Below are 57671 nucleotides of genomic sequence, written 5' to 3'. Positions count from 1 at the left end.
TAGAATATTAGATATTAGATTATGAAATGAGGGGTATTATGAGTAAAGTGTATTTGGTGGGGGCAAAATTGAAATCGAAAATTTTAAATAACTGGGAGCTATATGAGCAAGGGATTATTTTAGAATTAGATGTGATAAATAAGAGTATCAAGCATAAAGTCAGTTACTTCTCACCTTCAGACGTATGTCCTTCAGTTAATCCTTCTATTTCGTTTACAGCGGCTACACTTTTCGAAAAAAAGTTATATGTAGGTACTCATACTGAAGTATTAACCTACAATAATAGATTTGAAATCGAAAATTATTTTTCATTACCTATGTTTAATGATATCCACCACGTAAAGCCCCGGGACAATGGTAATTTACTTGTCGTCAATACAGGGTTAGATATGGTGGTGGAAGTAACGAAATCGGGAGAAGTGGTTAGATATTGGAATGTTGCCGGAGAAAGTCCATGGGATCGGTTTAGTGAAACAATAGACTATAGAAAAATACCTTCTACGAAGCCCCATAAATCACATCCAAACTTTGTATTTGAACTAGAGGGAGACATATGGGTAACCAGATGCCTTCAAAAAGATGCAATTTGCCTAAACGAGCCAAAGAAAAAGATTTCAATTGGTAGGGAATTGATTCACGATGGAGTAAGATTACTGGACAAAATTTATTTCACTCAGGTTGACGGAAGAATTGTCATTGTAGATGTCAATTCGCTGAAAGTTGAAAAGGAGATAGATCTTGTTAAAATAACCCCGGGAAATCAAAAAATAGGCTGGTGCAGAGGGATAATGCCATTAAAAAATAATATGGTGCTGGTTGGCTTTTCGAGGGTAAGGCCATCAAGAGAAGTCATGCCGGATGGAACTGTTAAATGGAAAGGGCAATACGGCCACTCGCCTACAAGACTTGCATGTTATGATTTAAGTTGTCATAAATTAATATGGGAGTTAAACTTAGAAAAATTTAATATGAATGCGATTTATTCAATCAATTAAAAAAAAGGAAGGTTATACTTTTGTATTTCCTTCCTTTTCTTAGAATTAAATATTCTTAAAACCAAGGGAACGAAGCATAATATTAAAGTTTGAAGCATATCGTTCTGAACTAAAATTCTCTCTAATATGAGTGGATGCATTTTGGATGATTTTTTTCCTTAAGGATAAATCACTCATTAACTCAATGGATTGCATATATGCATCTTTTATATTTCCTATCTGATAATACTTACCGGTAATATTGTGTATTACGGCTGCTCTAATTCCATTACAATCTGTGGTTAGAACGGGACAGTCAGAGGTCATTGCTTCAAGTGCTACATAGGTTGTAGCACCTTCGTATTTTGAGGTAATACATAAAAAGCCACCTGAATTTCCTATTTTCATAAATTGTTCCTTCATTTCATCATTTTTAACATCAGTAAGCAGCATCAAGTTGTTACCAAATCCCAGTTCCTCAATTTTCTTTTTAAATTCATTACGATCATTTGGGGTAGAAAGCACTGGATCAACAAACATACATAGTTTTATATTGGAATTATATTCAATTAATTTTTTTCCTAAAAGGAGAAATTCTCTCCAATTTTTATTTTCTTGTATTCTGCCAATCCATGCTACATAGGGGGATTTAGGGGATGTGATATTCGCGTTAGCAGAATTAGATGTTACGTTTATACAATTGTTATAGCTGTATCTCGGTAGTGCGGGAAGAAGCTTTTTAGTTAATTCAATTATATAGGGGGTTACAGGTGTCAATATACCTTTTGCCTGGGTCATTATTGTTTTATTTCCGTTTATCAACATATTCTTAAGGTCTTCATACTGACCACCTTGAATTTCAAATATAAATGGACCTTTATAACCCAAATTTCTTAAGCGTGGCATCGCTTGGTAAGCAGACGTAACCACAACTAAATCATAATTTCCTTTAGAAATAATATTTTTTATCTCCATGTCATTATTAGTGATATACACCGGAGCTCCGTGGTCATTAATACCACTTTTCTCATTTTGAAAATATAAAAACTCGCAATGAAAATCTTTAAGAGCTACATTTCTTTGACGATTAAGAGTTTCTACTCCTCCACTTGGAAGGTGAAATACAAATAAAATTTTCAATCGTATCATCCTTTCGGAATTCAGAGCGATTTTCAAGATATTCATAATATATGTAACCGGATAAAATAAGTTTCCCAAATGATTAACAAATCTAATTAGTTGTCCATATACTAAATTAGTGGTTTCGGGAAGAAATTAAAATAGAATACTTTTCTATAAGGGGAGGATACAGATGAACAAATCACTGGCTGTAGTTATAACTACAACATTTGGCAGGGAAAACGTTCTTCATTGGGTCGTAAAACACCTTTGTAAGGATGTGAAAGGAAAATTCCATTTATATATTTACAATGATCATGCATTACCTCTGAACCAAAGTTTAACCACGTTAATTTACAAACAACAAAAAAGGAAAGACGTTAAACTATTCTTATTTAATGATACCGGTAAATTAAACGGGGAAAAAATAGGATGTGGTGGCGCTCGTCATTTTTTATTTGAACAAGCGAAGATTAACAATCACAACATCATCGTATCTTTAGATGATGATATGCAATTAATGCCTAACTGGATGGATAATATCATTCATGCAATGAAGGTATTTCCAAACCACTGTGTATTTACTGGAATAGTAAAAGGCAAAAGTGGTGATATCCAACATGCAGGGTCGAATATGCAAATAATCAATAAAACTTTATATCGTTCAGAAAATAAAAAAGTTACACCGAATTTTTCAAAAACTGAATGGGGACCGATGGGTTGTATGGCATTTTGTCGATCCGCATTATCAAAAGATATTGTTGTCCCTTCGTTATATATTAGGGACGATGCAGCATTCTATCTGCTTCTCAAAAAAATGGGCATTAACGAGACAATCGTTGTCCCTAATGCCCACGCCATTCATAAGCCTATACCCGTACCGAACTCAAACTTAAGAATTCCGGAAGAAATGGCAAAAGAGGTTATTTGGTTTAGAGATACCCATGGAATAGAGCTGGGTTACTAGACACTCTTAAACAATTTAGAAAAAGCAGTGTCAACTAACATTTAGAATGGAGCAATTTATTTAGGCACATTAAGCTTTCTTTCTTTCGGATATAGCTTGATCATAAATTTTGATTAACTTTTTTATTGCTTTTTCTTGAGACCAAAATGTCATTGCCCATTTCTGAGCATTCTGACCTAAAACTTCTCGAAATGATTCATTTTCAAGTAATTCATTAATAGCGTTTGTCAGGTGTTGTGGATTTCCAGCTTTAGTGATTATGCCAGTAGAACGATGTTTAATCATTTCCGGAAGTCCACCTGCATCACTCACGATTACGGCCTTTCCTAATAGTTGAGCTTCGATAACTGAAAGCGGTTGATTTTCAAAAAGGCTGGGCAATACAAAAATGTCGCTTTTTGACAATAAAGAAGGAACATCCTTTCTACTACCCCAAAAAATGACTTCGTTATTTAATTTAAGGTCGTTTACTTGCTTTTGCAATGAAGTGAATTTAACCCCATCTCCCACTATCCAACATACCCAATCTTCTCGAGTTTGTTTCAACATTTGAAGAGAGGAGATTAAAAAGTGTACTCCTTTTAATTCTACTAAACGACCAGTAAATATAATGACTTTTTTTCCGAATGGGGCAGAAATCGAGGATTGTCCTTTGAGTTTATTAAAAAAATTCTTGATGTCATACCCATAGTGAAGGATTTTAATATTCTTTCCCGGAGCTTTATATTCGAAAATCAATTTATTTTTCAACCATTCATTGGCAACTATCGTATATTCCGCGGAGGAAGCCCCATCATATTCGATTTGATCGAAATATTTATAAGCAAGTTGTGAAGTAGGGGATTTTTTTATATGGAAGTGTTTTAATTCATGAGCGACACTCCCATGTAGACTGGCAACAAGTGCTGTTTTTTGTGGACGAACCTTGTTTACTATTCCCGTTGAGAATACATCTTGGGTATGAATTAAATCGTACTGGTTTATGTCCAGTTTTCTTAAAGAGGATTCATAAAATTGGATGAGAGCCTGATACCTTTTTACAAAGAAGTCAGTAGTGGTAACCGATTTGTTCTTCTCCGAGTTAAGGATATTTATATCTCCAATATATTTTTCATTTTTATTAAAAATATAGATAAAATCCTGATTTTCTCCAGAGCCTAATAAATCCACTTCGTGTCCTAAAGAAGTTAGTTCTTTCCTTAGCTGCTGCATATAATTCCATAATCCTCCAAGATGAGGGATTACAAAAAATGTAGCCAACAATATCTTCATTTAATCATCAACTCCCTTATCTTTATCATTCTTATCAGTCTATTCATCGTAGGAACTGGGCATGAGCCTTTTTTTGCAAACTAGTTATATATAGGAGACAAGTTTATTTAAGACATCATAAATATAGTAATGAAAGAAATAAAGGGGGGAATGGTTTGAAAATACTCACAATATTGGGGACGAGACCTGAAATCATAAGGTTGAGTGTCATCATCAAAAAGTTGGACCTACTCTTGGATAGTCATGTATTAGTTCACACTGGACAAAATTTCAGCAGTCAATTATCTGATGTTTTCTTTAACGAACTCAATATACGGCGGCCTGATTACGTTTTGTCTAATAAGGAAAACAGCTTAGGGGGGCAACTATCCTTACTATTTAAGGAGCTTGAAAAAATACTGATTAAAGAAGAACCTGAGAAAGTACTTTTATTAGGGGATACCAATAGTGGTCTAAGTGCTATTTTAGCTGAACGTTTAGGGATACCGGTTGTCCATTTAGAAGCAGGAAACCGTTGCTTCGATCTAAACGTGCCAGAGGAGAAAAACAGGAAAATAATCGATGCAATTTCAACTTATAATCTTGTATATACATCAAATAGTAAAGAGAATTTAATAAGAGAAGGAATGCATCCCAGTAGAATTTTCAAAACTGGAAATCCTATTTTTGAAGTGATCAGCTTTTTCGAGAAGGAAATTGAAAAAAGTGAAATTTTAAAAGAGGTAAAGGTAAATGAGAAAGATTATTTTCTGGTTACGGTTCACAGAGCCGAAAATGTAGACAATCCCCAAATATTAAATCAAATTATAGACGCATTAAACGTTCTTGCCAGTACTTACAATAAAAGAATTATTGTAAGTACTCATCCCAGGACACGTTCTAAAATGAATAGTTTAATTGAGAATAACTTGCATGATTTGGTGGAACTATATGAACCTTTTGGTTTTTTTGACTTTGTGAAATTAGAGAAGAATGCTTTTCTAGTATTGACAGATAGCGGTACGGTTCAAGAAGAATGTTGTATTTTTCAAGTTCCTACAGTGACGATGCGCAAAACCACTGAAAGGCCGGAAACAGTAGATTGCGGAAGTAATTTCATTTCCGGAGTCATTGCAGAAAATATAGTTAATGGCGTTAAAGTAATGACATCCAGAACGATTGGGTGGGATTGTCCCTCGGATTATCTAGATCTGAGTGTATCTGAAAAAGTAATTAATATTATTTTAGGAGGTTCTAAAATTGTTTCCGAATAAAATTATTTTAGTAACGGGTGGCACAGGGTCTTGGGGACAAGAATTAATTACCCAATTACTATCTAAAGGACCTAAAGAAATACGTATATTTTCACGAAATGAAACAAGTCAGGTCGCAATGAAACATAAGTTTGAAAACAATGCTAAACTAAAATTTATTATTGGGGACGTGAGGGATAAAGATGCTGTATTGGATGCATGTGATGGGGTGGATTATATATTTCATTTAGCAGCACTCAAGCATGTTCCAGTATGTGAATTTCAACCTCTTGAAGCGTTAAAGACAAATGTGTTAGGAACTCAAAATATCATTGATGCAGCTATTGAAAAAGATATTGAAAAAGTAATCAATATATCGACTGATAAAGCTGCAAATCCTTCAAATTTCTATGGCTACACTAAAGCTATGGCGGAGAAACTTATAATAAATGCAAATCTATTAACAAATAAGACTAAGTTTGTATGTGTTAGAGGCGGAAATGTACTGGGAACCAGTGGAAGTGTTATACACTTATTCAAACATGATATCAAATCAAAGAATAAAGTTAGAATAACAGATAAGAAAATGACTCGTTTCTTTTTGACAATAAAAGATGCAATTTCCTTACTATTCAAAGCAACCTATGAAAGTCATGGCGGAGAAATTTTCGTCATGAAGATGCCAACTTTTAAAATTATTGAATTGGCTCACGTGTTGATTGATGAATACTCTCCTAATAAGGAGGTAAACATTGAAGAAATCGGTATTAGGCCAGGTGAAAAGCTACATGAATTATTATTGACCGAATTTGAAAGTCAAAACACAGTAGTTTACGATAATGAATATTTTGTTATTCTTCCCACCATCCCTAACAATGGGTTGTTAGAATACTATCAGTCCTATCCAAAAGTTGATTTAGAGACGTATTCGTCCAAAGATAATATTATAGATTATGACCAGATCAAGACAATGCTTAAAGATGGAGGTTTTCTAGAATGAAAGTTTTCGTTCTAGGTGGCCAAGGCATGGCTGGTCATGTCATTGTTGACTATATGAAAAGGTGTGGTCATGAAGTTCTGTATTCTGTGAGAAATGGTGATTCAGAAGGAATTGCCTTAGACGTCAGGAATCTTGAAAGTGTCAATGAAGTATTGACGAAGTATAAGGCTGAAATAGTTATAAATGCTACCGGTCTCCTTAATGGAAATGCGGAATCCCATGTTATGGAAGCAATCCAGGTGAACAGTCTTTTGCCTCATGCATTGGTGAAGACGGTGAATAAATACGGTGGTAAACTTATCCACATAAGTACAGATTGTGTGTTTTCAGGGAGGAAAGGCGAGTATAAAGAACTGGACCTTAAAGACGGTTTGAACGTTTATTCGAAAACAAAATCACTCGGGGAGATTGATGAATTTCCTCACCTGACCATTCGTACCTCGATCATAGGTCCTGAAATAAAAAAGAATGGAATCGGCCTTTTACATTGGTTCATTCAGCAGACTGGCCGAATAGAGGGGTATCAAAACGCATATTGGAATGGCGTTACTACACTCGAGTTAGCCAAGGCAATCCAAGATTTCATAATTCAAAACATTTCGGGTATCTATCATTTGAGTGTCGATCAAAAGATTTCAAAATATGACCTTCTCCTTCTCTTCAAAGAAGTATTCCATAAAAATGAAGTGGAAATTATTCCTGTTCAGGAACCAATCATAGATAAAACACTCATTCATACGAGAGATGATTACAAGTACCCCGTAAAACCTTATAGGGAAATGATCATTGAACTATATGAATGGATGGAAAGAAAATGAACAAAGTATTTCTCACAGGGGCGACCGGTTTCACTGGTCACCACGCATGTAAGTATTACATTAACAAAGGGTATGAAGTCTATGGTGCTGTTCGGAGCCACCACCGGCTAATAAATGGTGTTCAAAGTGAATTTTGCGATTTAATGAGTACGGAATCACTGAAGGAAGCACTTGAAAAAGTTCACCCTCGTTTTATTCTCCATCTTGCTGCTCAGAATCATAGCGGTCTATCATGGGAAGAACCCTTATCAACAATTAATACCAATGTGATAGGGACTTTGAACCTATTAGAAGCCGTTAAAAGTGTAGTTCCGCGAGCAGCTATTCTCATTACTGGCTCGGTCATCGAATATGACCCATGTGATTCCCTTCATCCCAATCACCCATATGGACTATCAAAGTACATTCAGACTCTATTATCAAGAAGCTGGTCCACGTTTTATGACCTGGATATACGGATTGCCAAGACGTCCAATTTAATCGGCCCCGGCCATTCCAATGGCATCTGCTCACTTGTGGCACAGAAATGTTTACAGTATCGGAAAGGGGAAACAGAAGGGTTTCAATTTCACAATATACTGGATCGTCGGGATTTCCTGGACGTAAGGGATGCAGTAAGGGCATATGATTCTATCTTGCAAAAGGGAAGAAAGAATGAGACCTACATCGTGGCCTCAGGGGAAACACATACATTATTAGAAGTGGCGAAAGAATTGAAGAGGCTGTCTCAAAGTGATCTTCCTTTAACCACGCAGCAGTTCCAACACATGCCGCAAGTTCAATATGTAATAGACAAACTTAAAAATCTCGATTGGAATCAGACCATACCCTTGAAGCAGAGTTTGAAAGATATCGTAGAGTATTATGAACAAGGTTAACCGTCAATCCCATGATAACTGAAACAATCAGCTATCATGGGATTTTAATTTAGAAGTAGATGTTGAACTTCTTAAATAAGTCATCAATATCCATTTTTCTTCTTTTTATATAGTGAGCCCTTTTTTGTAATACGCCATCTTTGATTACTTTTTTCTCTATGGTTGCTGCCGATCCATGAACAACCAGCGATTTGGCTTTCTTGATTCTTTTATCATCAAAATGAAGATAGGCCATCCTGAGTAAATTATAATATATTCCCTCATAGTTTACAGAGTACGGATGAGTTGTTCTAAACAGGTGCAGCACGGTTATATTCGGATCACAATGACATCGATATCCAAACAGCCAAAGTTTGAGGGATAATTCAACATCTTCATGGCCCCATGTGGAAAAGCCTGTTTCGAATCCACCTATATCATCAAACACTTGTTTTGAGATGATGATGCAGGCACCGGGTAGAATAGCCGTTTCAAATAGAGATCTTCGTTTCTGATGCCATTTAATCTTGAGTGAGGGAGTGAGGGACTGCCCGTATCCTTTTACGACGGGGTCTTGAATAGACCCGATGGCAGGGCATACAGCGTCACTTGTCCCCTTGACGATGTGGAAGATCAAACGATCAATCCAGAAATTTTCAAAGGTCATATGCGCATCACAGAATGCTAAATATGGGTGTCGGGCTCTCGCTGCTCCCATATTTCTGGCATTGGCTGGTCCCACCCCGTTTGTTCTAATGTACGTTACTTTGTCCCGATTTGGATAATTGGTTAAAAAATGACAGCATTGATCAGTTGAAGCATCATCAACGATAACGGCTTCCATCTCGATATTTGTGTTCATCGTGAACAAAGAGTCCAGAGTCATTTTCACATTCTTTCCTTCATTACGCACCGGGAAAATGATGGATACCTTTGGAGGCTTGTTTCCCATAATCTCGCTCCCTTAAACTGAAATATTCTACGTTAGTGTATGTATATGGGGATATTCCGTGAATAATGAAAGAGACTGCGACGAGTGTCGCAGTCCTATTTATCGTTTTAGAGAACAAATAAAAGAAGGGTTCGTAAGGACTTTTTTGTTATAAACAAGGGGGGTACCTGTCTCATATTCAATCACCTGTCCATATGCTTCCTCCACGATCATCTGACCCGCAGCTGTATCCCATTCCATTGTAGGGGCGAGTCGGGGATAATAGTGTGCGCTTCCTTCTGCGATCAAACAAAACTTTAATGAGCTTCCAATCGAAGTGAATTCAAGTTTTCCTTCTTGCCGTTGAAGGTCGTCGATATACTCCCGAGTATCTTCCGAAAGATGGGATCTTGAAATCACAACTTTCTTTACACCTGATGAAACAGTGGTGATCTTTACCTGTTTTCTGTTTTCCGAAGAACTGACAGAAATGAGTTTATAGGCTCCTTGGTTCTCTTCCGCATAATACAGTGTATCTGTTACAGGTGCATAAACGATGCCGAGTATTGGTCTGTTTTCCTGGATAAGGGCAATATTGACCGTGAATTCGCCATTTTTCTTAATGAATTCTTTCGTCCCGTCCAGAGGATCCACGAGCCAAAAAGATGACCAGTTCTTTCTTTCATTGAAAGGGGTACTGGCTCCCTCTTCACTGAGTATAGGAATGGTGGGGAAGAGATTGCTTAATTCGGTTTGTATATGCGAGTGTGACAACTGATCTGCGACGGTGAGGGGGGACCGATCTTCTTTCTCATGGATCGTATAGGCATCTTCGTATACTTCCAATATTTTTTTTCCTGCCCCGATTGCAATTTCAATTATTTCATTCAGCATGTTTCATCAACTCCTCGTATCAAATTGAAATAACTTTTCATTAAAATTATATGAATCCCTTATTCTTTAAATAGTTTACAATTTGCAGGACGGATTCATCTATTCGTTGATTCTCTGTATCAATTACGATTTCAGGGGATTGGGGGATTTCATAAGGAGAATCGATTCCACTAAAATTTTTCAACTCTCCTTTTTTCACCTTCTTGTAAAGGCCTTTCGGGTCTCGACTTGCGCAAGTCTCAATGCTCGCCTGTATATAGATTTCTATAAACTCCCCATCGGGTAATAGGGATCTGGCAAATGCCCGATCTTTTTTATAGGGAGAAATAAAGGCCGCCAAGGTTATGATACCGGCATCGACAAAAAGCTTCGATACCTCACCGATTCTTCTGATGTTTTCCGTACGATCTTCTTCTGAGAATGCTAAATCGCCATTTAAACCATGACGTATATTATCCCCGTCAAGGCGGTAAGTGTGATGGCCAAGCTCATGTAATTTCCTTTCTACTTCCACTGAGATTGTGGACTTCCCAGAACCGGACAACCCTGTAAACCATAACAATGCGCTTTTATGCCCATTTAGATGTTGCCGGTCTGCTTTTTGGACCTTGCCTTCATGCCAAGTAATATTTTTCTGATTCATCTTCTCACCTCCAATAATCTAGAGTTATAACCAAAAATAATAGACCAATATGACTGTGGTGATCATTGTTAGGATATTCAAGGGAATCCCCACCTTCAAATAATCTTTGAATCGATAACCGCCCGGGCCATATACGATCAGGTTGGTCTGATAACCGATAGGTGTCGCAAAGCTTGCTGAAGCGGCAATGGTGACCGTCACGGCCAATGCTGTTGGATCTAGATCCAAAGTATTTGAAACTTCCAGGATAATAGGGAACATAAGGACGGCAGCAGCACTGTTCGTCATCATTTCTGTAAATAGATTTGTAAGGAGATAGATTGCTATAATGATGGCAAAAAGGCCAAACGGCTTTGAAGCGTGCAGCAGTAGGTCGGCAAGGAAAGAGGCGACACCAGAGTCGATCATCGCATAGCCGATACCGAACGAGCAGGAAACCACCATCAGTACATTCCATTGAATGGCATTCTTTGCCTGCAAGGGACTGACGATTCTTAATGAAAGTAATAACACTGTCACAAACGCCATTCCCGTCAGCATCGTAATAAATCCTAATGTCACCAAAAGGATCATCGTTCCCAGTAGTGCAACGGAGAACCACCCATTCACTGTCTGTTTACGGGTCATCATGCTCTTGTCCAGTGTAGCGGCAATATAGAAGTCATTCGTGTTCGCTTTCTTATAGAAATCGGTTCCCGTGGCAAGGAGTAAGATATCTCCAGGTTTTAGAATGATATCGCCAATTTTATATTTCAACCGTTGATTTTGTCTGTGAACAGCTATTACAGCTGCATTGAATCTGCTTCTGAAATTGGTATCCTTAATCTTCTTATATAATAAGGAAGAATGATGGGAAACCACTGCCTCCGTCAACTGATGATGTTTTGGAAAAGAGGAGCTGCCATTACTTTGTAACAGGAGGCCTTTGTGTGATTGAAGTTCCGTGATGGTGGTTATATCCCCGGTGAATATCAAGCGGTCATGTGCCTTTAATAATGTGGTATTCGATACAGGAGTAATGGTCTCATCTTCCCTGATGATACTGACAAGAAATAGTCCTTTTAAGCTTCTTAACCTGGCTTGTTCAACCGTTTTCTGAATGAAAGGGAAGTCATCAAGTATTAAGACTTCCCCAGTGAACTCTCTTAAGGTTTCAATATTGACAGTGCCTCCTCTCTCAGGCAGTAAGGAAGAACTGAAAAATATGAGATAACATAGGCCTATGAGAGTAATCGGTACCCCTATTTTACCCAGTTCGAAAAAGGAGAACCCAGGCAGGTTCGAGTCAAGAAGCAGACCATGGACAACGAGATTTGTGGAAGTACCAATAATGGTTATGGTACCTCCAAGGATCGTAGCATATGAAATGGGGATCAAAAATTTTGAAGGAGCGAGATGATGATCTTCACACCATTTCTTCACAAGTGGCGTAAAAGCGATGACGATGGGAGTATTGTTCAGGAAAGCAGAAAGAAAAGAGATGGGGAAGAGGAGCTTGGCAAGCATGTGTTTCCTAGAAGTTGAACGGTTTAATAACTTCTTGAAGGCATGATCCACAATTCCACTGTTTTGAATACTTCCGGCAATGATGAACAATAAACCGATGGTCAACATCCCTTCATTTGAGAATCCCCTTATGGCTTCCTGTGGCGTAATGACACCGGTCATGACGAACAGGAGGAGAGTGGAGGGGAGAATGATTTCAGGTCTCTCTATCTCAAAGACCAGGAATGATAGCATAACGATCATTCCGATTATGACAATATAAAATTCAATCATGATGTAATCTCCTTCAGAGCTCCCTTCAAGAACCTTCTCTCATTTCATTGAGCAGTACCTCTATCACTTCAGGCCTTGAAAACTCCTTTGGAGGGATTATTCCGTCTTTTAACATTTTTCGGACCTTTGTACCGCTAAGGTGGATATGAAATGTTTCATCATGAGGGCATGTTTTTGAAGTCGCCATCGCCCCACACTTAATACAATGGAAGGCATGTTCGAACTTCAGTATCTCGATACCGATCTCTTCTCTTGAAAATTGATTGAAAATTTCCTGTGCATCGTACGTGCCATAATAATCCCCGACACCTGCGTGATCCCTGCCGACAATAAAATGGGTGCACCCAAAGTTTTTTCTTACTATACTGTGGAATAACGCTTCCCTTGGTCCAGCATATCTCATGGCTGCAGGGAATGTGGATAAGAAGACTCTCTCTTTGGGATAATACTCGTCGAGTAATACTCGATAGCTTTTCATACGAACTTCTGCCGGAATATCATCTTGCTTTGTGTCTCCTACCAAAGGGTGTATCAAGAGACCATCGACTAATTCAAGTGCTATTTTTTGCAGATATTCATGAGCCCTATGAATGGGATTCCTCGTTTGAAAAGCAACGACTGTGTTCCAACCCAATTCAGAAAATAGCTCTCTAAGCTGTTTGGGCGTTTTGAAATCTTTCTTGAAAATGGCAGGGAACCGAAGAAGTTTGACCGGACCGGAGACATACACGTCGTCTTTCTGGTACGTCTTTTGAACCCCCGGGTGAAGGTTGTCCAAAGTCTTAAATACGAAAAGGGCTTCCGCCTCTTTACTATATTCATATATTTCTTCAATTTCTAATGTTCCGTAGATCACTCCATCTTCCCCTTTAAGTGAAACAGTTTCCCCGCTGGAAAAAGTCTTACTCAATCTCTTGGGCACGGGGAGTGTAATGGGCAAACTCCAAGCCACCCCATTTGATAACCTCATGTCTTTCAATACGTGTAAATAGTCTTTTTGATTCATGAAACCGGTTAAGGGGCTGAAGGCTCCAGTTGATAAAAGCACTAAGTCGGACAGCCCCCAGGAATCGAGCGTGATCGATGGGAGAGTGGATGACTTTTTTAGTAACTCATCGCGCTCATTCCCGATAACAACTTGATCAACTAGCATTCCTCCATGTGGTGATATCATAATCATTTCTCCTTTTTAATTGGAATAAATGTATCAAAGCAGTTGATGGTCAGCATCCATTTGATCTACTGCACCATTTTTCGCTTTATAAACCCTAACAATCTTGCTTTTACTAGTTTATGTGATGTTCTACCAGTGGGAGAGGGCTGTTTAATAAAACAAGCACCTGCCTAGAAATGAATGCGGAAGAGGCTTAAGAAATTCATAATTTCACCCCAGTATTCATAAGATACATAGACTACATCAAAAGGGTGGTGAGCCTGTACATGAAATTATTCATCAACAACCATGATTGGGGGACGATTCCATCACATTCCGTTGCTGCCATCCAATTTTATTGTGCGGAGAATAATCATCAATTTCATTTGGATGAAGAAGAACAAAGGGTGGAAGTGAGAAGTTCCCTTCATGGAAAGAAAGTATGGGTATCAGTGAACACACAGAATACAAATATAAATAATGAAATAAATGAAAAAGTAACCAACGTATTAACTGAATATGGAATTGACGTTTCTTCAAAACGTGATACAGAAAGGATCAGGGAGGGGGATTTGTTAGTTGAATTGGTGTCCAGTCATTCACAGGGTGAGGGCAAGTCTGTTTCGGTCGGTTATAATGAGAGGCTGAATTCCATCAATGTAAAGAAAAATCTCTCAATATTTAAGAAGGAATTGCCCTTCAAGGGGTACTATTTGATACCTGAACACCACTCCATTCCCCATCTGAGATGCTCGATTAAGTGTAAAGATGAGGAATTCCTATTAAAAGAAAGCCCTGTCTTACTAACACATTGTGTGTTGAAAACATTACTCGGAAATCAGAAGCCAAGTTTACTGGATCTTAATGTTCTCCATCTTTTCCAAACGGGAAGTAAACAGACAGGGGAATCAAGCAATCGTACAGATCAGAAGAAGCCAAGTAAAGATATCCAAATGGATGATAAAACGTACGAAGAGATGAAAATGCGTAAAGCAAACCGGAAAGTCCGTGAATCCCAGGAAAAAAAGCCATATGCGGAAATATATTTTGATTACAATGTCATACCCAATCGAAAATCAGAACGCTATTCCATCAAAGCCGATTTCTTCATAAAGAACACAGGAAATGTTGACCTGATGAATCCGAAGATCTGCTTTCGAATGGATCCGCCTGATAAGATTGAAATAGGAGGACAGATCCTCCCACCTGAAATGAGTGAAATCTTTTCCCTGCAAGGTCAAAACGGGGCACAAGGATGGAAGTATATGGGGAAGGATTGGTTGGAAAAGGCCTATTCCACAGGAGAATACTGGATAGAATCAATACAGGAATCATTCATCCCCCCTGGTGAAACGATATCAGTGGAGGGGCTGCAATTTACGGTTGAACCTCTTGAAGAACAGGAAGTTTCAACTATTTTAGGCTTTGTACTATTTGAAGAGCAAGAGCTTCAGCTTAGCTCAAATAACAAGATAAAGATTACTTTTTAACAAGAAGACGATGCCACGGAATGAACTGTGGCATCGTTTTTTCATTCCTTTTCATTCTCTATGAAGTAATAATCCATCGGAGCTGGGAGTTTTTCTGCAGAAGATGTTTGACGTGCTGTAATGATAGGGGCCTGACTGCGTTTTTGACTCTCTACCAGACGTTTGAGCTCCAATAGACTGTGGGTCAAGGTTACATTATATTCCCGTATAGAGTCGATCTCCTCGAGAAAATCAATAAACTTTTGCTCCACTTGCTCAAATTTCCCCTCGAGTACCTCATTCTGTAGAGTAAAGTGAATGTCCTGTTCTTGTTCAACCGCTTCGATTCGTTCATCCTGCAGTTTGGTACGTTGATCGATATCAGCAAATTGGGAGGAAAGCCACCATTCATTTTCTTCAAAATGTTTTTGATATTGACTGATGAATGTTTTAATATACTCCATCTTTTGCTTTTCTGCTTGAATTAGTTGCTCCTTTGCAAATTGCAATGAATCAAGGGTATGTTTCCTTTCTGACAAGGCCTTTTCCAACTCTTCGGTTTTAGCTATCAGGTTAAAGAATATTTCTTTTTTCGTATCTTCTGAATGGGCCAGAGCTGAGTTTAAATCTGAAATATGAAGTTTTTTTCCTTGCAGTTCACTGTTTAAGCTGTCTATTTTTCTTAGGTGCAGGATGTTTTCCTCCAATAGGGATTGATTTTTACTGAAGAGATCTTGTTGCTCCTTCTCGATTTCCGTTATTTTTTGAGATAATTGTTTTTTTTCAAGCTTGATGGAAAGGAGTTCCTGTTGAAGGTCATTTTTGCTCACTTGCGACTGCTGCAACAGCTCATCCTTGCCGTGTAAGGCGTCATGAAGTGCCCTTGCCTGACTTTCCAGCTTCTCTTTGCCTTCTTTAAACAGGTTTCTGTCTTTTATAAGTTCCCTCTCAACGGTTTCGTTCTCATCGATCCGGCGGTAAGCAAGCGTTAATTCCTCCTGCGCCTTCTGAAGTTGTTCCTTATGGTACTCATTTTCAGCATACAAATAACTGCTTTTCAAAGTTCGAATCGTTTTATTCAAGTTCTCGATCTCGGATTTCAAATAGAGGACCTCTTGATCGGAAATGGTGTACATTGGTGGTAATTTCGCATCCTCCCTTATGATAATCTCCTCCTAAAGACTTTTACTCTATTGTATGGACCCAATTGGCTAAACGTTACAAGTACCCAAGCTGTCTAGATTGATTAAAAGCTTACTGTGTATGAGTTCATAACATGTTTCAAAGATTACTAGAAGGAGTGCTAGAAATATGTTTAAGCCTACCGACAGTCGTCCACTCATTTCTTCAAAAAATTCATAGATTATAGTAAGTCAATAGAAAAGGAATCCTCACTGTTTTTATTACATCTATGACCTTTTCCATTGATTAATTTATGACTATCAGGAGTGAATGGATATGAAAAAGAATACAGGCTGCGGATTTGGTCATCACGGATGCCCTCCACAACCATCAAGCGATAAGGCAAAATCAAAAAGCTTATTTACAGAAACTTACGTGCCAGATGTTGACTTGGAAGAAGTAACAGTAGTTCTGGGAGATGTATTTCTTCAATCTTTAACAGAAGCGGAAGTTCATCTGCCAACCTATGCTAGTGCCATTAAAAATATCGAGAAAAACGTCTCTCTCACACAATGTAAAGCGATTCCTGTACCAGGGTTTCCGGATTACGTGAAATTATTCGTAGAAGGGATTGTCCATAAGAACATTCAATATGTAGAAGGTTCCTATGGAGTAGTAAAGGATTATAGTGTTGACATTCCTTTTAAAGCGTATGATCGAGTGAGACTGGCTACCCCTGTCAGCAATCCGTTCGGAATTGACTTCAGCATTAAGAAGAATGTGCTACAAAGAAGAGAACTTGCCAAGGACGGAATGGGAGCTAACCGCTGCGAATTTGGATCATTGACGTTTGAAATCAATAATGAACCGATCAATTGCAAACTTCTGGCTTCTGCTGTTAATCAGTGGGATATTACCGAGAACTTTGACAACTGGGGACGCTTTAATAAAATCACAGAAAAAATGGACATCAATCTGCTTATTAAATTAACTCAGAAGAGACAGCAAATGGCTGGAGACGGGGATACAGCTGGAGGAGAAGAGCAAGGTCCAGAAGTAGTCTATAATCGTTTCAGAAATATCATCCAACAATAATGACTAAATGATGGAGCATGCTTTCTTGAAAGGCATTGTAAGAGATTACGAAGATAATGGTGCGAGGGCAGAGTGAAGAGTTGAAAAGGGGTTCACCCTGAGGGTGAACCCCTTCCTCTTTATACATATCATTGAATCAAATCATCTGAATGGATGTGCACAAATTGTTCTTGTGTTAAATGTAGGCATACCTGTAAACAACCTTGGATTTTTAAAGTTGACTGGCCATTTTGCTTAAAGGATTCATGGTGACTGATAAACGTGAAATCTTGTAGAAAATGTTCAATTGGTTCACAGAAGGAATAATGACATTCATGATGAGTGCTTGGTTCTTGGGTGTTTTCTGCCAGGAATGTGTATTCTTTCATCTCACTCATAGGGATATTAGGCGGAAGTATCCAACGAATGGGAATGGTGTGATCCCATTGAATCGGGATGTGGATAGAGTGTATGGAAGCTGTTTCCCCTGGGTTTACATATTGAATCGAAGCAACAAGAGTCCCTTTCACAAACACAATTCCAGCAGGAAGTGGAGTATTCGTTTTAAGAGATTGGATGGACCAATGTATAGAAAGGATATGTTCAATTGGAAACGGTAATTCAACGTCTTTAAAGATGGCGACCTCAATCTGCAAAGTGGACAGTACAACGGGAATCTTTACAGTTAATGAGCGAGAGTCGGGTAAAGTGGTTTCATTCGAACTTTCCAGGTCCAGGTGTTGTTCTTCCGAAAATAGTTCATTTTCGAAACGGTCTTTTAATGCCGTCAGATTTGGATGTTGGGGTCCGGTTTCCTCGACATCCTCTTGATGTTCATGACTGACTTCATCGGTCTCCTCTTGATGTTCAGGTTTGTCGTATCTGATATCCTCTTCCTGCTCCTTGATTGTTTCCCGCTCTGTGGAAATCTTTTTGAGAACAGAGGTTAAGGAACCAATGCAATGAACGAAATCGGTCTGCTTACTTGTCAGCGGACTCAAATTTTTTTCACAATAGATTGTTTCTAAGTAATGACTAAATGAAGGCAGGTGATTTTCATTATGATCAAATTCATGATCCGAGTATAGCATTTCTTTTTCAGGTGCAGGAGGGGGAGCATTAGTGAGATTCCGATTTCGTTCGTGATGGTCTTCTTCGTCTGCGTGGAGATATCTCCGCTCCTCCAGCTCTTCCTCCAACATCATAAATATCTCTTCCCGGATCGATACAGGTTCATTTTCCATTTCAGAATTCTCTATAAGAACCTCTTCCTCCACGGAGGACTCGATTTCTATATTTTCATCTGAAGTAGACTGGCCGGTGTTGTTCCGGGATTCAGATAATTCCTTTACAGTGTAATCGGACTTCATGTCCCCGCTTCCCTGCTCATCAGCCTCATTCACGGAACCATCGGTTTTGTTCAGTTTATTTGCTTGGTTTACCTCCCTATCCATCACCTTTGGTGGAGGGAAAAACGTCGGGTGGGAATGAATTTTCTCCTGAGAACCTTTTGGCGGATCTGTATTTTTTACGGGACTTTTTTCATTCGTCACATGATCTTGTAAGGAAAGGTCTTGCTTCTGAGTAAGGTTAAATATAGAAAATGAAGGAGATTTCCGGTTGTTTCTTTCCTTTTCTGTCATCTTATTCAGAAAATAGCTTTCTATATCATTATTGTTTTCTTCTCTCATAATCATGGTGATCGGTGCGTTTTACATCACACCTAATCATTTACCTCCTCTCTAAAAATGAATGAATAGGCATGATCAGTCACAATCATCATTCGTGGTGGAGGTAACCCGTATTTGTTGGTTCTGAAGAACTTTTACACATATATCTATGACCATTTTCTCTTCGATGGTGCGGAAGTAGCCTTCTCCAATGGGACCGGTATGAGGGAGTGGGCACCGGTCGATGGCTTCATCCCACTCAATGATTTTGCTTGAAACCAACTCACAATACGGGATTTCATTGTAAAATTGATGGCTTTCCTGATGGAATTGGGATAAATCATGGGTTTGTAGTTCATCTTTTTCCGGATACCCGGAAGGCAGCGGCTTTGAAATAAAGAAATCAAATTCCTGACGATTATTCACTTCCGGCATGACCGGCATGGATAAGAAATGCTTAATGTCTGTCACACATTGAAAAGGTATATCCACTGTGTATGAGTGAAGATCTGATGCAATCGATGTAAGGGACGTTTCTTCAATTTCTTTACAAGGGCTTGCATATTGGATGTTTTTTCGTACAAAACCTTTTACAAAAAGTTTATTAGAAGGAAGAAGAAGTCTGCACTGTGTTAATTTTATCGTTTTTTTAATATCTTTAATTTCCAAAACGGCTTCTGGAAAAGTGATCGTCGCATCTACATTTACCTGTAGTGTCAGTTCCGCCAAAACAACAGGTACCTTGGTCACAATTTTTCCGATACTGACTTTTGGGTGATGACAATGGCTTTTACAATCATGCATATTTGACGTTCCATGGCATTCGGACATTTTATGATGATTTTCAAACATAAGGGGCCTCCTAAAGCAAGATAATGCCATCTTATGATTTAGATTGATAGTTGTTTGGGCCTGAGCCTATATGTATAGAGACTAATTATGGAAAGCCTGCCACAAATACTGATGAGAATGTTGTTCAGAAAGAAAATGCACACGCCCTACTGTTCTCGGGAACAGTAGGGCGTGTGCTGATGATACTAGTTTACTGCTTATTCTGCAGTAAGGCGGATTTGCTGTTTTTGTAATACTTTAATGGTAAAGTTGAGGGACATTTTTTCTAGCATATTGTAGAAATACCCTTCACCTACAGGACCTTCGGATACACGATCTGTTGATTCATCCCACTCTAAAATACTGCTTGAAAGCAATTCACAATAAGGAAGTTGATTGTAGTATTGATTGCTGTATTGATGGAATTGGGAGATATCATTAGATAAATATTGATCCTTCTCTGGATAGCCTGTACCTAAATCTTGAGCTCTAAAGAAGTCAAATTCCTGACGGTTATTTGTTCTTGGGAGCTGGACTGGAGAATCCAGGGTAATCGTAGTCATGCATTTGAAAGGGACGCGGACTGTTAATGATTTAATATCAGAAGATATGCAGGATCCATCGAATCCAGATCCTCCACATGGTGTTGCATATTGAATGTTCTTGCGCACATACCCTGATAATAGCAGAGGAAATTGTGCACCATCTTCACTGAAGTCGCCATTGCTTGTTGGAATTGTCATTAAACGGCATTGTACAATTTCGACTTTCTTTTTTACATCTTTGATTTCCATTACAGGCTCTGGAAATGTAATGTGGGCTTCCAGGTTACTTGATACACGATATACTCCTAAATCTACTGGGACATGGACAATTCTTTCACCTGCCGGGGTTAGAATGGGATCGACTGTTGTGTTGTCGCAGTGATCGAGTGAAGCAGACTTATCTACGTTCACACAATTTTTACTCTTATTATAATCACTCATTTTTTTTCCTCCTATTTAATAAACAATATTTAAACTACACTTTATAATATGCGGGAAGAAACTATTAAGAGTGGATATATGAATCAGTATAAGAGTGGAAATTTACTAGGGAAAATCATTTTAGTAGAAATAGCGCTCTTCCATTTTTCGTTACGCCCCGAAAAAATTTATGACTGGGTACGTGCACAGATGTTTTCTATCCCGGCATAAGCTTTAGGGAAGGAGGAGGATGTAATGGATAGGCATAATTATGCAGCTGTTGACTTGGGAAACAGCTTTTATAAAGCCATTGTATCAACTCAAGGTGAAGTGAGAGAGTATTCCATGCCGAATGCAATTGCCTTATTTGATGAAGAATTTTATGAGAAACCTTACGACGACGAGGATGTTTTACTACAAGACAATTTGATTGTGGAAGTGAACAGTTCAGCACTTCATGAAAAAAGGGATCCATATTATATCGGTAAAGCAGCAGCCAGACAGCGAAATGTGAGTTTAACGGCCTTTAATAATCAGAAGGTAGATGAAGACCGTACTTACACCCTTTTATTTGGCATGTTGGCCCATCATGCTGTAATGAACACCCGATCTGAGACAGATCTATCCTTTGAGATCGATCAATTGGCGGTCTCTCTGCCGACCACTCAGTATAAAGAGCGGAAAGATACGTTGAAAAGCCGTCTCATCGGGACCCATACAGTTTATCTTCACAAGGTTCCTGGTATGGCTTCCCCTAAAGAAATCATTGTAAGACTTCAGATTAAAGATGTCATTATCGGGGCTGAAGGAGCCTGTGCCTACCTGGCATTGACACGGGATGAAGAGACATTGGGAGTCAAAGATGAAGCTCTTTTACAGGACTCTGCCAAAGGGATCCTGATCGGTGACCTGGGAGGGGATTCAGTGGATTTTGTAGGAATCAAAAATAATAAGCCAGTGGCTTCCATCGAGGGCGAACCTTTCGGGATCAACCAGTTTTTAGACCATATCATTCAGAAAGTAAGTAAGTATGAGCTATACAAGTTTGATTCAAGGTCTGAGCTGGAGGAGAAGCTGGTGGCAGGTCAATCCGAGTGGTATGTAGAACCATTCGCAGGTGTGAAAAAGGATATAAGTAAATATATCATCCCTCAGTTAAAATCATTGGCCATTAAATACCTGGAACATTTCGACCGTGTAAGGAACAGCTCAAATGAAATAAAAGGGGCGGTCAAATACATTGCAGTTGGCGGTGCAGCAAAAATAGCCGAATCCCATATAAGGGAAGCGGCGGTGAAGTGGGCAGAAAGAGGACGCCCCATTGAATTATTTTTCCCGCAAAATATGGAAAAATTAAACGTAACAGGATTGATGATCCTTGCAAAATTGAATCAGTTAAAAAACAATCCTGTGCATATGCAATATACAAAAAGCTAAAGGTTGATGAGTATGCCTGAAAAATATGCAGATTACTTTCAAGATACCATTCTAACGATCCCCGATAGCTTCGTAAATGTTAAAACCGGGGAAACGAAAGCCATCACTTCCAAGGTTAAAGAGCAAGTCGCCTATCATGCCAAAAATAATACATTGAATCATCTTGTTTTTTCTGCACTGCATGATTACCTGCATCACGCTAAACCTGTTCAAGTTACGGTACAATCCGAACATGCCATATTAGAAGAACTAGTGGAATTAAAGAGATTGCTGCTTCAACATGGAAATGATTCCTCCAAGACCTTGAACGAATACACCATTAAGAGTCCAAAGGAACAAAATCATGCTTCCGTTGGAATGAAAGAAATTGACGATCTACTTGAAGCTTTTGGAGGATGAAAAAGGTGAACGACTCTCGTTCACCTTTTTTCATTGGATGCATTTATAAATGAACGGCAGGCAGGCAGGTAATAGCACAGAAACAAGACAAGTCAACAGTTATACAAATTCCGGTTCCCATCAAATCATCCACACTTTTGTGGTCGATCTGTTTACAAGGTGAAGAGAGGGCGCATTTACTTTCATGATGATGGGAATCGCCCTTATGGTGGTCGGATTTAAAGGTCAATAATTCAAGAGTCGCACATTTATGATCAAGGTCTATTACCTTAAAGACGTAGGTCTCAATGCACTTGAAGGTTTTTTTCTTTTTTGAGTGACAGTGATAGGTCGTAACACCAGTGCCCTTAAATGGCTCGCAGCCACAATATAAAATAAAAGGGATGGTATTCTTCTTGGGTTTCTTTTTTTCACAAAGTAAATCCTCTATGGACTTTTTACATGAAGAATCACAACCATGGTCTTTTCTTGCTTTTTTCTGAGCTTCAAGGATTGCTTCTAAAACGTCTTCTACACAATGATTATAATGCCTGGAGCGGGAGTCATGGCATTTGTTCTTTTGATAATCTTCATGGAAATAGGTGTCCTGGGCATTTGAATTCTGACTATAACTCATTCTTTAACACTCCTTTACAATTTACTACTAATTATCATACGTTCATAAGGGAATATTCGATTGAGCCTCTAGCCTAAAATGATAAAAAATAGATTTCAGGTACATAATTGGTAGTTAATCAATGCTTAGGGATGTGACGATAGATGAATGTTTCCCTGTGTGGCAGAAAGAGGATACATATGTAAAGAAATGATCATAGTACAGTAGAATTACTAGCTATGATAGGAATGAAACATTTTTCAACACTTTAGCGACTCTATTGTATGTAGGGTTGAAAACCTTTATACTATAGTAATGTGCAACAATGTTTATCCTGTTAATTCGGCCGGCTTTATATATAGAAGAAAACGGTTTGGTTATAGAGGTAGAAAGGGGATTATTCATGAACGAAGAACAGCGAAAACATGGACAACAATCGAAGTCTGTATCTCCAGCAGACCAAAAATCTGTTAAGGATTACAGCAAGTACTTTGAAAGTGTCTATATCCCGCCGTCTTTAAAAGATGCCAAGAAGCGTGGGAAAGAAGAAATAAAATACCATAATGACTTTACAATCGATGATCAATATAGAGGACTCGGGGAAGGAAAGAAATTCTATATCCGCACCTATGGTTGTCAAATGAATGAGCATGATACAGAAGTGATGGCAGGGATCTTCATGGCACTCGGCTATGAAGCAACGAATTCGACAGATGATGCGGATGTCATCCTATTGAATACATGTGCCATCCGTGAAAACGCTGAGAATAAGGTGTTCGGCGAATTAGGACATCTCAAACATTTAAAACGGGAAAAGCCTGATCTATTAATTGGAGTATGCGGATGTATGTCCCAGGAAGAATCGGTTGTCAACAAAATCCTGAAAACCTATCAACAGGTCGACATGATCTTTGGAACGCATAATATTCATCGTCTTCCTCAAATATTATCTGATGCTTATATGTCCAAGGCGATGGTCGTTGAGGTGTGGTCGAAAGAAGGGGACGTCATTGAGAACCTTCCAAAAGTCCGCCGTGGCAATATCAAGGCATGGGTCAATATTATGTACGGATGTGACAAGTTCTGTACATACTGTATCGTGCCATATACACGAGGGAAAGAAAGAAGCCGCCGTCCTGAAGAAATCATTCAGGAAGTCCGCCATCTGGCTGCACAAGGGTATCAGGAAATCACTCTCCTTGGTCAAAACGTCAACGCATACGGTAAGGATATTGAAGACCTTCAGTATGGGCTGGGAGACTTAATGGATGATCTTCGTAAGGTGGATATTCCACGTATCCGATTCACTACCAGTCATCCAAGGGATTTCGATGATCATTTAATCGAAGTTCTTGCCAAGAAAGGAAATCTGGTCGAGCACATTCATTTACCTGTTCAATCAGGTTCGACAGATGTCCTGAAAATCATGGCACGAAAGTATACCAGGGAACAATTCCTGGAATTAGTGGGCAAAATTAAAAAAGCCATGCCGGACGTGGCGCTTACGACAGATATTATCGTGGGTTATCCAAATGAGACCAATGAACAATTTGAAGAAACCCTTTCTTTATATAAGGAAGTTGGCTTTGAATCAGCATATACCTACATCTACTCTCCACGGGAAGGTACCCCTGCAGCGAAGATGAATGACAACGTGCCGATGGAAGTGAAGAAAGAACGCCTTCAAAGGCTGAATGCAGTGGTGAAAGAATATTCTGCTGAAGCGATGAAGAAATATACGGGTCAAATCGTTGAAGTGCTTGTGGATGGGGAAAGCAAGAAAAATCCGGACATATTGGCAGGCTACACAAGACGCAGTAAGCTCGTAAACTTCAAGGCTCCTAAAACAGCCATTGGGAAAATAGTGAAAGTGAAGATCACAGATGCCAAGTCCTGGTCATTGGATGGGGAAATGGTAGGAGAAGGCCAAATCGGAACAGAATTCCAGGAAGCAGTAGAGGTGAAATAATATGGCAAAGTATACAAAAGACGATATTATGAAACGTGCAGAAGAATTGGCAACAATGATTGCTGAAACGGAAGAAGTGGATTTCTTTAAGCGGGCGGAAGCACAGATCCACGAAAATCAAAAAGTCCGTGAAATGATCGCAAGTATCAAGAGTTTACAAAAACAAGCCGTTAACTTCCAACACTATGGGAAAATCGAAGCCCTGAAAATGGTTGAGGCGAAAATTGAAAACCTTGAAAAGGAAATCGATGAGATTCCGGTTGTTCAACAATTTAAGGAATCCCAAACGGATGTGAATGATTTACTGCAAATCGTTGCTTCGGTGATTTCAAATAATGTGACAGATCATATCATCGAGACTACGGGTGGTGACCTACTCCGTGGGGAAACAGGTTCACATGTGAAAAATTCAGCCCCTGGCAGCTGTTCCTGATTCAGGGATCATAATAAACGCCAGACAATCACAGCTCATAACGATCTATACAGGAAAGGGATCTTCCTTTCCTGTATAGATCGTTTTTTTTGTTGGTTATTTCACCATTCCCGTCAAGCGCATTCCGGAACATTCAATTGGGATTCGCATACAATACATTATCTAAGCAACAATCCCATTATGTAATAAAATTTACTCGCACAAACACCTAGATAGTCGCATAAGATGAATTGAAAATGAATGAGGAGGTTCGCTCGAATGGCAGAATATAGAGAGATTATCACTAAAGCGGTCGTAGCGAAGGGACGTAAATTTACACAGTCTCATCATACGATTTGCCCACCGCATAATCCATCGAGCATTTTAGGCTGCTGGATCATTAACCATCAGTATGAAGCACACAAAGTCGGCAAGAAGGTCGAAGTTCACGGTTTTTACGAAATCAACGTATGGTACTCCCACAGTGACAACACGAAAACTTCGGTTGTAACCGAGAGAGTAGAATATACAGATTGCATTAAATTGAAATACCGTGATCCAGACTGCTTAGATGACATTGAAGTATGTGCGAGAGTACTGCAACAGCCAAATTGCTGCGAAGCGGTCATTTCACCGAACGGTAACAAAATCATCGTTCACGTCGAACGTGAATTCCTGGTGGAAGTTATCGGAGAAACGAAAGTATGTGTCCTAGTGAATCCTGAAGGTTGTGACGATGAAGACTGGGATTGCGACTTGGATGATGAAGATTTTGAAGAGTTAGACCCAGACTTCTTAGAAGGCGACGAAGAATAAAATAGACTAGGAAGACGGCCTCTTCCTAGTTTTTTCTTCTTAGCACGTAAGCAGTCGGAAAATGGATATGAACAAACGGGCATCTGTGCAGATGCTCTTTTTTTATGGAAATGTCGTTACTGTTTTCGCTTAGAGGATAAGCAATAAACTGATGACAGCGCATGTGATAGAAGCGATCAATCCCGTCAGGAGAGGTTTAATTCCCAGACGGATGATATCTTTTCCTTTTACTTGAAGACCCACAGCCGTCATCACCATGATGATCATGAACTTGGACGAACTCTTAAGGTATGACTCCATGTTCATTGGAATCAATCCAAATGTATGAAGCAGTGACATGGCCAGGAACAAAAATATGAACCACGGAAAGGCTTTCTTATAATGAGATCCCCCTGTACTTTTCTTCCTTAAGATAAACGGAAGGATGAACATCACAGGAATCAGGAATAATGTTCTGGCAAGCTTCACCGTCGTCGCTACTTCACCTGCTTCGTCTCCATATGCGTAACCAACGGCAACCGCCGAAGAAGTATCATGTACGGCGGTACCCGCCCAGATCCCAAACGATAGATCAGACATGTCGAGAAGATGCCCGATGATGGGATACGTAACAAATGCAATTAAATTAAAGAAGACGATCGTGGATAATGCATAAGCGGTTTCATCCTCTTTAGCACCGACGATCCCTTTAACGGCTGAGATTGCTGTGGCTCCACATATGCTGGTGCCGATACCGATCAATAAGCTCAGCCTTTTATCGATACGGAGCCATTTCCCTACAACATAAGTCACTGAAATGCCTATGGTGACAGAGAAAAATATCACCCATAGAGCTCTTTGACCGATATGGAGGATATCATAAAGGCTCAATCCTACACCCAGAAAAACGATGGCCACTTTCAAAAGAACCTTCAAAGTAAACTGTATTCCCGGATCGAAAGCTTTCGGGAGTTTTGTTGTGTTTTGGAGGATCGCCCCGATCAAGATCGCAAATAACAAGCTGCCGATCAGTGGAAAAAGGGTGCCCAACCCTCTTGATATTATACTGATTAATAGGATGATGAAGAGGCCCCAGGCTTCTCTCGGAAGAATGGAGCCTTTGTGTTTGTCATGCTGCAAAATTCATTAGCTCCTTTATTAAGATCGACCATGTATAAGTATAGTACAATCTCCCTAATGACGTGAACCAATATGCACTACTCTATTTATTGTATGTTAAAATAGAAAAGATATAGAAAATATAGACCCAGTAATGAAAGGATTTTTTACATGAAAAAGATTTTGGTCCTGGCAGAAAAACCTTCTGTCGGTAGAGATATTGCCAGAGTACTTAAATGTACGAAAAGTGGAAATGGATTCTTGGAAGGGAATGATTATATCGTCACTTGGGCTCTTGGACACCTGGTGACCCTTGCAGAACCTGAAAGCTACGACGATCGATATAAATCATGGAATCTTGAAGATCTACCCATGCTCCCTTCTTTCCTTAATCTTGTCGTGATCAAGAAAACAGGAAAACAATTCAGCACGGTCAAAGCGCAAATGAACCGCCCTGATGTAAAAGAGATAGTCATAGCCACCGATGCCGGTCGTGAAGGGGAGCTTGTCGCCCGTTGGATCATTGAAAAAGCCCGGGTGAATAAGCCGTTAAAACGGTTATGGATTTCATCTGTCACTGACAAGGCCATAAAGGAAGGATTCAAAAGACTGAAAGATGCGAAAAGCTTCGAACATTTATATGCTGCTGCCGAGGCACGATCCGCTGCCGATTGGTATGTTGGAATGAATGCAACAAGAGCGCTGACCACCAAGCACAATGCCCAATTGTCTTGCGGCCGTGTACAAACACCGACGATAAGTATCATTGCGCAGCGAGAGGAGGAAATAAAGAATTTCACCCCCAAACCCTTTTACGGAATACAAGCTGTGACGGATAAAGGGACCTTTGTGTGGTCCAACAGAAAAACGAATGATACAAGAACGTTCTCCAAAGAAGAAATCACTTCAATCATGGACTCATTAAAAGACAGGAAGGAAATCGTCATTCAGTCTGTGAAGAAAACGTTGAAGAAAAATTATGCACCTTCCCTTTATGATTTGACTGAATTACAAAGAGATGCCCATAAGATCTTTGGATTTTCTGCTAAAGAAACGCTTTCTATCATGCAGAAATTGTATGAGCAGCATAAATTGGTGACGTATCCAAGGACAGATAGTAAACATTTATCAAGTGATATGGTTTCAACCCTCAAGGACAGATTGAAAGCGGTGAACGTTCAACCTTACCGGAAGATGGCCCACAGGGCGTTACAGGGCACGGTGCAATTGTCAAAAGCTTATGTAGATGATCAAAAGGTGACAGATCACCATGCGATCATCCCTACGGAAGAAACACCTTTTATTCAGAAGCTGCAGGACAGGGAAATAAAAATATATGATTTGATCGTCAAGCGTTTCTTAGCTGTATTCCTTCCTCCCTATCAGTACGAACAAACGACTGTAGATGCCTCAATCGGGTCAGAAACATTCCAAACAAAAGGGAAGCGGATTGTAGACTCCGGATGGAAAGAACTCTATGATCACAACACTGAAGCGGACCAGCTTCTTTCCAGAATGGAAGAAGGGACTGCCTATCCGGTTCTGTCAATCAAAGAAACGGAAGGACAAACCAATCCTCCAGGAAGATTTAATGAGGGTACACTGTTGTCTGCAATGGAGAACCCTAAGAAGTTCATGAAAGAAAGCAATAAAGACCTGCTCGCTACAATTTCTGAGGCAGGCGGCCTTGGAACTGTCGCAACTAGGGCAGATATTATTGAAAAGCTCTTCAATTCAGGGGTAATAGAGTCAAAAGGAAAAGATATTCATATCACTTCCAAAGGGAAGCAACTATTGGAACTTGCACCTCTGGATCTCAGGTCACCTACCTTGACAGCGGTGTGGGAGCAAAAGCTTGAAAAAATCGCCAACGGCTCCCTGAAAAAGCAGGAATTTCTGAATGAAATCAAGGATTATACGAAGAAGTCCGTCAGTGAAATCAAACATTCAACTCAAAAATTCACCCATGATAACCTGACAGGTACCAAATGTCCGGACTGTGGGAATTTAATGTTGGAAATTAAGAATAAGCATGGAAAGAAACTGGTTTGCCAAGACAGGGAATGTGGTCACCGGAAAAATATCAGCAAGAAAACGAATGCCAGGTGTCCGAATTGCCATAAACGCCTGGACTTAAGAGGAGAAGGGGAAGGCCAGACATTCACTTGTGTTTGTGGACATCGGGAAAAATTATCGACATTCAATGATAGAAGAAATAAAGAAAAGAATAGTAAAGCGACAAAAAGGGATGTTAATAAATATTTAAAAACACAACAGAAGGAAGAGCCGGTCAATACAGCATTAGCTGATGCCTTAGCAAAATTAAAATTGGATCAGTAGCCTTTCCTGGGGATGAGTGCCTATTTTGGCAATCATCCCTATCTTTTATCATGATTAATTGGTAGAATATTTGTAATTATGAAAAAACGAGGTGGAATCAGTGACATCCTTTACAATTGAAGAGTTTTTCGAGGCAATCGAAACGGGCAATAAAGCGGTAGTCGAACAAACGTTAAGAAATGATACAAATCTTTGTAATGCAGAGAATGAACAAGGTTTAACCGCCCTCGGGGTAGCGTCGCATTTTGATCAAAAGGAAATTGTGGAGCTTCTTCTGAATTTTGGTGCAGATATTAATTCCGTTTCCAATTCAAAGGTAGCGTATATTCCATCCAACACAGCATTACATGCAGGAATTGCCGGTAAAGCGTCAAAAGAATTAGTGGAATTCCTGCTTGATCAGGGAGCGAATGTAAATCAGAGTGATTCATCCGGCCATACACCATTACATATTGCTGCATTTGATGGTTCTGCAGAGATTGTGACTTTGCTGCTGGCTTATGGAGACGATCGAGCCAACCAATCACAACATACCCAATCTCCTTTGGAGATCGCTACTGAAAGAAATAATAAGGATTTCTTGAAGGCTCACGAGAAATATGTTAAAACGAAAGTATAGAAGCCGATAAGGCGCATTCCCAAGAGGGGGTGCGTCTTTTTGTTATATTGAAAAAATTTTAAATGAATTGTACGCGGTTTCATTGTTGGTTTAAAAGGCTTTATATGAATCCATTGATGTTTATGTATTCTGAAAAAATAATGTTTTTAGAAAATTCTGTTGTTATTTGTCGTTTTTCGTATTAGAATAAACGTTAATTTCAATTAGTGAAGGGAGGACATCGTGATGCTCACATTTCTTGCATCCATCTGTATTCTGGTAGTTGGTTATTTCTTTTATTCAAAGGTGGTAGAAAAGATTTTCGGGGTGGATGATTCCAATATCACACCTGCATATGCAAAAAAAGACGGCTTGGATTATATGCCCATGAGCTGGTGGAAAGCAAGTCTGGTACAACTCTTGAACATTGCGGGATTGGGTCCGATCTTCGGTGCGATACTTGGTGCTTTATACGGTCCTGTCGCATTCCTGTGGATTGTAATAGGAACATTGTTCGCTGGAGCCGTACATGATTATTTTTCCGGAATGCTTTCTCTCAGACATAATGGGGCACAGTTCCCGACAATCGTAGGGAAATATTTGGGGAAACCCGTTCAGTCCGTCATGAACATTTTGTCCATCGTGTTAATGATCCTTGTATCGGCAGCCTTTACATCAGGGCCCGCGCAACTTATGGCAGAGGTGACGCCACTTAACTTTATGACCTCTCTGGTTATTATCTTTACATATTTTCTGGTTGCAACAGTTTTACCGATCAATAAAATCATCGGTAGGATTTATCCGATTTTCGGTGCGATACTTATATTTATGGCGGTAGCAATCGGAATCGGATTATTCTTCTTTGAACACCCGGTCCCTAATTTAACATTTGAGAACATGCATCCAGGCGATCTGCCTTTATGGCCTCTCTTAATGGTCACCGTGTCATGCGGAGCCATTTCCGGCTTCCATTCCACTCAAAGTCCGATCCTTGCAAGGACCTTGAAACGGGAAAGCGAAGGTCGGAAAGTATTTTATGGGGCGATGGTTGCTGAAGGAATCATAGCACTTATCTGGGCTGCGGCAGGGATGGCATTCTTTAATGGAACAGCCGGTCTTCAGGAAGCACTCGCTTCAGGAGGTCCTGCAGGGGTGGTTAATGAGATCAGTAAAACGACACTGGGGACTCTCGGCGGTATACTGGCGGTCCTTGGTGTCATCATCCTTCCTGTGACGACAGGGGATACCGCCCTCAGATCTTCACGTATGATGCTCGCAGATTTACTGAGCGATTTTAGGAAAAAAGAAATGAAAGGGAAATGGCTTCCAGGATTACTCGTCATTCCTGTTGCAGTACCTACTTTCCTGCTGACTCAAATTGATTATACTTTTCTTTGGAGGTATGTAGGCTGGTCGAATCAAGTAGTTGCGACGGTCATGCTTTGGACCGCTTCCATCTATTTATTGCAGAAAGCAAGATTTCACTGGATATGCAGCCTTCCAGCTTTGTTTATGACAGGTGTGGTAAGTTCGTATATTTTTTATGCACCAGAAGGCTTCGGTCTTTCCTATTCTATTTCCATGGTTCTTGGAGCAATCATCTGGTTAGCCGTATTGGCCTGGTTTATTGGACAAGTAGTAAAGTACAGACCGGAAAGACAGCAGTCGCTGAAAATGAAATCAGTCAATTCATACCGTTAATAGAAGAAACAGCCTTTTCATTTGAGGAGGCTGTTTTTTGTGCATGAAAGATAAGTTTACTAGAGGGATTTGTGAACTTTGTCGATTAAAAACTGAATTTTTATAAGATTTAGACAAATTATTCTACAAATTTCGCAGAGTGCGTATGATACCTTATGAGAAACGGACAAGAGTGCTCAAACAATAATGACAATACATAATGACAAATGATGAAGGTAGTTCGTCTTACAAAATGTGTAATGCAATCTTTTTTCGTACGGGTTAAAATTAAGTGAAAATAATAAAAATTCAGAATTTATCTAGAGGGCAGTGAAATCTAGTAAGTGTTTACATATGAAACTATAACAATGAAAGCGCTTACTATTTAATAAAAATCCTAATGTAATGGGGGAATTGGAATGTCAAATTTGGTTACAATCGGACTCATTCAGGCTTCTCATGATGTAGACGGGGATGAAACAGTAGACGTCCATAAAAAGAATGCAATCAAAAAGCATGTGGAACTAGTGAGGGATGCAGCGAAAAAAGGGGCTCAGATCATATGCTTGCAGGAGATATTCTATGGGCCGTACTTTTGTTCAGAGCAGAATCCTAAATGGTATGACTCCGCAGAAGAAATTCCGAATGGTCCGACTACAAAACAATTCCAGGAGTTGGCCAAAGAGCTGAGTGTGGTCATCGTCCTGCCGATCTATGAGAGGGAGGGAATAGCAACCTACTATAATACGGCAGCTGTCATCGACGCAGATGGGACATACTTGGGGAAATATCGAAAGCAGCATATCCCTCATGTGGGTGTCGGAGAGGAAGGATACGGGTTCTGGGAGAAATATTATTTCAAACCTGGAAATCTTGGGTATCCGGTATTTGATACTGCTTATGCCAAGGTAGGGGTCTACATTTGTTATGACAGGCATTTCCCTGAAGGAGCGCGTTTATTGGGGCTGAAGGGGGCGGAAATTGTCTTTAATCCGTCAGCGACCGTAGCAGGTCTTTCCGAATACTTATGGAAACTTGAACAACCTGCTCATGCAGTGGCAAATGGGTACTATTTGGGAGCCATCAATCGCGTCGGATATGAAGGTCCATGGAATATGGGTGAATTCTACGGCCAGTCCTATCTCGTCGATCCGAGGGGGAGCTTTGTTTCAGTTGGAAGCAGGGATCAGGATGAAGTGATCATCGGGGAAATGAATAAGAAGTTATTAAGGGAAGTAAGGGACACATGGCAGTTTTACCGTGACAGGAGACCCGAAACCTATAACGATATGACGGCGTTACTTCCTTAACCAAGCTGGAAAGATAAGAAGTGCTCCATCATCTTGATTCATTAATCGGAAATGAAGAGGGGGAAGTCAGTTTGTCTAACACACTATCATTACTCAATCTCGAGAAGAATTTTCAGGAAACCCATAAGGGATTAACGGGCAGGGAGGCATTGGAGGAAGCGAATCGATGTTTGTACTGCTATGATGCACCTTGCATTCAAGCCTGCCCGACAAGCATCGATATACCATCATTTATAAAAAAAATTGCATCGGGTAATTTAAAGGGTTCCGCTAAGACCATCATGTCTGCCAATCCCGTTGGCGCGAGCTGCTCAAGGGTCTGTCCGACAGAGGAGCTATGTGAAGGAGCATGTGTTCTGAATTCTTCAACCAAACCCATTATGATCGGCGATCTTCAACGGTATGCAACGGATTGGGCAAGACATAATGACACTGTACTCTTTGAAGCGGGAGTGCCTAACGGAAAGAAAGTCGGAATCATCGGCGGGGGACCGGCGGGGCTTTCTGCAGCAAGGGAACTCGCGCGGTTTGGATATGATGTAACGATCTATGAGGCTGAAAAAGAAGCGGGGGGCTTAAATACTTATGGCATCGTTTCGTTCCGCCTTCCTCAGAGCATTTCTTATTGGGAAGTGGAACAGGTAAAGAAACTGAATGTAAAGATCCGGACCAGTGTAAAAGTGGGTCAGGATATATCTGCCGAGGAGATCCTGATGAACCATGACTTTGTCATCCTGGCTGCAGGTATGTCGAGTGTACCGGACTTACGGATTCAAGGAGAAGAACTGATAGGCGTGCATGATGCCATCGAGTTTGTGAAAAAGACCAAAAGCGGCAAGTTGAATCACGAGTACATCGGTAAAAAAGTAGTGGTGATCGGTGCAGGAAACACAGCCATTGATGGAGCCACATGCTCCATTCGACTAGGTGCAGAAAATGTAAAAATCTTATACCGGCGTACTCAAGAAGAAATGACAGCTTATGATTTCGAGTACGAATTTGCCAAGCAGGACGGTGTGGAATTCCGTTGGTTGACGGCTCCCCAAAGGATCATCGGGAATGAAAAAGGAGAGGTTACAGGGATTGAATGTATCAAGATGGAGCTTGGTGAACAAGGGCCAGATGGAAGAAGGCGCCCCATTCCGGTTAAAGGCTCCGAATTCACTTTGCCCGTTGACGTCGTCATTAAAGCCATAGGACAGACCCGTCATCTTACACTCATTGAACAATTCGGGTTGGAGCACTCTGAAGGAGTGGTGAAGGTTGATCCCGGTACTTTTCAAACGTCGAATCCTTCGATTTTTGCCTGTGGGGACATCGTATTCGGTAAAGGTATCGGGGAAGCGATGGTTGTTACGGCAGCAGAGCAAGGGAAGCAGGCAGCATACCATTTACATGAGATCTGTTCGACAATAAAAATGAATTAAAACTGTTTAAGAGGGGGGAATTCCATGGCGAATTTAAGCATAGATTTAGCGGGGATCAAATCACCCAATCCATTTTGGTTAGCATCTGCGCCACCGACGAACTCAGGGTATCAGGTTCAAAGGGCTTTCGAGGCTGGTTGGGGAGGTGCGGTTTGGAAAACGTTGGGTGAACCCATCATAAATGTGTCATCCAGGTTCGCAGCCGTAAGCTTTAACGGTCAGAGGGTAGCGGGTTTTAACAATATCGAACTGATTACGGATCGGCCATTGGAAGTGAACTTAAAAGAGATATATGAAACCAAGAAGAGATTCCCGAATCACGCCATCATTGCTTCACTAATGGTGGAGCCAAAGCAGGAAAAGTGGCATGAAATCGTCAAAAAAGTGGAGGATGTAGGCGTTGACGGATTGGAACTGAATTTCGGATGTCCCCATGGGATGGCTGAACGGGGGATGGGGTCGGCCTCCGGTCAAGTACCTGAGCTGGTCGAGAAACAAACTCATTGGGCAAAGGAAGTGGCAAGGACACCGGTCATTGTTAAGCTGACACCCAATATAACAGATATCACCGTGACAGCCGAAGCAGCCGTCCGAGGCGGAGCGGATGCTGTCAGCATGATCAATACGATCAATAGTCTTGCAGGAGTGGATCTGGATTCATGGAACACCATTCCTCATGTGGCCGGTAAGGGAGCTCACGGTGGCTATTGCGGTCCTGCAGTGAAACCTATTTCCTTGAACATGGTGGCAGAATGTGCCAGGAATCCGAGGATCAATGTTCCGATTTCAGGCATGGGGGGAGTGTCGAACTGGCAGGACGCCGTTGAGTTCATGCTCATGGGTGCTTCCGGGGTTCAGGTATGCACGGCAGCCATGCACCACGGTTTCAGGATCGTTGAGGATATGCTGGATGGATTAAATAATTATTTAGATGAAAAAGGAATAGCAAGCGTTCAGGAGATTGTTGGAAAGTCAGTTCCTAGATTTTCTGATTGGGGGAATCTGGATCTGAATTATAGCGTAGTGGCCCAGATCAATAATGACGTATGCATCAATTGTAATAAGTGCCACATTGCATGCGAAGACACGTCTCATCAGTGTATTGATATGTTGAAGGATTCTGATGGAAATAGCTATCTGAAGGTGCGGGAGGAAGATTGTGTGGGATGCAATCTATGCTCGATTGTCTGTCCGGTTGATGGTGCCATCGACATGATTGAAGTTCCGAGCGGTCAGATGCCGATGACCTGGAACCAACGTCAAGCAGTCATGAGTAACCTGTCGGGCTCTAAAGTAAATGCAGTAAAATAACCCAGGAGGTACCGTAATGGAAAAAATCATTCAAAATGGAACGATTGTCACAGCTACCGATACGTATAAAGCAGATATCCTGATACAAGACGGAAAGATTGCCGCGATTGGAAAAGGATTTGATCCAGGAGAGGCTGAAGTGATCGATGCAAGTGGGAAATTCATTTTTCCAGGAGGAGTCGATCCCCATACACATCTGGAAATGCCATTTGGTGGCACGGTCTCAAAGGATGACTTTGAAACGGGAACGATTGCCGCTGCATTTGGTGGGACAACGACCCTCATAGATTTCTGTTTAACGAATAAAGGAGAACCTCTTCAAAGTGCCATCGATACATGGCATGCAAAATCAAAGGATAAAGCCGTTATCGATTATAGCTTCCACCTGATGATCGGGGAGATCAATCAAGAGGTCCTCTCTCAGCTGCCTGATGTCATACAGCAGGAAGGCATCACATCGTTCAAAGTGTTTATGGCGTACAAAAATGTATTTCAGGCAGATGATGAAACCCTATTCCGGACACTGGTTGCTGCAAGGGAACTCGGGGCCCTCGTCATGGTTCACGCAGAGAATGGGGATGTTATTGAATACTTAACCGAGAAGGCATTAGAAGAAGGGAAAACGGAACCGATTTATCATGCTTTGACGAGACCTCCTGAACTTGAAGGGGAAGCCACCGGCAGAGCAGCTAAATTAACGGGATTAGCGGATTCCCAATTATATGTTGTTCATGTTTCGTGCTCGGAGGCTGTGGAACAGATTTCAGCGGCGAGGAGTAAAGGGTTGAATGTATGGGGGGAAACATGTCCACAGTATCTGGTACTTGATCAAACCTATTTAGAGCGCCCCAACTTTGAAGGGGCGAAATACGTATGGTCCCCTCCACTCAGGGAAAAGTGGCATCAGGACGTTTTATGGAACGCATTGAAAAGCGGGCAGCTCCAAACATTGGGATCTGATCAATGTTCTTTTGATTTCCAGGGGCAGAAGGATTTAGGAAAAGAAGATTTCACTAAAATTCCGAATGGCGGACCGATCATTGAGGACCGTGTATCTATATTATTCTCAGAAGGGGTGGAAAAAGGACGCATAAGCTTGAATCAGTTTGTAGATATCATGTCAACAAGAAGTGCCAAATTGTTTGGGTTGTATCCTCAGAAAGGGACCGTTGCCGTTGGATCGGATGCAGATATCGTCATCTTTGATCCGGAGGCAGAAAGAGTCATCTCTGCTGCGACCCATCATATGGCAGCAGATTATAACCCGTTTGAAGGCATGAAAATCAAAGGTGAACCGGTTTCTGTATTATCCAGGGGTGAATATGTCATCAAAGATAAAAAGTTTGTAGGAAAAAAGGGTACCGGCAAGTATATCAAGAGAGCGAAATACGGTAACCTGCTGGTAAATGAAGAGAGTGCAGCACTTCAATCCTCTAAGAGCTGATAAGCATTATAGATAAACATCCACCTTAATCTTAGAACAACTCCTCGCGAGCCGGGTGCAGGGACTGCGCCCGCTCGCCTCTCTTGTTAAGAAGATTGGTAAAGCCATTCGAAGCAAACAAAGTGGGGTGTTCATGTTGAAAAGAAGTTATTTAAAGTCTCCCGATTTATTACCCATCAAAGAAAGTGAAAGGAAAGTTACAAAGCTTGGCTATTCCTTTATGTGGGTGGGGATGGTCGTCGTCCTTGCAACCTTCGCAATCGGTGGGGCAGGCGTCGTGTCGTTACCATTACCCCTTGTTGTTTTAGCCACCATCATAGGATCCCTTGCCATTGGATTATTTATTACCTTAACAGGCGATATAGGGATTGAACATGGTGTATCCTTCCCTGTATACATGAGAGCACCCTTCGGAACGATCGGGACGCATATTCCATCCGTGGTCCGCGGCCTGGCTGCTTCCATGTGGTTCGGAATCAACACATACTTCGGGGCTACCGCGATGAACGGAATTCTTAATATATTATCAGGTTTTGATAATTGGTTTGTTTGCTTCATGATTTTTGCGATTCTTCAATTGGTGAATACGGCACTTGGGATTAAAGCTGTGGAACGTTTTGCGGACCTTGCCGCCCCAGTCATCATTCTCATCTCCGTATGGATGTATTCTTCATTATCAGACTCCGCAGCCTCCCAGGGAAGAGATATCTGGAGCTGGGTTGAAAGTCCGGTGACGGGGGCAGCCACATTCACTGCTTTCCTTGTTGTGATTTTTAGTAATATGGGATTTTGGGCAACACTTTCAGCAGATATTCCTTCCATTTCACGCTTCATGAAGGCTCCAAGCAATGAAAGGAATTGGTTCAAGAGAAACCGGAGTGCACTCATAGGTAATCTTATAGCCCTACCGATTACTCAGGCATTTATGGTATTAATCGGCGGTATTTCGTATATTGCCGTACTGAATTATGATCCTGTAGTTGCCCTTCAGGAGGCGGCAAGCGGGTTTGTTTTAGGAGTCCTGCTCCTGATGATCGTCCTGGCACAATGGTCTACGAATATTGCGGCCAATATAGTCCCTGCAGCCACCATTTTTTCAAATGTAGGGGGACCCAAATTTCCTTTTTGGGCCGGTGTGTTAACAGCCGGGGTCGTGGGGACGATTGTACAGCCATGGAACCTCTTCGATATCATCATTCCCGTTCTGCTGTTTGTGGGGGGGATATTATCCGCCATCGTGGGAATTTTGATATCAGATTACTATTTTATAAGAAAACGCCGGGTCAATGTCCCCGCATTATATGAAGACAGGGGACAATTCAGCTATATGAAAGGTATCAATCTTGCTGGCTTCATATCATGGATCCTTGGGGCAGTCGCTTCATATTTCGTTCCTAACTTCTCGTTTCTGGTTGGATTTGGTATAGGAGCCCTCTGCTATTACGTTTTGGCTAAATATTGGTGGTTCAAGAAGTATGAGCAGGCAGAACTCTCCGATCCCAGTGATGAGAAGTATCTGGGAATGTCGGTAGGCCGTGATTGGATCATTGAAGAAGCAGAGGAAAACGTTATCGAAAAATCCCCAACAGGCACAAGTATTTCTTGAATGGGCGAAAGTGGTAGCAAATAGGATGATGAAAGGGTGTCGAAATGTCCGATTATCAAGAGTTTTTAAGCGAAAGAGACAAGATTGATTTTCTTCTGCAAAAGGGTTTTAAAATAGAAAAGGTCACTGAAAATCTCAGTGGGGCTTTTGTTGTATTTAAACATACTGAAAATAAGAGAAGCGCCACTTTGCATGTGAAAACGGCGAATGCACGAAAGTATTTTTCAAATCTATTATTTCAAACACATCATTGAAAGGGGGCCGAGCGGCATGAGGGATCTGCCCGTAGACAAAGAATTGACGGTTGCCCCCGGAAACATGCAAACGACGGATGAATTCATACATTGGGTATTATCCGTCTTGTCTTCGAATCACTTGACGGAAGAACAATTAGTGAAGTGGTGGGGTGAGGAGATACAGTTTGCAATCCCCCATACTGAAGAGGAGTGAAGGATTGGTCCTGCCAATCCTTTTTTCTCCATTTACTACGCCAAACAAAAGGGAGAGAAGGATGAAAAGTCATTTCTATTTTTCAGTGAAAGATATCCTGGAAAGAAAGTACTTTGAACACGCTAAGGTGATAGCTGGACACAGAGGTCTCTCCAGACAAGTAAAATGGGTACACATTGTCGAAGTCACTTCCATAAAAAATCTTCTTAACGGGAATGAATTGATCCTTTCAACTGGTCTTGCCTTGAAGGAGGAAGGGAGTTTCCTATCACTGATTCACCAGTTGGGGGCTTGTGGTGCAGCGGCCCTTTGTATCGAACTTGATACGAATATCTCTACCATACCGGCAGCTGTATTGGAGTGGGCGGATGAATTTGATTTCCCCATCATTGTTTTTGAAAAAGAAGTCCCGTTTGTCAGTATCACTCAGGATATACACGCCGTAATCATCAATCAGCAATATGAGATGATCAAGAAACTTGATTTCTATGCTCAGAACCTGAATAAGTTGCTGCTGTCAGTCAAGCACTGCAGGGATATCCTTCAAGTATTACATAAAGAATTAAATGTACCGGTACTTTTTCAATTGAAAGAACAAGATGTTAAGGTTCATCCCTTAATGTGTTCGTCTGAAGAAGAGCTCTTCCTGCAAAACTACTATAAAAGCAAAGACAGTAAAGATCATCACGTTGCTACAACGAAGGTCATCCTATTTGATCAGGAGTATGCAGAGCTTTACATCTGCCGGTACAATCATCCGTTTAGTGAATATGAGCTGCTGATACTTGACCGGACTTCCACCGCCCTTGCTCAATATTGGATGAGGGAATTGTATTTTGATGAACAAAAACGCTTGGAAGAATCAAAATGGATCATGTCCTGGTTAAAAGGAGATCAATCATACGATGGACTTGCCGCTTTCATGGATGAACTAAACGTATCGATCCACGGTGGTGTCGTATGTATTTGCAAGACGAATACACTGGCTGATAAAGAAATGCTTGATTTAACCTTCTTCAATCTAGTAACAAAAAGCATATTTGAACAATATGGATTCAAAGTGGTGCCCGAAAGGATCGATCATGATTTAGTCTTTATTCTCCTTGATACCCGGAGAACCGGTGATTGGAAGGCACGATTGATCAGTGCTTATGAAAAGATTTTAAAATCAGGATTTTTCAGAAAGTCGTCAGGTGCAGTATTTGCCACAGGTAAATATCAGCTCGAGATGATGGATATTCATAGAAGCTATGAAACTGCTAAGGATACCCTTGCGTTTCGAACGAAAGTCGATGGAGGAGACCATTATTGTTTCTTTGATGACCTTCATTTATTCAGATTGATTTCAATCGTCAACGAGAATGTAAACATGTGGGAAATGATAGAAGAATTTCTTTCCCCGTTAATAAAATACGACAGGGACCACGATGGGGATTTATTGAAAACACTTAAAGTTTTCCTGGCTTGTCAGGGGTCAAAGCAAGAAACCTCCAAAAGATTATTTATTGTGAGACAAACACTCTATCATCGACTGAAGAAAATAGAAGATATGCTTGGTGAAGATTTTATGAGATCGGATAAACGGGTGACCATCGAATTTCTATTGGCGGCTCATGAATATTTGCAGCCTCAAAGTTTATTGAAGAAGACAAAGGTACATTAAAGACAGCTTTCAGAAATAGTGTCCAGCGGGAATCCCTGGTTATGTTACACAATGTCTAATGAATGACCTGACGTTTTCTTTCATAATGAAATTATCGAGTATGCAGAAAGTTCTGAACTTCTTCGGGGATATTTTTAAAAAATAATAAGGAGGAACTGAATATGACTGTAATAAAAAAAGATGTAGCAGTATTAAAAAATTTCATTGGGGGTAAGTGGGTGGATTCCCTCAGCTCACAAACATTGGAAGTCTTAAATCCAGCCACAAATGAAGAGATTGCGAGGGTGCCGATCTCTACTAAAGAAGATGTGGCAATGGCAGTAAAAGCTGCGAAGCTTGCTTCAGAAACATGGAAAAAGACCCCGGTGCCGAAACGTGCCCGAATTCTGTATAAATATCATACATTGCTTTCAGACAATCACGATGAACTGGCCAGATTGGTGGTGCAGGAGAATGGAAAATCATTCAAAGAAGCGTATGGTGAAGTACAGCGTGGACTGGAATGTGTGGAATTCGCTTGCGGAGCACCCACCCTCATGATGGGAGAGACGCTCAGTGGGATAGCGGAAGATATCGACTCCGAAATGTTCCGCTATCCACTGGGTGTTGTAGGGGGGATTACTCCTTTCAACTTCCCTATGATGGTCCCGTTATGGATGTTCCCCCTTGCCATCGCCTGTGGAAATACTTTCGTATTGAAGCCATCTGAAAGAACCCCGATCTTAGCCAATAGACTTGCAGAGCTGTTAACGGAAGCGGGAATGCCTGATGGGGTCTTCAACGTGGTGCACGGTGCCCACGATGTGGTGAATGGCTTACTGGAAAACAAGGACATTGCGGCGATATCATTTGTCGGAAGCCAGCCTGTTGCGAAATATGTATATCAACAAGCCGCCTCACAAGGAAAAAGGGTGCAGGCACTATCAGGGGCAAAGAACCATCATATTGTCATGCCCGATGCGGATTTCAATAAAGCGGCTGAACATATCATCAGTTCAGCATTCGGCAGTGCAGGACAGAGATGCATGGCATGCAGTGCAGTAGTGGTGGTTGGAGACAACGAAGAGTTTGTAAAGGCTTTAAATAAAAAGGCAGACGAATTATGTATAGGGGACGGGATGGATGAGGAAGTACTGCTAACTCCCGTCATTCGAAAGGAAAATCGGGAGAAGACTCTCGGTTATATAGAAAAAGGCATACAGGAAGGAGCGTCACTCATTAGGGACGGCCGTAAAGAGATGGAAGATTTCAAGGAAGGGAACTTCTTGGGGGCAACGATCTTTGACCATGTGACACCAGAAATGACGATTGCAAAAGAAGAAATGTTTGCACCTATCCTCAGCCTTTTAAGAGCTGAAGATCTGGACGGGGGACTGGATTACATCCGCCAGTCAAGATACGGTAATGGGGCTACGATCTACACGAAAGACGCCGGCGCCGTCCGCCAGTTCAGGGAGGAAGCAGACGCAGGGATGCTGGGTATTAATGTGGGGGTTCCTGCGACAATGGCATTCTTCCCGTTTTCAGGGTGGAAAGACTCTTTCTATGGAGATATGCATGTAAATGGAAAGGACGGAGTAAATTTCTATACTAGGAAGAAAATGATCACTTCTCGATTTGATTTTTAATAAGGGTTAGGGGGAATCTTCATGGTAAAAGCAGGTCACTCTCAAGATGTATGGTTAGAGCAGGACGAGAAACTCATTTGGCACTCCATGAAACCATATAATCCCGAGGGAACGATGGTTGTGACGGAATCTCAAGGGTCGTGGATAACTGATCAGGATGGACAGAAGTATCTTGATGGTATGGCAGGATTATGGTGTGTTAACGTTGGGTATGGACGACAGGAGTTGGCAGAGGCAGCTTACGAGCAGCTCAAGAAAATGGCTTACTTTCCTCTTACCCAAAGCCATCAGCCGGCCATTGAACTTGCAGAGAAGTTAAATCAACTACTTGGTGATGAATATGTGATTTTCTTCTCCAACAGTGGATCTGAAGCCAATGAAACGGCCTTTAAGATCGCCCGCCAATATCATCAACAAAACGGTGAGCACGGAAGATATAAAATTTTCTCCCGGTATAGAGGGTATCACGGTAATTCCATGGGGGCCCTGGCTGCTACAGGGCAGGCTCAGCGTAAATTCAAGTATGAACCATTGGCGCCTGGGTTTCACCATATTGCTCCTCCCGACGCATACCGCGATGAAGTGACAGGGGGGAATCCCCGCGACCTTCCAGGAGTGAAGGCGATTGACCAGGCCATGACATGGGAACTAAGTGAAACGGTCGCTGCATTGATCATGGAACCTATTATTACAGGCGGAGGAATCCTCATGCCCCAGGATGGCTATATGAAGGCGGCCAAAGAGGTGTGTGTGAAGCACGGTGCTCTTTTAATAGTAGATGAAGTGATTTGTGGTTTTGGACGGACCGGAAAGGCATTCGGATTTATGAATTATGACGTGAAGCCTGATATCATCACAATGGCCAAGGGTATCACCAGTGCATATCTTCCGTTATCCGCCACTGCTGTAAAGCGTGAGATCTATGAAGCTTTTAAGGGATCTGAAGAATATGATTACTTCCGTCATATCAACACATTCGGTGGAAATCCTGCAGCCTGTGCGCTGGCTTTGAAGAACATTGAAATCATGGAAAATGAGAGACTTTTTGAACGGTCAAAAGAGCTGGGGGAAAAAACATTGAATTCCTTGAAAAATCACCTCCAGGATCACCCTTATGTAGGGGATGTCAGAGGAAAGGGATTATTGATCGGAATTGAGATGGTGACTCATAAGGATACCAAGGATCCATTGGAACTGGATAAAGTTAACGCAGTCATAGGATATTGTAAGCAGAATGGAGTCATCATCGGAAAAAATGGTGCGACCGTGGCAGGATTCAACAATGTCCTGACAATATCACCTCCGCTAAACATCGAAGAAGAAGATCTGGAACGACTGGTATCGACAGTGATCAAGGGGATTCAACACCTTAAATAATCAGGTTAAAGGCGTCTGCAAGTGCAGATGCCTTTAATTTTGTATGGAATGATCGACTTGTTTTTCCTGGGGTAATTCCCGGGAGGCGCTTGGGACCTTTCGTTTTTTTACATTGATAAGATCAGATGAATGCACGGTTATGATCACTTGCCCACCTGCAACTTTTGCCCGGATGAGAAGAGGCTGATTATAAGCATTTTTAAAGGTGAAATCGGGTCCGTACCAGCTCACGGTGGCATCCCTGCCCTTGGGGACATATGGCACTCGTTTTGAGTGGTGATACCTTTCCAATATGGTTACGCCCGCTTGATCCACCGCATTATATAAGGTTGATGATACCTGGCAGATACCGCCCCCGATATCTTCTGAAAGTTCCCCTCTTACAATGACTGGGGCTTTTTTATATCCCTTTTCTTTCGTTCTTTTTCCGACCACGCCATTAAAAGAGAATACTTCGCCTGGAAACACCACCGTATTGTTGATTTTTTTGGTTGCCAGGGTAATATTCTGCGTTCGTTCTTCATTATGTCTATTAAAGAACGTAACATACTGCCCGATCTTTTGGGTACGTATATGAGCGAGGATTTCACTGTCCACCTTTGGATATAAGGTCAACAATGGAGGTTCGATCACTCTCGATCCCTTTGATAACAAGAAACCATCGACCAGACCACGGAATTTCCTTTCATGAAGCTTATATCCGGCTTCTTCAGGTACGATCCGGTTATGTTCATTTATATAGGCATTATGCGGAGGGGTGTAGACCCTATTCTGGATATGTGAAACAACATCTTCATAGTGTTTTTCATTCATTAATGGTTCATCCAGTAATGGTACCTCCAGGTAGTGGCGTTCAACCGAAATGGGTGTGTGATTTGATGACTGGATATGTAAGTGATCATGACTTCCCGTTGACGGATACACTAACAGACCAATCGCGGTCAGTTTAAGCAAAAACATACGAATCCTCCCTTTCATGGGTAGTATCCGTATAAAAAAGCTATTTCATGTTCGACTGTCATTTCCAAAAATTGAGCGAATGAACCGCCAATAAGGTGACCAAAACTAAGAAAAAAAATGAGGTTTCGTACATGCTTTTTATGATGAGATTCACAATCGTCCTGTCAATGTTCCTTGCCTTTGGAGGAAAATCGGCCGCTGCCTTTCCAAGTTTTCAAGTAGAGGTACTTCCATGGGAACAAGTAAAGGAAATCATTCCAAACCACTCTTATTTTACGATTATAGATATAGATACAGGATTGTCTTTCAACGTGCAGAGAAGGGCAGGAAGTAAACATGCGGATGTGCAGCCGGTCACAGAAAAAGACACGAAAATAATGAAAGCCATTTACGGGGGAAAGTGGAGCTGGGATCGTCGTGCCATTCTGGTACTGGTTCATGACCAGCTCATCTCTGCCTCCATGAATGGAATGCCTCATGGGGCCGGAGCACTCCAAAATCATTTTCCAGGGCACTTCTGTGTCCATTTCTACGGAAGTACGACGCATAAGACCCCCACTCCTGACCTGGCCCATAAAGTCATGATATTGAAAGCAGGTGGGGAACTGGACCGTTTCCTGTATCGCATGGATCCATATGAATTGATCAGTGTACTTGAGATTGCCATTAATCAGCACGATGAAGGACTTCTTTCGAAAATAATGACAGGAAACAATCGTTCAATTAAAAAGGTACTTGATTCGGTGGAACATTTCCGGATTACCCAAAGATCTATACTCCCCATTGAGGACTTGCCTGCTCTTGTGGCGATGAAAGTACCATTTAAGGTGAAATGGATCAGGTCCAATCATTCACAGGGGGAAAAAGATGCTGTTTTTTATTTACACAGGGATTCATTGGAGGATCAATGGCAAATAGATGGTCCAACATTCACTGATGAATTTGATTAATGTACGAATCAGCTAACATTAATTCCCTCCAGTGGGTGAAATCTTATCCTTTATATGAGTTTTCATTAGGTGAAAGAGGGAAAAGAGTATATAAATGAATCGTGGAGGGAAAGACCGATGTTGGAGTTTGTCATGAAATTAATTAAGGAGTTGGGAATGTGGGGGTTATTCGCTGGAAATGCCATTGAAGCGTCTTCATTGCCTTTTCCAGGCGCCCTTGTGACGCTGACTTATGGATACGTTTTGGATCCATCCCCAATGAAGCTATTAATATTAGCGCTCACCAGCAGTGCCATCTATACCATTTTTAGTTTCATCCCTTATGGTATCGGATTTAAACTGAAGGATAAAATCAAGGAAAAAACCAGTTCGAAGAAAATTGAAAAGGGGCAGAAGTGGTTTCGGAAATGTGGATTGTGGAGTATTGCGATTACGAGACCCCTCGGCATCGGTAATTATGTCTCCTATGTTGCAGGTATCAGTAAAGTGAATAAGTGGAAATTTGGAGGATTAACCTTTATAGGGATATTCCCGATCACCCTCACGATGTTAATAGTCGGGAAAAATGGTAATTTGAAATCCGTTCAATCCTTGATGAGTCATATTCAGACCTATCTTCTCATCGGAGGGGCTGTGCTCCTGATTGGGTACCTGTTATATAAGTTCGTGTATAAACCAAAAGCAAAGTCCGCTTGTTTACAAGATGAAACAACTATCGCCAAGCAAGCTGAATAAATAAAGGAAAGTTCGCTCCTGAAAATGGGAAGCGGATTTTTTTTTGATTACAGGACATGACATCATGCGCTTCCTCAATCTACTACATGCTTCAACCATGATCTGTATGATATAATGAATAGTCGAGAATAGCAGATTTACTTGGAAAGGTTTGAATGAAACCATGACACAATATACTCCAATGATAAAACAATACTTACAAGTAAAGGCAGAATACCAGGATGCCTTTTTATTTTTTCGTTTAGGCGATTTTTATGAAATGTTTTTTGATGATGCCGTCAAAGCATCCCAGGAACTTGAAATAACCTTAACAAGCCGTGATGGGGGCGGAAAGGAACGAATCCCCATGTGCGGTGTACCCTATCATTCTGCTCCTAATTACATAGAGCAGCTCATCGATAAAGGATTTAAAGTAGCGATATGCGAACAGACCGAAGATCCTAAGCAAGCCAAGGGGGTAGTGAGACGGGAAGTCGTCCAGCTCATTACACCAGGTACGGTGATGGATGGGAAAGGTCTGAATGACAAAGAAAATAACTATATTGCTTCCGTCACCGCTTTTGATGATGATACGTATGGACTTGCCTATAGTGACCTTACAACAGGTGAAACCAAGGTGACGGTCGTTTTAGAAGGACTCCAGGCGTTGATGAATGAATTAGCCACCATTGGGGCGAAAGAAGTGGTCATCCATCCTGATCTTTCTGATGAAATTCAGGGCAGGATCAAAGAAAGAACCGATGTTACCTTATCCTTTGAGCAGGAATCGAATCCAGGACATGCTTTCACCCATCTCGTGGAACCACTGAAGCAAGGGAAACTCATCCAAGCTTCTTCACTCCTGTTCCATTATTTATTCCGAACACAGAAAAGGAGTTTGGATCACCTGCAAGTCGTTGAAACGTATCAGCTTCACCAGTTTATGAAAATGGATTATTATTCGAAGCGGAACCTGGAGCTGACAGAAACCATCCGTTCCAAAGGGAAGAAAGGGTCACTTCTTTGGCTGTTGGATGAAACGATGACCGCGATGGGTGCCCGCCTTTTGAAGCAATGGATCGATCGTCCACTCATTCATAAACATGTAATTGAAAAGCGTCAGACAGTGGTGCAGGTGTTATTGGAACGCTTCTTTGAAAGGCAGGATCTGAGAGAACGCCTGAAAGAAGTATATGATCTCGAGAGGCTGTCTGGCCGCGTCGCCTTCGGAAATGTAAACGGACGTGATTTGATCCAGTTGAAAAAATCCCTGCAACAGATCCCGGTGTTAAAACAATTGATCCAATCGCTGGAAAATGATGCAACCGATGAACTTGTCGCCAGGCTCGACCCTTGTGAAGAGTTGACGGATCTTCTCGAAAAGGCATTGATCGAAAATCCTCCCTTGTCTATAAAAGAAGGAAGTTTGATTCAGGATGGGTATCATGAAGAACTGGATCAATACCGTGACGCGAGTAAAAATGGTAAATCATGGATTGCGAAGCTTGAACGGGATGAAAGGGAAAGGACTGGAATAAGGTCACTTAAAGTAGGATTTAACCGGGTATTTGGATACTACATCGAAGTAACGAGAGCGAATCTGCAGCACTTGGAAGAGGGACGATATGAACGGAAGCAGACTTTAACCAATGCGGAGCGGTTCATCACCCCGGAATTGAAAGAGAAAGAATCCCTTATCCTCCAGGCTGATGAAAAGAGTGTGGATTTAGAATATGAATTATTCATTGGAATACGTGAAAGGGTAAAGGAATTTATCCCGCGCCTGCAAAAACTGGCTAAACTTGTCAGTGAATTGGACGTTCTACAGTGCTTTGCAACAGTCAGCGAGAAACGTCACTACACCCGCCCTGTCTTCAATGACGAAAGAAGAATCGTGTTGAAAGATGGACGGCATCCCGTGGTGGAAAAAGTGATGGGTGCACAGGAGTATGTTCCGAATGATTGTTATATGGATGAGGAAAGGGAAGTCTTTCTCATCACCGGACCCAATATGTCCGGTAAAAGCACCTATATGAGACAGGTGGCCCTAACGAGCGTCCTGGCCCAGATCGGGTGTTATGTCCCTGCAAGTGAGGCAAATCTTCCTGTATTTGATCAGGTATTCACCCGCATTGGAGCGGCAGATGATTTGATCTCCGGTCAGAGTACATTCATGGTAGAAATGCTTGAGGCCAAGAATGCCATCATTCACGCGACTCAACAAAGTCTGATTTTGTTCGATGAAATTGGACGGGGTACATCCACCTATGACGGGATGGCACTGGCACAGGCAATCATTGAATACATCCATGAACATATCGGGGCCAAAACCTTATTCTCCACTCACTACCATGAATTAACGGTTCTTGAGGAAGAGTTGGCCAAAGTGAAAAATGTTCATGTAAGTGCGATGGAGCAAAATGGAAAACTTGTTTTTCTTCATAAAATCAAAGAGGGTGCGGCGGACAAAAGTTATGGAATACATGTTGCGGAACTTGCTGAACTGCCGCAGGCCCTCATTCAGAGAGCGAATGAAATTCTTCTTGAGCTTGAACGGAAGGAAGAGCCTTCATCTTCCAATGAAGTAGCCGCTTCAAGGGAGTCGTTTATAGAAAAGCGGGAAACAAGTGAAGAAGATTTGGCCCAGCTATCCTTTTTTGGAGCTGAAAAATCGGAAAAGAAGGAAAAGCTGAATTCCAAAGAAAAGAAATGTATAGAGGAATTAAAAAAATTGGATATCCTTGAAATGACGCCATTGGATGCGATGAATACGCTATACGGCATCCAAAAGAAATTAAAGCAATAAGGAGGTGGAATTGTGGTGAAAATATTTCAGCTTAATGATTCCCTTTCTAATAAAATTGCAGCAGGGGAAGTGGTGGAACGACCGGCTTCTGTGGTGAAGGAACTCCTTGAAAATAGCATCGATGCAGGCGGGACCGTCATCGAAATTCATATCGAGGAAGCAGGTTTACAATCCATACGCATCATCGATAATGGCGACGGAATTGAGAAGGAAGATGTCCAAACAGCCTTTAAGCGTCATGCAACAAGTAAGATCAAAGACGAAAATGATCTATTCCGAATCCGGACGTTGGGATTCAGGGGAGAAGCACTTCCGAGTATTGCTTCTGTTTCTTATTTCACATTGAAAACCAGTACGGGCGAAGGTCCCGGTACGAGTATTGAACTCCAGGGTGGAGAAGTCCATTCGATTGAAAGCACGTCCTCCAGAAAAGGAACGGACATCACAGTTTCACAACTGTTCTTCAATACACCTGCACGGTTAAAATATATGAAAACCATTCATACGGAGCTTGGAAATATAACGGATGTAGTGAACCGGATCGCCCTTGCCCATCCCTTTGTCTCGATCAAGCTTCTCCATAATGGCAAATCGCTTTTGCACACGAATGGCAATGGGGATGTCCGGCAGGTCCTTGCCGCGATTTACGGAGTCGGGATAGCAAAGAAAATGGTACCGATCGAAGTGGAGTCCCTTGATTTTAAAGTAAAAGGCTTCATATCCCTTCCTGAGGTCACCCGTGCATCAAGGAATTACATTTCGACGATGATCAACGGGAGATTCATCAAGAACTATGCACTGGCGAAAGCGATCGGGGAAGGTTATCACACACTTCTCCCCATCGGACGGCATCCCATCGTGCTCCTTAGTATCGAGATGGACCCGATCCTGGTGGATGTGAATGTGCATCCGTCGAAAATGGAGGTCCGCATCAGTAAGGAAGCAGAGCTCAATGCGTTGGTGACGGAAGGAATCAAGAGGGTGTTTAAAGGAAAGGAACTGATTCCGTCAGGATCCCTCTCACCTAAACTGGCTCAGCCGAAGTCGGAGCAGACATACATGAATCTCGATCACGCGGCGAGGCGACAAGAAGGTAAATATGGTAACAGTGACTCCGTCCGGGAGCCGTTGCTGCCTAAAGAAGAGATGGTGAAGCTGTATGAGCCGCAGCCTCCTGTCATTGAGGCGGAAGACAGCATCGTATCAAATGAAGAACCTCTTCAAGGATACCCTGTCGAAGAAGAATCCCGGGAACAACCTATTCAAGAAATCGACGAGGAAAAGGAAACATTCAGGGTTCCCACTCTTTATCTTGTCGGGCAAATGCATGGTACGTATATATTCGCCCAAAATGAACGTGGTCTTTATATCATTGATCAGCATGCGGCTCAGGAACGGATAAAGTATGAATTTTATAAAGAGAAAGTGGGGCAGGTCGCGAAAGAGCTTCAGGAACTCCTTGTTCCCCTTACACTTGAGTTCTCCACGGATGAGTATATAAAGATCAATGAATCACGTTCTCTCCTTGAAGAAGTAGGGGTTTTCCTTGAGGACTTCGGATACAACAGTTTCATCGTACGTGCCCATCCACAGTGGTTTCCTAAAGGGGAAGAGCAGGAAACCATCGAAGAGATGATTGAGCAGATCATCAAGATGAACAAGGTCGATATTAAAAAGCTCAGGGAAGAAGCAGCCATCATGATGAGTTGCAAGGGATCCATCAAAGCAAACCATCATTTGAGGAATGAGGATATGCAGGCGCTGCTGGATGAATTAAGAAGAACCAGCGATCCATTCACCTGTCCTCACGGTCGACCGATTATCATTCATTATTCCACCTATGAAATGGAAAAAATGTTTAAACGGATTATGTAATGGAATGAATGGGGATGAGCCTTTACAAGGTTCATCCCCATTCAACCATATTTGTTCTGATGTTCCTTTTTTCTTGTCAGATAATCTTCATCTTCTCTCGCCAATTTCCATTTCTCTTCAAAAATGGCGGCTGATTCAGCTTTCTGTTCATCTATCTTTCGATCATTGATGTCCCCATCCTTATCGTACTTTTTCCCCCCAGGATAATTGGCGTACCTTCTGGCCCTCGTATAGCCCATCTGTAGGAATTTCCTTGCCATATCCATTCCCACAAAATCATTCTCCTCCTTATATTGAAGAAACATGCGATAAATGGTACTTGAGGATTCTTCCGCAATATCCGGTGTTTTAAAACGCCATTCTGGAAGGATTTCGCTCTTATATGGCTCTACAAGTAAAACGCCTTGTTCCCCGCGGCCTACACGGTATTTTTCAGGGTGTTTACGAAAATCAATGGAATCAAAATCAAGATCATAATTAAAACTAATGACCCTCACCTCCTAACTACCTTCTACCCATAATCCTCTTAGGGATAAACGGAGAGAAGTTCCTGTGAAGAATTACAATAATAACATTATGGTAACTTGATAAATGACATGCTAAAAGAGGATTTTTAATTCTTTTCTTTAATGTATATAGAAAGGATGTAAGCACTCTTTTTTAGGAGGGGGGAAGTAGTATGATTGAAGTTGAAACATCTTTAAACAATGAATCTGTTCAGGAAGAAACATATTTAACGGCATCTCATCGAGTGGATAAAAGGCAGTTTTCTGAAAAGGAATATAATAAATTTGTAAAGTTGAAGGGTGTAAGGGATTGGTCAACGTTAACTTGGAAGGACGTTGGAAAGCCTTATGAGGTGACGTCCTTTGCCAAAGAAAAAAAAGATTGGGAAAGAGTAAATGGAAAATCACTTCCCGTCCATACTTCATGGGAAATGTTTAATCGCTCTTTCCACGAATGGTTTGTGAAAGATGTGCCTGCAGAAACGAAGGAAAGTAGAAATCGCATCGTCAGGAATGCTTTGAAATTAAATATAAAAGAATCCGCGGAAGCATTAGGTGATCACCTCAGGCTGCATCTCTGGAATTATGTGCACAGAATTCAGGATGGTGTGTGGGATCCCAGGGGGAAGAGGGCCTTATTCAGCGGACTGGATGTTGTTAAGCCGAAAATATTATTTTTAGGGGCTGCGGAAGGATATGAAGCGATGCAACTCTCAGCACTTTATCCCGGCAGTGAAATCGTGATGGTCGATTATGATTCGTTTTGTCGTGATATCCGGTATCGGGAATTTCCGGAAACGTACCCATTCCTCGGGCCAAATCCCTCCACAGGTGGATTGAAAACGTATTATAAAGGTGACTTTAAGACAACATACATCGTCTCGGATATCAGGGACTTATCGTTCGGGAGGGAGTTTGACATCGTTTTGAGTGTTGGGCTATTAGAACATTTTCCCGATGATTATAAGTCAGAAGTGATAGAGTGGCACCGGAAATTTTTGAAGCCAAATGGATACATGGTCCTGACTACACCAAGGGCTCAGCTTAAATCCAAAGTCTATTACGAAGTGATGGCGGATGTGATGAACCACACGTACAGGGAATTGATGACTGTTGAACAAATGGGGCTTTATTTGTATGAAAATGGGGTGGATATTTTACAGCATGGCTATATCAAAGTTCATAATGGGATTATTGCGAAAGTAAGGTAAAGGATAAAAAGGCTTTGATTAATTCAATCAAAGGCTTTTTATTTTTTTAAATTATATTGAAAAAAACCTCTTTTAGTGTAAAATTACACTAAAAGAGGTAAGGGTGGTGGAGATGGAATGATAGCCCGAGTGAAGAGTAAGATCAGGGTATGGTTGTTAATTGTTCCAATAGTCTTCTCATACATACTGATATTTCAGTGGGGATTGAATGAGAGAGACTCGAAAGACATCATTACGGATGTGAGCCGGTTAATGCCAACTAAAATTGATAAAATCGTTAAAGGTAGGCAAGAAGAAGGGATAGTAGAGGCAATTTCTAAAGCAAGAGAAAAAAATCTTAAAGTATCGATTGCGGGAAAGAGACACAGTCAAGGAGGGCATACCTACTACCCGGATGGGATGGTATTGGATATGACGGATTTCAACGAAGTTCTTGGTGTGGATCCATCTAATAAAACTGTTCATGTGCAAAGTGGAGCAACTTGGAATGATATACAACAAGCAATAAATCCCCATGGACTTTCAGTGAAAGTGATGCAATCGCAAAATATATTCACAGTAGGCGGATCCCTATCTGTGAATGCCCATGGGAGGGATATAAGAAATGGCTCGTTAATTGAAACGGTGAATTGGTTCCGGCTGTTAAAGCCTGATGGTGAAATCATAACCGTCTCAAGAAGTGAAAATGAAGAGTATTTTCCGTTAGTCATTGGCGGCTATGGATTGTTCGGTGTAATCCTGGATGTGGAATTACAACTTACATCTGATGAGCTTTTGGTATTGGAGACCGAAGAGTTAAACGTTGGAGAATATGAAGATTATATTAATCAAACCGTTTTAAAAGACGATAAAGTAAAAATGCATTTAGCTCGATTATCAACTGCTCCGGATACATTTCTCCAAGATATGTATGTTACTAATTACAAGGTTAGTGCCCATCAAGATAAATACAATGATTACAACATTCTGAAAAAAGATGAATTTACTGCTTTAACAAAATTCTCGCTTGGACTTTCAAGAGATTTTGACTGGGGGAAAAATCTCTTTTGGGATATGCAGAAATCATATTTTGTTAAAAGCGATGGTAATCTGGAAACCCGAAATAATGTGATGCGTTCAGAATCAAAGTTTTTAGAATACAAAGGTGAAAACGACACAGATATTTTACAAGAGTATTTTGTTCCAGTTGATGAGTTTGAAGAGTATATCGATGATTTACGGGTGTACTTGGCTGATGAGGACATTAATCTCATGAATATCACAGTGAGGTATGTGAATGAGAGTGAAGAAGCAGTATTATCCTATGCGAAAGAAGATATGTTTGCACTAGTACTATTAATTAATCAGGGATTGGGTGAGAAGGAAAAAAAGCAGACCGGAGATACCGTTCGTGGTATGGTTGACATCACCATTGAACATGGAGGAAGCTATTATCTCCCTTACTATCAATATCCCACAGATGAACAAATACACGAGGCTTACCCAAATGCGGAACAATTCTTCCAATATAAGCGGCAGTATGATCCAGATGAACGGTTCGTGAATATATTTTATGAGGTGTATGGAAAATGAGATGGTTAATTGTTTCTCAAAGTTTTGCAATGGTAGCTGCGAGTGTGTCATTCCCATTTTATTTACTTTTTATTCAAAATATCGGCAGCGATTTTTCGAGTTTTGGATTTGCTTACGGATTGTTCACGTTAAGCGCAGCAGTCGGCCATCGATTCATAGGCAGGCTGTCGGACTTAATTGGTGGACAGTTCCTTCTTATTGCTTACAGTATAGGAATGAGCTTCCTCTTTCTACTCATCCCTTCTACAAGTTCAATTCAAGAGGTATATATGATTCAGGTATTACTTGGTATATTAGGCGCTTTGCAAAAGACGTCAGAGAAAGTGGTGATCAGTGACATGACCGAACATGCTTCTAGAGGGAAGAGCATTGGTCAGTACCACTTTTGGACCGCTCTATTTTCAAGCATTGCAGTGATGGGAACAGGGTTCATTTTGGAATATTTCACAATCCATTTCTTATTCTATGCTTGTTCGCTTTTCTTTTTGATTAGTGGACTCGTCATTATTATTTTCGGGTCGATATTGAAACGTGATGTTACCATGTCGGTTGACTAGATGCATAGCAAAACCTTCATGATAAAATTCTCCTGCACAAGAGAAGGATTTACTCTCTTAAAGGGCTAATATTATAGAGGTAAGGATATTTTTCAGAAAATTCCATATATAATATTGGGGGAAATCAGGATGAACGGAGGCATTGAGCTTCAGCATAAAAAAAAGAATAAACGTCTTAGAATAACAGTGTGGACGGCAGGAAGTATATTGTTTATCCTTCTCGGGCTATTAATCTTTGCAAATTATTACATCGAGAGATCTCTTCCCGTTACATCAGGTACCATTACACTGAATGGCTTATCAAAGGAAGTAAAAGTCATTAGAGATAAAGATGGCGTCCCACATATTCAGGCTCAAAATGAAAAAGATCTTTATATGGCACAAGGGTATGTTCAAGCGCAGGATCGTTTGTTCCAAATGGATCTAAGCAGGCGCCAGGCATCGGGAAGATTGAGTGAAGTCGTCGGAGAGAAAGCGGTTGATCGGGACAAGTTCTTCCGGACATTTGGTTTGAGGAGGGCAGCGGAGGTATCCTTTACAGCCTACCCTGATGAAGCAAAGCAGCTTCTCGAGTGGTATGCCGAGGGAGTCAATGCGTATATGGAAGAGGCGAAAGACGGGGGAAGTCTTCCTATTGAATTCACCCTACTAGGTTACAAACCAGAGAAATGGACACCGATTGATTCTTTGACCATCGGGAAATACATGGCTTTCGACTTGGGGGGGCATTGGCAGGGCCAGGCCTTCAGGTATTGGGCATTGGCTAATCTACCGAAGGAAAAGGCTTATGACTTGTTTCCATCCTATCCGGATGAAGCACCTACCATTCTTTCAGATATTGGAGAGGCTCAGGTTGATTTAAAGCAATCTTTCGCTTCAGCAGTCATACCGCCTGAATTTAATGGAAGCAATAACTGGGTTGTCAGCGGCGATAAAACGAAAAGTGGAAAACCGTTACTGGCAGATGATCCACATCTATCACTGGGGACGCCTTCCATATGGTATCAAATGCAGCTCGAATCACCTGAAGTCAATGTAAGTGGGGTGATCTTTGCCGGAATTCCCGGGATCATACTTGGTCATAATGAACAGATTGCTTGGGGTGTCACGAACACTGGGCCTGACGTACAGGATTTGTATGTAGAGAAGCGAAACGAAGACGATCCCGATCTATTTTTATATGACGGGAAGTGGGAAAAGGCAACCATCATTCAAGAGCCAATTAAAGTGAAGGATAGCGAAACCATTCCATATAAAGTGACAATAACGAGACATGGTCCTGTGATTTCGGAATTTGCCCATCAAAGTGCTGCCGAGGAGGTGCTGGCCATGCGTTGGACAGCACTGGATCCAAGTCTTGAACTTTCTGCCATCATCAATATTAACAAAGCGAAGAATTGGGATGAATTCGAGAAAGCCCTGGAGGACTTTCATGTTCCTACCCAGAATTTCGTATTTGCTTCTAAAGATGGCACGATTGCATATAAAGCAAATGGAAAGATTCCGATCAGGAAAAAAGGGGATGGGCTACTGCCTGTTCCAGGATGGGACCCTGATTATGACTGGCAGGGCTTCATTCCCTTTGACGAACTTCCGAAAGTGATCAACCCTGAATCAGGCTATGTGGCAACAGCGAATAATAAAGTTGTAACAGATGATTATCCTTACCATATCAGTCATCACTGGGCACAACCGTATCGATATATGAGAATTTCAGAATACTTAGAAGGAAAAAGTGATCTGACAATTTCTGATATGAAAGCACTGCAAATGGATCAATTGAATTTACATGCACGGGAATTTGTTCCTATCCTTATTAAGGATATGGAATCCGTTTCATTGAATGGTGATCAAAGGAAAGCCATTGAGGTGTTGAAATCATGGAATTATTTGGATGATAAAGATTTGGCTGCACCCCTGATCTTTCATCAGTGGATGAACGAAATATCAACGGGACTTTTTGAAAAGGATGTACCGGATGATATGATGAAGCTCTTTGAAGGGCGTCAAAGTGTTGTGGATGAACTCATGCGAAAAGCTCATAAAGGAGAGGAGTCCGAGTGGTTTGCAGATCAAGAAGGATACGAGACATTTTTGGCTAAATCCCTTGGAGGTGCACTGAGCGAGCTTGAGGAAGCATATGGATTTTCCATAGAAGAATGGGAGTGGGGAATGTACCATAGAGTCTAC

Annotated in this window: 49 protein-coding genes (1 of these 49 only partly in view); 34 read left to right on the top strand and 15 right to left on the bottom strand. The window is 41.2% G+C overall.

Going from position 1 to position 57671, the window contains the following annotated elements:
* The first annotated feature begins 38 nt into the window (after positions 1–38).
* Entirely contained in the window at positions 39–995 is a 957-nt protein-coding gene (locus N5C46_RS04500) for a hypothetical protein (protein WP_261751106.1), read from the top strand.
* Positions 996–1040: 45 nt separating this feature from the next.
* Here N5C46_RS04500 and N5C46_RS04495 read toward each other — a convergent pair whose 3' ends face one another.
* Complete coding sequence (locus tag N5C46_RS04495; protein ID WP_261751105.1) at positions 1041–2114, bottom strand: glycosyltransferase; 1074 nt, start codon at positions 2112–2114, stop codon at positions 1041–1043.
* Between the two features lie 172 nt (positions 2115–2286).
* Between N5C46_RS04495 and N5C46_RS04490 the strand changes: the two genes are divergently transcribed.
* Complete coding sequence (locus N5C46_RS04490) at positions 2287–3060, top strand: glycosyltransferase (protein WP_261751104.1); 774 nt, start codon at positions 2287–2289, stop codon at positions 3058–3060.
* Between the two features lie 69 nt (positions 3061–3129).
* On the opposite strand, the gene N5C46_RS04485 is transcribed toward N5C46_RS04490, so the two are convergent.
* The gene (locus N5C46_RS04485) at positions 3130–4332 is read right to left on the bottom strand and encodes a glycosyltransferase family 4 protein (RefSeq protein ID WP_261751103.1); all 1203 of its coding nucleotides are present in this window, start codon (positions 4330–4332) and stop codon (positions 3130–3132) included.
* A 155-nt stretch (positions 4333–4487) separates the two neighbouring features.
* On the opposite strand from N5C46_RS04485, the gene wecB reads away from it, so the two are divergent.
* Genes wecB through N5C46_RS04465 form a run of 4 tightly spaced genes read left to right on the top strand, consistent with a single transcriptional unit; the run spans position 4488 to position 8260 of the window.
* Complete coding sequence (gene wecB, locus N5C46_RS04480; RefSeq protein WP_261751102.1) at positions 4488–5585, top strand: non-hydrolyzing UDP-N-acetylglucosamine 2-epimerase; 1098 nt, start codon at positions 4488–4490, stop codon at positions 5583–5585.
* Positions 5572–6564, top strand: coding sequence for a polysaccharide biosynthesis protein (locus tag N5C46_RS04475; RefSeq protein ID WP_261751101.1), 993 nt, complete (start codon positions 5572–5574; stop codon positions 6562–6564). The genes wecB and N5C46_RS04475 overlap by 14 nt, the downstream gene beginning before the upstream one ends.
* Complete coding sequence (locus N5C46_RS04470) at positions 6561–7382, top strand: dTDP-4-dehydrorhamnose reductase family protein (RefSeq protein ID WP_261751100.1); 822 nt, start codon at positions 6561–6563, stop codon at positions 7380–7382. Before N5C46_RS04475 ends, N5C46_RS04470 begins: the two co-directional genes overlap by 4 nt.
* On the top strand, positions 7379–8260 hold the full coding sequence (locus N5C46_RS04465; protein ID WP_261751099.1) for an NAD-dependent epimerase/dehydratase family protein: 882 nt from the start codon (positions 7379–7381) through the stop codon (positions 8258–8260). Before N5C46_RS04470 ends, N5C46_RS04465 begins: the two co-directional genes overlap by 4 nt.
* Before the next feature lie 49 nt (positions 8261–8309).
* Here N5C46_RS04465 and N5C46_RS04460 read toward each other — a convergent pair whose 3' ends face one another.
* The 5 genes from N5C46_RS04460 to sat form a co-directional block, all read right to left on the bottom strand.
* Complete coding sequence (locus N5C46_RS04460) at positions 8310–9191, bottom strand: glycosyltransferase family 2 protein (protein WP_261751098.1); 882 nt, start codon at positions 9189–9191, stop codon at positions 8310–8312.
* A 99-nt stretch (positions 9192–9290) separates the two neighbouring features.
* Positions 9291–10064 (bottom strand): 3'(2'),5'-bisphosphate nucleotidase CysQ, encoded by a 774-nt coding sequence (cysQ, locus tag N5C46_RS04455; protein ID WP_261751097.1) that lies wholly within the window; start codon positions 10062–10064, stop codon positions 9291–9293.
* Between the two features lie 46 nt (positions 10065–10110).
* On the bottom strand, positions 10111–10707 hold the full coding sequence (cysC, locus tag N5C46_RS04450) for an adenylyl-sulfate kinase (protein WP_261751096.1): 597 nt from the start codon (positions 10705–10707) through the stop codon (positions 10111–10113).
* 24 nt (positions 10708–10731) lie between these two features.
* Positions 10732–12486, bottom strand: coding sequence for an SLC13 family permease (locus N5C46_RS04445; protein WP_261751095.1), 1755 nt, complete (start codon positions 12484–12486; stop codon positions 10732–10734).
* A 25-nt stretch (positions 12487–12511) separates the two neighbouring features.
* Positions 12512–13666, bottom strand: coding sequence for a sulfate adenylyltransferase (gene sat, locus N5C46_RS04440; protein WP_261751094.1), 1155 nt, complete (start codon positions 13664–13666; stop codon positions 12512–12514).
* Between the two features lie 260 nt (positions 13667–13926).
* Between sat and N5C46_RS04435 the strand changes: the two genes are divergently transcribed.
* A complete protein-coding gene (locus N5C46_RS04435) occupies positions 13927–15129 on the top strand; it encodes a hypothetical protein (RefSeq protein ID WP_261751093.1) in 1203 nt (400 codons plus the stop codon).
* A gap of 41 nt (positions 15130–15170) precedes the next feature.
* On the opposite strand, the gene N5C46_RS04430 is transcribed toward N5C46_RS04435, so the two are convergent.
* Positions 15171–16211, bottom strand: a complete 1041-nt coding sequence (locus N5C46_RS04430) for a coiled-coil domain-containing protein (RefSeq protein WP_261751092.1) — start codon at positions 16209–16211, stop codon at positions 15171–15173.
* A gap of 355 nt (positions 16212–16566) precedes the next feature.
* On the opposite strand from N5C46_RS04430, the gene N5C46_RS04425 reads away from it, so the two are divergent.
* Positions 16567–17325 (top strand): CsxC family protein, encoded by a 759-nt coding sequence (locus N5C46_RS04425; protein ID WP_261751091.1) that lies wholly within the window; start codon positions 16567–16569, stop codon positions 17323–17325.
* A 128-nt stretch (positions 17326–17453) separates the two neighbouring features.
* On the opposite strand, the gene N5C46_RS04420 is transcribed toward N5C46_RS04425, so the two are convergent.
* From N5C46_RS04420 to N5C46_RS04410, 3 genes are all read right to left on the bottom strand, one after another.
* Positions 17454–18674 (bottom strand): hypothetical protein, encoded by a 1221-nt coding sequence (locus N5C46_RS04420; RefSeq protein ID WP_261751090.1) that lies wholly within the window; start codon positions 18672–18674, stop codon positions 17454–17456.
* A 396-nt stretch (positions 18675–19070) separates the two neighbouring features.
* The gene (locus tag N5C46_RS04415) at positions 19071–19826 is read right to left on the bottom strand and encodes a CsxC family protein (RefSeq protein WP_261751089.1); all 756 of its coding nucleotides are present in this window, start codon (positions 19824–19826) and stop codon (positions 19071–19073) included.
* A gap of 197 nt (positions 19827–20023) precedes the next feature.
* Positions 20024–20791 (bottom strand): CsxC family protein, encoded by a 768-nt coding sequence (locus N5C46_RS04410; RefSeq protein WP_261751088.1) that lies wholly within the window; start codon positions 20789–20791, stop codon positions 20024–20026.
* A 234-nt stretch (positions 20792–21025) separates the two neighbouring features.
* Here N5C46_RS04410 and N5C46_RS04405 point away from each other — a divergent pair, with 234 nt between their 5' ends.
* Positions 21026–22207, top strand: a complete 1182-nt coding sequence (locus N5C46_RS04405; protein WP_261751087.1) for a ParM/StbA family protein — start codon at positions 21026–21028, stop codon at positions 22205–22207.
* Between the two features lie 12 nt (positions 22208–22219).
* Entirely contained in the window at positions 22220–22606 is a 387-nt protein-coding gene (locus N5C46_RS04400; RefSeq protein ID WP_261751086.1) for a hypothetical protein, read from the top strand.
* A 43-nt stretch (positions 22607–22649) separates the two neighbouring features.
* Here N5C46_RS04400 and N5C46_RS04395 read toward each other — a convergent pair whose 3' ends face one another.
* On the bottom strand, positions 22650–23222 hold the full coding sequence (locus N5C46_RS04395) for a CotY/CotZ family spore coat protein (protein WP_261751085.1): 573 nt from the start codon (positions 23220–23222) through the stop codon (positions 22650–22652).
* A 382-nt stretch (positions 23223–23604) separates the two neighbouring features.
* Between N5C46_RS04395 and miaB the strand changes: the two genes are divergently transcribed.
* From miaB to N5C46_RS04380, 3 genes are all read left to right on the top strand, one after another.
* A complete protein-coding gene (gene miaB, locus N5C46_RS04390; protein ID WP_261751084.1) occupies positions 23605–25170 on the top strand; it encodes a tRNA (N6-isopentenyl adenosine(37)-C2)-methylthiotransferase MiaB in 1566 nt (521 codons plus the stop codon).
* A 1-nt stretch (position 25171) separates the two neighbouring features.
* Entirely contained in the window at positions 25172–25603 is a 432-nt protein-coding gene (locus N5C46_RS04385; protein ID WP_034759994.1) for a YlbF/YmcA family competence regulator, read from the top strand.
* A 258-nt stretch (positions 25604–25861) separates the two neighbouring features.
* Positions 25862–26398: an outer spore coat protein CotE gene (locus tag N5C46_RS04380; protein WP_261751083.1), complete on the top strand. Its 537-nt coding sequence runs from the start codon at positions 25862–25864 to the stop codon at positions 26396–26398.
* A 129-nt stretch (positions 26399–26527) separates the two neighbouring features.
* Here the strand turns inward: N5C46_RS04380 and N5C46_RS04375 are convergent, their stop codons facing one another.
* Positions 26528–27517 carry a YeiH family protein gene (locus tag N5C46_RS04375; protein WP_261751082.1) on the bottom strand — a complete coding sequence of 330 codons (990 nt, stop codon included), beginning with the start codon at positions 27515–27517 and terminating at the stop codon, positions 26528–26530.
* Positions 27518–27667: 150 nt separating this feature from the next.
* On the opposite strand from N5C46_RS04375, the gene N5C46_RS04370 reads away from it, so the two are divergent.
* From N5C46_RS04370 to N5C46_RS04310, 13 genes are all read left to right on the top strand, one after another.
* The gene (locus N5C46_RS04370; protein WP_261751081.1) at positions 27668–29836 is read left to right on the top strand and encodes a DNA topoisomerase III; all 2169 of its coding nucleotides are present in this window, start codon (positions 27668–27670) and stop codon (positions 29834–29836) included.
* Positions 29837–29936: 100 nt separating this feature from the next.
* Positions 29937–30455 (top strand): ankyrin repeat domain-containing protein, encoded by a 519-nt coding sequence (locus N5C46_RS04365; RefSeq protein ID WP_261751080.1) that lies wholly within the window; start codon positions 29937–29939, stop codon positions 30453–30455.
* A gap of 225 nt (positions 30456–30680) precedes the next feature.
* Positions 30681–32135 carry a carbon starvation CstA family protein gene (locus N5C46_RS04360; RefSeq protein WP_261751079.1) on the top strand — a complete coding sequence of 485 codons (1455 nt, stop codon included), beginning with the start codon at positions 30681–30683 and terminating at the stop codon, positions 32133–32135.
* Between the two features lie 398 nt (positions 32136–32533).
* Positions 32534–33424 carry a nitrilase-related carbon-nitrogen hydrolase gene (locus N5C46_RS04355; protein WP_261751078.1) on the top strand — a complete coding sequence of 297 codons (891 nt, stop codon included), beginning with the start codon at positions 32534–32536 and terminating at the stop codon, positions 33422–33424.
* 71 nt (positions 33425–33495) lie between these two features.
* Positions 33496–34851, top strand: a complete 1356-nt coding sequence (locus N5C46_RS04350) for an NAD(P)-dependent oxidoreductase (protein WP_261751077.1) — start codon at positions 33496–33498, stop codon at positions 34849–34851.
* 24 nt (positions 34852–34875) lie between these two features.
* Positions 34876–36162, top strand: coding sequence for an NAD-dependent dihydropyrimidine dehydrogenase subunit PreA (gene preA, locus N5C46_RS04345; RefSeq protein WP_261751076.1), 1287 nt, complete (start codon positions 34876–34878; stop codon positions 36160–36162).
* 16 nt (positions 36163–36178) lie between these two features.
* Positions 36179–37606, top strand: coding sequence for a dihydropyrimidinase (hydA, locus tag N5C46_RS04340; protein WP_261751075.1), 1428 nt, complete (start codon positions 36179–36181; stop codon positions 37604–37606).
* A gap of 133 nt (positions 37607–37739) precedes the next feature.
* Positions 37740–39212, top strand: a complete 1473-nt coding sequence (locus N5C46_RS04335) for an NCS1 family transporter (protein ID WP_261751074.1) — start codon at positions 37740–37742, stop codon at positions 39210–39212.
* Between the two features lie 44 nt (positions 39213–39256).
* Positions 39257–39466, top strand: a complete 210-nt coding sequence (locus N5C46_RS04330; protein WP_261751073.1) for a hypothetical protein — start codon at positions 39257–39259, stop codon at positions 39464–39466.
* A 16-nt stretch (positions 39467–39482) separates the two neighbouring features.
* Positions 39483–39662, top strand: a complete 180-nt coding sequence (locus tag N5C46_RS04325) for a hypothetical protein (RefSeq protein ID WP_261751072.1) — start codon at positions 39483–39485, stop codon at positions 39660–39662.
* Positions 39663–39723: 61 nt separating this feature from the next.
* Positions 39724–41325, top strand: a complete 1602-nt coding sequence (locus N5C46_RS04320; RefSeq protein ID WP_261751071.1) for a PucR family transcriptional regulator — start codon at positions 39724–39726, stop codon at positions 41323–41325.
* A gap of 161 nt (positions 41326–41486) precedes the next feature.
* Positions 41487–42953 carry a CoA-acylating methylmalonate-semialdehyde dehydrogenase gene (locus tag N5C46_RS04315; RefSeq protein ID WP_261751070.1) on the top strand — a complete coding sequence of 489 codons (1467 nt, stop codon included), beginning with the start codon at positions 41487–41489 and terminating at the stop codon, positions 42951–42953.
* A 21-nt stretch (positions 42954–42974) separates the two neighbouring features.
* Positions 42975–44330, top strand: a complete 1356-nt coding sequence (locus N5C46_RS04310) for an aspartate aminotransferase family protein (protein WP_261751069.1) — start codon at positions 42975–42977, stop codon at positions 44328–44330.
* Positions 44331–44363: 33 nt separating this feature from the next.
* On the opposite strand, the gene N5C46_RS04305 is transcribed toward N5C46_RS04310, so the two are convergent.
* Entirely contained in the window at positions 44364–45290 is a 927-nt protein-coding gene (locus N5C46_RS04305; protein ID WP_261751068.1) for a VanW family protein, read from the bottom strand.
* A gap of 131 nt (positions 45291–45421) precedes the next feature.
* On the opposite strand from N5C46_RS04305, the gene N5C46_RS04300 reads away from it, so the two are divergent.
* The 4 genes from N5C46_RS04300 (at position 45422) to mutL (ending at position 51635) form a co-directional block, all read left to right on the top strand.
* Positions 45422–46240, top strand: a complete 819-nt coding sequence (locus tag N5C46_RS04300) for a hypothetical protein (protein ID WP_261751067.1) — start codon at positions 45422–45424, stop codon at positions 46238–46240.
* 132 nt (positions 46241–46372) lie between these two features.
* Positions 46373–46975 (top strand): DedA family protein, encoded by a 603-nt coding sequence (locus N5C46_RS04295; RefSeq protein WP_261751066.1) that lies wholly within the window; start codon positions 46373–46375, stop codon positions 46973–46975.
* A gap of 163 nt (positions 46976–47138) precedes the next feature.
* Complete coding sequence (mutS, locus tag N5C46_RS04290) at positions 47139–49760, top strand: DNA mismatch repair protein MutS (protein WP_261751065.1); 2622 nt, start codon at positions 47139–47141, stop codon at positions 49758–49760.
* Positions 49761–49772: 12 nt separating this feature from the next.
* The gene (gene mutL, locus N5C46_RS04285; protein ID WP_261751064.1) at positions 49773–51635 is read left to right on the top strand and encodes a DNA mismatch repair endonuclease MutL; all 1863 of its coding nucleotides are present in this window, start codon (positions 49773–49775) and stop codon (positions 51633–51635) included.
* Positions 51636–51676: 41 nt separating this feature from the next.
* Here the strand turns inward: mutL and N5C46_RS04280 are convergent, their stop codons facing one another.
* A complete protein-coding gene (locus N5C46_RS04280; RefSeq protein ID WP_261752279.1) occupies positions 51677–52123 on the bottom strand; it encodes a DUF4385 domain-containing protein in 447 nt (148 codons plus the stop codon).
* Positions 52124–52314: 191 nt separating this feature from the next.
* Between N5C46_RS04280 and N5C46_RS04275 the strand changes: the two genes are divergently transcribed.
* From N5C46_RS04275 to N5C46_RS04260, 4 genes are all read left to right on the top strand, one after another.
* Positions 52315–53352: a class I SAM-dependent methyltransferase gene (locus N5C46_RS04275; RefSeq protein ID WP_261751063.1), complete on the top strand. Its 1038-nt coding sequence runs from the start codon at positions 52315–52317 to the stop codon at positions 53350–53352.
* Positions 53353–53481: 129 nt separating this feature from the next.
* Positions 53482–54924, top strand: a complete 1443-nt coding sequence (locus N5C46_RS04270) for an FAD-binding oxidoreductase (RefSeq protein ID WP_420720451.1) — start codon at positions 53482–53484, stop codon at positions 54922–54924.
* A complete protein-coding gene (locus tag N5C46_RS04265) occupies positions 54921–55481 on the top strand; it encodes an MFS transporter (RefSeq protein ID WP_261751061.1) in 561 nt (186 codons plus the stop codon). Before N5C46_RS04270 ends, N5C46_RS04265 begins: the two co-directional genes overlap by 4 nt.
* 141 nt (positions 55482–55622) lie before the next feature.
* Positions 55623–57671, top strand: partial view of a penicillin acylase family protein gene (locus tag N5C46_RS04260; protein ID WP_261752278.1) — the 5' portion only. 321 nt of this gene lie beyond the right edge of the window; only the first 2049 of its 2370 coding nucleotides appear in the window; its start codon is at positions 55623–55625; its stop codon lies beyond the right edge, outside the window.

Origin of the sequence: Rossellomorea vietnamensis (assembly GCF_025398035.1) — a bacterium.
Classification (GTDB): Bacteria; Bacillota; Bacilli; order Bacillales; family Bacillaceae_B; genus Rossellomorea; species Rossellomorea vietnamensis_B.
Note: the sequence above shows the minus strand (reverse complement) of the source record. Positions and strands in the feature narration are given on the sequence as shown.

Coding starts and splice junctions, on each gene's coding strand:
- N5C46_RS04500 (WP_261751106.1), top strand. CDS start 39: ATGAGTAAAGTGTATTTGGTGGGGGCAAAATTGAAATCGAAAATTTTA.
- N5C46_RS04490 (WP_261751104.1), top strand. CDS start 2,287: ATGAACAAATCACTGGCTGTAGTTATAACTACAACATTTGGCAGGGAA.
- N5C46_RS04485 (WP_261751103.1), bottom strand. CDS start 4,332: ATGAAGATATTGTTGGCTACATTTTTTGTAATCCCTCATCTTGGAGGA.
- N5C46_RS04470 (WP_261751100.1), top strand. CDS start 6,561: ATGAAAGTTTTCGTTCTAGGTGGCCAAGGCATGGCTGGTCATGTCATT.
- N5C46_RS04465 (WP_261751099.1), top strand. CDS start 7,379: ATGAACAAAGTATTTCTCACAGGGGCGACCGGTTTCACTGGTCACCAC.
- N5C46_RS04460 (WP_261751098.1), bottom strand. CDS start 9,191: ATGGGAAACAAGCCTCCAAAGGTATCCATCATTTTCCCGGTGCGTAAT.
- cysQ (WP_261751097.1), bottom strand. CDS start 10,064: ATGCTGAATGAAATAATTGAAATTGCAATCGGGGCAGGAAAAAAAATA.
- cysC (WP_261751096.1), bottom strand. CDS start 10,707: ATGAATCAGAAAAATATTACTTGGCATGAAGGCAAGGTCCAAAAAGCA.
- N5C46_RS04445 (WP_261751095.1), bottom strand. CDS start 12,486: ATGATTGAATTTTATATTGTCATAATCGGAATGATCGTTATGCTATCA.
- sat (WP_261751094.1), bottom strand. CDS start 13,666: ATGATTATGATATCACCACATGGAGGAATGCTAGTTGATCAAGTTGTT.
- N5C46_RS04435 (WP_261751093.1), top strand. CDS start 13,927: ATGAAATTATTCATCAACAACCATGATTGGGGGACGATTCCATCACAT.
- N5C46_RS04425 (WP_261751091.1), top strand. CDS start 16,567: ATGAAAAAGAATACAGGCTGCGGATTTGGTCATCACGGATGCCCTCCA.
- N5C46_RS04420 (WP_261751090.1), bottom strand. CDS start 18,674: ATGAAGTCCGATTACACTGTAAAGGAATTATCTGAATCCCGGAACAAC.
- N5C46_RS04415 (WP_261751089.1), bottom strand. CDS start 19,826: ATGTTTGAAAATCATCATAAAATGTCCGAATGCCATGGAACGTCAAAT.
- N5C46_RS04410 (WP_261751088.1), bottom strand. CDS start 20,791: ATGAGTGATTATAATAAGAGTAAAAATTGTGTGAACGTAGATAAGTCT.
- N5C46_RS04405 (WP_261751087.1), top strand. CDS start 21,026: ATGGATAGGCATAATTATGCAGCTGTTGACTTGGGAAACAGCTTTTAT.
- N5C46_RS04400 (WP_261751086.1), top strand. CDS start 22,220: ATGCCTGAAAAATATGCAGATTACTTTCAAGATACCATTCTAACGATC.
- N5C46_RS04395 (WP_261751085.1), bottom strand. CDS start 23,222: ATGAGTTATAGTCAGAATTCAAATGCCCAGGACACCTATTTCCATGAA.
- miaB (WP_261751084.1), top strand. CDS start 23,605: ATGAACGAAGAACAGCGAAAACATGGACAACAATCGAAGTCTGTATCT.
- N5C46_RS04385 (WP_034759994.1), top strand. CDS start 25,172: ATGGCAAAGTATACAAAAGACGATATTATGAAACGTGCAGAAGAATTG.
- N5C46_RS04380 (WP_261751083.1), top strand. CDS start 25,862: ATGGCAGAATATAGAGAGATTATCACTAAAGCGGTCGTAGCGAAGGGA.
- N5C46_RS04370 (WP_261751081.1), top strand. CDS start 27,668: ATGAAAAAGATTTTGGTCCTGGCAGAAAAACCTTCTGTCGGTAGAGAT.
- N5C46_RS04360 (WP_261751079.1), top strand. CDS start 30,681: ATGCTCACATTTCTTGCATCCATCTGTATTCTGGTAGTTGGTTATTTC.
- N5C46_RS04355 (WP_261751078.1), top strand. CDS start 32,534: ATGTCAAATTTGGTTACAATCGGACTCATTCAGGCTTCTCATGATGTA.
- preA (WP_261751076.1), top strand. CDS start 34,876: ATGGCGAATTTAAGCATAGATTTAGCGGGGATCAAATCACCCAATCCA.
- hydA (WP_261751075.1), top strand. CDS start 36,179: ATGGAAAAAATCATTCAAAATGGAACGATTGTCACAGCTACCGATACG.
- N5C46_RS04335 (WP_261751074.1), top strand. CDS start 37,740: ATGTTGAAAAGAAGTTATTTAAAGTCTCCCGATTTATTACCCATCAAA.
- N5C46_RS04330 (WP_261751073.1), top strand. CDS start 39,257: ATGTCCGATTATCAAGAGTTTTTAAGCGAAAGAGACAAGATTGATTTT.
- N5C46_RS04325 (WP_261751072.1), top strand. CDS start 39,483: ATGAGGGATCTGCCCGTAGACAAAGAATTGACGGTTGCCCCCGGAAAC.
- N5C46_RS04320 (WP_261751071.1), top strand. CDS start 39,724: ATGAAAAGTCATTTCTATTTTTCAGTGAAAGATATCCTGGAAAGAAAG.
- N5C46_RS04315 (WP_261751070.1), top strand. CDS start 41,487: ATGACTGTAATAAAAAAAGATGTAGCAGTATTAAAAAATTTCATTGGG.
- N5C46_RS04310 (WP_261751069.1), top strand. CDS start 42,975: ATGGTAAAAGCAGGTCACTCTCAAGATGTATGGTTAGAGCAGGACGAG.
- N5C46_RS04305 (WP_261751068.1), bottom strand. CDS start 45,290: ATGTTTTTGCTTAAACTGACCGCGATTGGTCTGTTAGTGTATCCGTCA.
- N5C46_RS04300 (WP_261751067.1), top strand. CDS start 45,422: ATGCTTTTTATGATGAGATTCACAATCGTCCTGTCAATGTTCCTTGCC.
- N5C46_RS04295 (WP_261751066.1), top strand. CDS start 46,373: ATGAAATTAATTAAGGAGTTGGGAATGTGGGGGTTATTCGCTGGAAAT.
- mutS (WP_261751065.1), top strand. CDS start 47,139: ATGACACAATATACTCCAATGATAAAACAATACTTACAAGTAAAGGCA.
- N5C46_RS04275 (WP_261751063.1), top strand. CDS start 52,315: ATGATTGAAGTTGAAACATCTTTAAACAATGAATCTGTTCAGGAAGAA.
- N5C46_RS04265 (WP_261751061.1), top strand. CDS start 54,921: ATGAGATGGTTAATTGTTTCTCAAAGTTTTGCAATGGTAGCTGCGAGT.